Genomic DNA, 56,080 nt, shown 5'->3' with positions numbered 1-56,080 from the left:
AATATGGAGCAGACAGTTTTCAGCCAATTCATACTCCTGCAGAAGGTGAAGAATTTTTATTGAAACCAATGAACTGCCCTCACCATTGTGAGATTTATAATGTAAGACCTTGGTCATACAAAGATTTACCTAAGCGCTATGCTGAATTTGGAACTGTATATAGATACGAGCAATCTGGTGAATTACACGGCTTAACTCGTGTTAGAGGGTTTACTCAGGATGATGCACATATTTTCTGTACTCCAGAACAATTGGATGAAGAATTTAAAAAGGTAATTGACCTAGTATTATATGTATTTGGTTCGTTAGGTTTTGAAAACTTTACAGCTCAGATTTCATTGAGAGATCAAGAAAACAGAGAGAAATACATTGGTACTGATGAAAATTGGGAGAAAGCTGAAAACGCCATTATCAACGCCGCAAAAGACAAAGGTTTAAATACTGTTGTTGAATATGGCGAAGCTGCATTTTATGGCCCAAAACTAGATTTCATGGTTAAGGATGCTTTAGGAAGACAATGGCAACTAGGAACAATTCAGGTAGATTACAACTTGCCTGAGCGTTTTGAATTGACATACAAAGGCGCTGATAATGAATTACATCGTCCTGTAATGATTCACAGAGCTCCTTTTGGATCGATGGAACGTTTTATAGCAATTTTACTAGAACACACTGCAGGAAATTTCCCACTTTGGCTAATGCCTGAACAGGCTATAATCTTGTCTTTGAGCGAGAAATACGAAAATTATGCTAAAAAAGTTTTAGATTTGCTAGAAAATCACGAAATTCGCGCCCTAATTGACAACCGAAACGAAACAATTGGCAAGAAAATTAGAGATGCTGAAATGCAAAAAATCCCATTTATGCTGATTGTGGGTGAAGAAGAAGAGAAAAACGATACAATTTCTATTCGTCGTCACGGTCAAGAAGGAAAAGGTAATATTACAGTTTCTATTGAAGAATTTGCTTCGATTGTAAACGAAGAAATAAAAAAGACATTAAAAGTTTTTACAGTTTAACTTAAATTATAAAGTCATAGCAATAAGAAGCAACAGAGGTTTTCAACCTCGCGTAGAAAAAAAAGATGCACACAGAATAAATAACAATATTCGTGGTGTACAAGAAGTAAGACTAGTAGGCGAAAACATCGAACCAGGTGTATTTAAGCTTGCAGAAGCTTTACGCTTAGCAGATCAGTTCGAATTGGATTTGGTTGAAATTTCACCAAATGCTGAACCGCCGGTTTGCAAAATCATGGACTACAAGAAATTTGTTTACGAACAAAAGAAACGTGACAAAGCCTTGAAAGCTAAATCAACGCAGGTTGTAGTAAAAGAAATTCGTTTTGGTCCTCAGACAGATGAGCACGATTATGAATTTAAAAGAAAGAACGCTGAAAAATTCCTTAAAGAAGGAGCTAAATTAAAAGCTTTCGTATTCTTTAAAGGACGTTCTATCATCTACAAAGATCAAGGGCAAATTTTATTATTGCGTTTGGCTACAGATTTAGAAGAACATGGTAAAGTTGAAGCAATGCCAGTTTTGGAAGGAAAGAGAATGATTATGTTCATTGCTCCGAAGAAAAAGAAATAGTGTTCAGTTTACAGTTTTAAGTATTCAGTAAAAAACTTGAAACCTTAAACTTGAAACAACAAAATAAGTAAGTAAGAATAAATTAAAACACTAGGAAAAATGCCTAAAATGAAAACAAAATCTAGCGCTAAGAAACGTTTTAAAGTTACTGGCTCTGGAAAGATTAAAAGAAAGCATGCTTTTAAAAGTCACATCTTGACTAAAAAATCTAAAAAACGTAAATTAGCTTTGACACACTCAGCGCTAGTTCACTCAACAGATATGAAAAGCATCAAACAACAATTAAGAATTATCTAATAATTCTTTAGGTTAAAAAATTATTTATATAACCTTGGAGTATGGCTTTGAAGTTCCTTTGATTCAATTCAGGACGCCTGCTACAAAAACACATTAAAATTATGCCAAGATCGGTAAATTCAGTTGCTAAAAGAGCAAGAAGAAAAAAAATAATGAAGCAAGCCAAAGGTTTCTTTGGAAGACGTAAAAACGTTTGGACAGTTGCTAAGAATGCAGTAGAGAAAGCAATGTGCTACGCTTACCGCGATAGAAAACAAAACAAAAGAAATTTCCGTGCTTTATGGATTCAACGTATCAACGCTGGAGCTAGATTGGAAGGAATGTCTTATTCTCAATTCATGGGGAAAGTTAAAGCTAACGGAATCGAATTGAACCGTAAAGTTCTTGCAGATTTAGCTATGAACCACCCTGAAGCTTTCAAAGCTATTCTTAATAAAGTAAAATAAACGTTTTATAAACTCAATTTAAGATTACTTACTTATCATAGAAAAACCATCCCGCTTAAGCAGGATGGTTTTTTGCTTTTATAAAGTTTCAGATTCTCTCTCATCAAAACAAAATTTAAAAAGTAACTTTGTATAAAATCAAACCAGCCTTATGTACAAACCGCTTTTTGATCATATTGCAAAATTCATCAATCTCGAACCTTCAGATATTGATAAGTTGGAATCATGTTTGGAACTTTCGACGATAAAAAAGAAAGAACATGTACTGACCGAAGGCCAAATCTGCAATACAATTTACTTTGTAGTTAAAGGCTGTGTGAGGCAATATATAATAAATTCTAAAGGTGCTGAACAAACACTGCAATTTGGCATTGAAAACTGGTGGATTACAGACTATTTAAGTTATCACAATCATGTTCCATCAAGCTTTTATTTGCAAGCAGTAGAAAACACAGAAGTTATTGCGATTGACAAAACTGTACTGGAAGCTCTTTTAATTGAAATTCCGAGTTTGGAACGGTACTTTAGAATTGTATCTCAAAAAACGTTTGGCGCCATGCAAATGCGGATTAAATTCTTATTTACAATGTCGGCAGAAGAAAGATACCATCATTTTAACGACAATTTTCCAGAATTTGTTCAACGTGTTCCACAATATATGATTGCATCTTATTTAGATTTTTCAGCTGAATTTATGAGCAAAATCAGAGCGGGAAAAATCTAAATGCATTTCTTGAAGTAGTTCAAGTTTTTTAATGCCGATATAAAGGAACTTTGTATCAAACTTTTAAAACATATCAAAATGAAATCAAGAATTGTTATCCCAACTGTTGCCCCTGAAGCTTATCAAGCTATGTTAGGTTTAGAAAAATACATGGCCACAACTTCATTAACTCCGGTACATAAAGAACTTATTAAAATTCGTGCTTCACAAATAAACGGCTGTGCCTACTGTATTAATATGCACACAGCTGATGCTAGAAAATATGGTGTATCTGAACAGCGAATCTATTTATTAAGCGCATGGAGAGAAGCTGATTTTTATTCTGAAGAAGAAAAAGCAATCCTAGCTTTGACTGAAGAAATAACTTTAATAAGCAATCATGTGTCGGACGAAGTTTATCAAAACGCTGCCCAAATATTTGATGAAAAATATCTAGCTGAAATCATTCTAGCTATTATTACAATTAATGCCTGGAACAGGATTGGAATTGCTACTGGAATGCGAGCTCAATAATTTTATAAAGATAAATTTTACAACAAATAACACGTGTACAGACCCTCCTATTCGAGGGTCTACTTGTATAAGCCTGTAAATGAGATTTCGAATTTTATTTTTTTACTTCAAAAACAAAATACCGTATTTATACGTGGTTGTAAGAAATATAATTTTCTATTTTTGGCGCATGGTTACAAAAAGAATACAATTTTCTTTATCTATTTTTTTGCTTCTTTTGTCCTTTTTTGCTTGTCAAAAGAAAAAAAATAGTGCTGAGAAAATCACAAATGACAAGGACAAAATAGAAAAGATAATACATGCAGCTGATTTGTTTTATAAAAATAAACAGCTAGACAGTGCATTTTATCTTTACAACAAAGCGAGAGCAAATTGCAACCCAAATGAAGATGCCAAAAATTTTGTGTACTGCACATATTATATGGCCGAAATTCAACAAGATCATCAAGACTTCATAGGAAGCACTATAACAGCAACTGAAACATTTCCCTTTTTAAATAAAACAACCAATTCAAACTACATATGGAATATCTATAGTGTTTTAGGAAGAAATTACTATTACACTTATGATTATCAAAATGCTATTCGCTATTATTCAAAAGCATTTATTTTAAAAAGTGACCGAATTAATATACTTGAAGCAAAAAACAATATCGCTGTTATTTATATAAAACTGCACAAATTCAAAAAAGCCCTTCCTATTTTTCTTTCGATATGCAAAGAAGAATTGGTACAAGAAAACCCCGCCTATTATTCAAAAATACTTGATTATGTAGGCTTTTGCTATTACAAACTACAAGATTCTAGAGCATTGTCTTTTTATCAAAAAAGTATTGAAGTAAAATCTAAAGCAAAAGATCAAGATGGTCTGGGGCGAACTTATTATAATCTCGCCGATTATTATGAAAAGGACAATACTACCTTATCGATGAAGTATGCAAAATTAAGTTATGAAAACTACATTTTAGCCGGCAATATTGATGATGGTTTACTTGCTCTGAAATTGATTATAAATAATAGTTCAGATATAGAAACAAAGAAAAACTCACTTATTTACATAAAGTTGCAAGATAGCATTTATGAAGTGAGACAAAGGGCAAAGAATAAATTTGCAAAAATTAAATACGATACCAAAAAAGAAAAAATTGAAAACCTAAAACTAAAGGCACAAAAAATTGAAAATGAACTTCAAATAGAAAAGCAGGAACACAGAAATATCATTTCCTACATTGTCATCTTGTTGGCATTAGGTCTGCTTACCATCATTTACTTTTATTTAACCGTACGAGTAAATCGTCAAAAAATTGAAGCAACTTATCAAAGTGAAACTCGAATTTCTAAAAAACTTCATGACGAATTAGCAAATGATGTGTATCATGCTTTGGCATTTGTTGAAAATAGAAACCTTTCTAGTGATGAAAACAGAAATCATTTGCTAGCAAAACTTGATGATATTTATTCCAGAACCAGAAATATTTCAAAGGAAAACAATCCTATTTTAAGCACTCAAAATTATACAATTCAGCTAAAAGAGATGATTTCTAGATTTAATACATCTAATGTAAATCTGTTATTAAATGGTTTGGACACAATTTCATGGGATAAAGTCGGAAAAATTAAAAAAATATCGGTGTACAGAGCCATACAGGAATTACTTGTAAATATGAAAAAACATAGTGAAGCCAGTGTCGTTGCAATAACTTTTAAAGAAAAAGACAATTCTATCATAATTAATTATACTGATAATGGAAAAGGAATTAATGCAACCAAAATGATTTTAAAAAATGGTTTGCATAATATGGAAAATACAATTCACAAAATGCAAGGTGAAATGGAGATTAATTCCGATTTAGGAAAAGGCTTTAAAGTTCAAATTAAATTCCCGCTATGATTAAGAACTTATTACGCTTTTTTCAAAAAAACTACATTACTTTTTGTTTACCAATCTTTATTATCGTTTTGGTGGCTTGCTTTTTCATGCAATTTTCTGAGGCAAAAGAGCGACGTATACTGCATATCAAAAAAAATCGTTCGGCCGAAATTAAACAAATGCAAAAAAAAGCATTTGATTTTTTCGATTCAGGAAAATATGACAGTGCACTTTTTTATTTTAATAAAACACAATTATTGTGTGTACCAAAAGCAGACTATCCAGATGAGTATGTGGAATCACTAAACTATATGGTAGAAATCCTGCAACGACATGGTAATTATTATGACGCAGAAGCTACACTTATAAAAGGATTTCCTTACTTAGAAAAAACAACCAATATAAAATATGCCGTCAATGCTTATACATTAATGGCCTATAATTACTTGTATACATATGATTACGAAAAGGCATTATATTATCATAAAAAAGCGTTAAAGAAAGCAGTCTCTACATTTAGAAAATCACGAATATTATCTGAAATTGCATTTGTTTACATGCATCAAAAAAAATATCAGGAAGCAATAGATTTGTTAGAGCCAATAGCAAAGTATAAAATTGCTGATAAAATCACTCCTGCTAATACAGATCTTCAGCATGCCGCTTTGTTGTACAATCTAGGTCTTTCCTATTTATATCTTGGAAATCATAAAGAATCAGCATTCAAGTGCTTTGACGAAAGTTTAAAAATAACTCTTAAGATAAATGATGATTATGAACTAATTGGCAATTATCATGCTTTCTATAGATATTATTTAAAATACAACAATCCAGAACTTTAAAAAAGATTCGCAGAAAAAGCTTATCATTCTGCTAAAAAAGCAAAAGCAACAACAAACGAAATTAATATGCTAGCCCAACTTATTGAGGCTGATAATCCTGAAAATTCAAAAAAACATTGGAAGAATTATATTAAAAAAGCTGATAGTCTTACTATAAGCAGGAAAAGAGCAAAAAATCAATTTGCAGATGTTATATATAGTTCAAAAAAAGACAGAGAAGAAAATTTAGAGCTGAAAACTCAAAAAGCAGAAAAAGAATTACAACTAGAAAGACAAAAAAACCGTAATATCATTTTATATATTTCTATCTTATTTATTCTTTCTGCACTACTATTTTTATTTTTCCGCCTTGCTAGAAAAGGCAAAAAAGAGAAAAACGAAGCTATTTATAAAAGTGAGACGAGAATTTCTAAAAAACTAGATGCTGAACTTGCCAACGATTTGTACCAAACTTTGACTCTTGTTAAGAATGGCGATCTAGAACAAAATGAAAACAAAGAACAGCTTTTAAATAATCTGGAAAATATTTATTCAAAAACCAGAAATATTTCAAAGGAGAACAGTTTTATTCTTACTGACGAAAATTATATTTCTGAATTAAAAGAAATGATTTCTGGATACAAAACAGACAAAGTAAACATTTTAATGCAAGGTTTTGATGCTGTACGCTGGAATGAAATTGATAAAAACAAAAAAATCATACTTTATCGTGTACTGCAAGAAGTGTTTTTAAACATGAAAAAACATAGTGAGGCAACACTAGTAAGTACGATTTTCAAAATAAATAAAAAAAATATTATTGTGACATATGCTGATAACGGCATTGGAACAAGGAATCATAACTTTATTTTAAAAAATGGACTTCAAAATGTGGAAAGCCGTATAAAAACTATAAATGGAACTATTACTTTTGATAAAAATTCTGACAATGGGTTTAAATTAAGTTTCACCTTTCCTATTTAAAAATAAATTATATGTTCAAAAAAGTTTTAGTTGCCGAAGATCTAGATAGTATAAGCATTGCAGTAATACAAATACTTGAAGACCTAAAAGTAAATTCAATAGATCATGTAAAATATTGCGATGACGGTTTATTAAAAATCAAAAAAGGACTTGCCGAAAATGAGCCTTATGATTTGCTTATTAGCGATTTATCATTTAAATCTGATCATCGAAAAAATCAGCTTACAACAGGCGAAGATCTTATTGAGGCTGTAAATAAAGTACAGCCAAACTTAAAAAAAATAGTCTTTTCGATAGAAGACAAATCGTACCGAATTAAATCTCTTTTTTATGATTTGGGTATAAATGCCTATGTTTCTAAAGGAAGAAACAGCATGGAAGAATTGAGAAAAGCCATTGAGGGTACTTTTAGAAATGAGGAGCGAATACTATCATCTGATTTATCCTTTAGTTTTAATGACAAATCTTTAATTGAAATTGAATCTTATGATATTTCTATTTTATCGCTTTTAGCAAAAGGTTATATTTTAGAACATATTTCGAATGAATTTAAAGCAATGTCAATAACTCCAAACGGAACCAGCAGCATTGAAAAGCGAATCAATAAATTAAAAATCTATTTTAAAGCCAATAATAATGTTCATTTAATTGCTATTGCAAAAGATTTTGGACTAGTATAAAATTAACATTTTGATTACGGTTTACCGTAAGGAAATGTCTTTTTATACATCTAAATTTGTATTGAATCCTATTAATTAACCCAATGAAACCTAAAAAACGCATTAATTTTATCGCTAAAATTAATACAACTAAAAACAGAATTATCATGAAGACAATGATCCTTTGCATTTTTTTGTCAATAAGCTTTGCCTTTGTTTCAGCAAAAACGGGAGGTTCTGAAATTGAATGGAAAATGGTTTTTATTCCGGCACTACTTGTATTGCAAATCATTATAATTTCGACAGCGCTAAAAAATAGATATAAAAAAAATTAAGACAGCTAAATGTCTAAATTTGCAATGCTTCTTATATTTGAGGTTTTAATTATCGAATGAAAAATATTCTAAGCATTGTTCTTTCTTTTTTTACATTTCTTTCTTTTTCGCAAACAAAAATTCTGTCTTGGAATTTAGAAAATTATGGGAAATCAAAATCTGAAGCCGAAATAAATTATATTGCATCTATAGTTCTTGACTATGATATTATTGCCATTCAAGAAGTTGTCGCTGGTTATGGCGGTGCGCAAGCAATTGCAAAACTTACCAATATCCTAAATCAGAAGGGTTCAAAATGGAATTATGCCGTAAGCGACCCAACGAGTAGCAGTAGCTATAAAGCAGAGCGTTATGCCTTTATATGGAAAACGAGCAAAGTCAAACTGAAAGGCAAACCTTGGTTGGAGAAAAAATACAGTTTAGAAATCTACCGAGAACCCTATTTTGCCACATTTGAAATTGGCAAAAAAAACATCACTCTAAGCAATTTTCACGCAATTACTAAAAATAGAAATCCTGAAACTGAAATCAAATATTTCAAATTTCTTCCTATTGCATATCCTGATTTAAATTTAATTTTTGCTGGAGATTTTAACTGTCCACAGTCCCACACCGTATTTTACCCTTTAAAGAAAATGGGCTACGCCCCTATTTTACAAAATCAAAAGACAACTTTAAAACAAAAATGCAAAAATGATATTTGTTTGGCATCTGAATTTGATAATATCTTTTTTAAGTCAAATAGTTTGAATTACTTAAATTCTGGAATAATTCCGTTCTATAAAAAATTCAATTCACTTCAAGAAGCCCGAAAAGTATCAGATCATCTTCCGATTTGGATGGAATTTTCCTTAAACTAATTATGTTTTAAGTTTTTTCTTTTTAGCTGCAGGAAACAAAACATTGTTTAAAATCAACCGATACCCTGGAGAATTTGGATGTAAATCTAAAACTGTAGGCGGATCTCCCACCTGATGCTGAAAATCTTCTGGATCATGACCTCCAAAAAAGGTAAACATTCCTTTTCCTTTTTCGCCATGAATATATCTTGATTCGCCATTTAACTCGCAAGTTCCCATAATCAAAACATTAGATTTCACTAACGCCGTATCAAAAGAAGTTGTTTGTCCCATAAAACCTTTCACCAGTTGTGTGTGATTTTGACATAACATACTAGGAATTGGGTCCCATTTAGCAGAAAATTCCATTAAAGTAAAATAATCTTTCTCCATCGGAATTTTACGTTTTAAAGTCATATCAATATCTGAGAACTCATAAACTTCTGGTCTTCTTTCTAAAGTAAAATTTTTAAATGCAAAAGAATTGCCATAATCCAATTTCGATTGATAATTTGAGTCGCTTGCGTCACCATCAAACATAGCTTCACAAATATCAACGCCGTCAGCAGCCAAAGCAATATCAAAACTGTCTGTAGCAGAACACATGGCAAACATGAAGCCACCTCCAATTACAAAGTCTCTAATTTTTTTCGCAACTGCTCCTTTTTCTTGAGAAACCTTTGCATAGCCTAACTTCGCTGCTAAAGCTTCCGCATCTTTTTTCTGATCAATATACCATGGCGTATTTTTGTATGCCGCATAAAATTTACCATATTGCCCTGTAAAATCTTCATGGTGCAAATGAAGCCAATCATACAATAAGAGCTGATCACTTAAAACTTCTTCATCATATATAGGTGTAAAAGGAATTTCAGCATAAGTTAAAACCAAAGTCACAGCGTCATCCCAAGGCTGTTTTCCTTTTGGTGTGTAAACCGCAATTTTTGGCGCTTTTTCTAAAATAACCGATTCCATATTTTGAGAAGGACTAGAAATTTCGTTCAAAATCGAAGCTTCTTCACTATCTGACAAAATTTCGAAACTCACACCACGAATTTTACATTCTTTTCTAATTTCCTCGGCATCAGGCAATAAAAAAGAACCGCCTCTGTAATTAAGAAGCCAGCTTGCCTTATAATCTCTGCTTAAACACCAATAAGTTATTCCGTAAGCTTTAAGATGATTCTGCTGTGTCGTTTCGTCCATTGGAAGTAAAATAAACGACGCTTTGGCCGAAAACGAAAGCAGCAATATAAAGATGTAAACTAAACTCTTCTTCATTAAAAAATTATTTTTAGTAAAGATATAAAGGAAGCTTTTAAAAACACTATAGTTTACTTTGTTTTATAACCGAAAGAAAAGTTAAAATAAGAAAAATTGCTTTTTGCATTCTTACAAACAAAAACAGGTAAAAACACCTATTTCGCAAAAGCAAATTCTAACTACATTTGGTAACCCAAATCATTGAGCTATAAATCAATGAAAACAAAAATTATGAAATTCAACGAAAGTAATAACCAACCAAAGGGATTAAATGTACTTCAAAAAGTAGGCATTTGCGTACTTGTTCTTACCATTATTTTGTATTACGTTCTGTCAATACAATTTTTAACAGCCTAAAAAAACTACAGCGTCAAAACTGCAATTTCATTTTGTATCGCGTACACCACTAATCCTGCAATATTTCTTGACTCCGTTTTAAGAAGCAAATTATTGCGATGACCTTCAACAGTTCTCGGACTTAAAAAAAGATGTTCAGCAATTTCAGTAGTTGTTTTTTGCTGACAGATGAGCTGTAATATTTCAATTTCACGAGGAGAAAGAAATCCAGTTTCTAAATTCACTTTAGAATTTTTTGAAGAAACAATCGTTTCCTGAATTGTTTTTAGCACATCCTCACTATAATAGAAGCCTTTTTTTGCTACTTCATTAATAGTATGGATTAAATCTTTTGGAGTAGTATTTTTTATAAGATAAGCCACGGCACCAATCTGAATCATATTGGCAATAAATGATTTTGAGTCGTAGCTGGTAAGAGCAATTATTTTAATATCTGGATGTGATTTGCGAATAATTTTAGTTGCTTCGACACCATTTAGCAATGGCATTTTCAAATCCATTATAATAATATCAGGTTTGATTTCGCTCTTTTCTAAACTGTCAAGAAGTTCTTCGCCGTTTGATGCTTCAAAAATAATTTCGATATTATCTTCTCTCTGCAATAAAAAGGCAATTCCTTTTCGAAATAAAACTTCGTCATCAACTAAAGCAATTTTAATAGCAGCATTCATTTTTTATTCTGTTTTTGGTCGTTTGGTTTGCCGAATTTACAAAATATGTCTCAAACAATACTCGCAGAAATCTAGAATGTCGATTTAATTCTACAAAAAACACACGATTTTAACTTAAAAGGTGAAATTTGCAGCGAAACCTTTATTTATTTCTGAAGAAATTTGAATAGTTCCTTTCAAGAAAGAAATACGGCTGTCAATATTTTTCATTCCAAGGCCTTTTTGATTTTCATCACTTTTACTATCAAAACCAATTCCGTTGTCTTCATAATTACAAGTCACAATTCCATTTTCTTCAGAAAAAGAAATTTTGATTTCACTTGCTTTTCCGTGTCGGATTGAATTATTCATAAACTCCTGAAGAATCCTGAAAACATGCAATTGGCGATCAATATCATTATCATCAAAATCGACCGTATTTTTATAATGAACCTTAACCAGTTTACTAGTTTCAAATTCTGCACATAATTCTTGTACACCGGCACTCAATCCAAATTTTTCAAAAACAGGAGGCAACAAATTGTGTGCTATTTTTCGAGAATTCTCTAAAGCTTTAGTCGTAAGGCTTATAATATTACCTGTGATTTCTTTTGTTTCCGCTTCGGTCAAGTTTGAAGCCGATAATAAATGTGTATTCAAAGAAACAATATTCAGCTTAGAACTAATATCGTCGTGCAAATCTTGTGCTATACGTTTTCGTTCTTCTTCTTGAGTTACAATAATAGCATGTAATTGTTCTTTTTGATACTGAATTTCTAGATCTCTTTTTTCTAATTCCTTCTGAGTTATTTTCTTTCGAGAAAAATAAAAAAACAAGATCAAAACAAGACCCATCAATAGGAAAGAAACACAGCTAAAAATTGCAGTTGCAACAATTTCTGATTCTGAGATTGCTTTTGGGCTCATACGTTTTAATTATTATTAAAAAACCTTTGGCACACTATGAAAGAAGCCAAAGGTTTTAAGTTTTTAATCTGTGATTTGTGCTTTTTCTCTTTTAAAATAATTCACCTTCCATTCGTACAAGAAAAACAAATGATAAACTACAACCAAAATTGCGTTTATAGTCCAAGTTATCATGCTAAAATCTTTACTGAATTTTGCCGTCAAGTTTCCTATTAGAAATAAAATTGTACTAGCAAACAGATATAACAAAATTCCCATGTTGATATAATAAAATTCTTTTTTATCATCCAACATATTGTAAAAATGAAATACCGAATATATAATCAATAAAAATGAAGTAATAAAAATTTCATATAAATTGAATTTGAAAAACAAGTCCGATTTTAGTCCATATTGAATCGCCAAGGTCAATAAAACTAATATAAAGCCTATTTTTATAGTTTTCTTTTGAAACTCATCTTTTGTCAAGTTTAAATAAAACAAGCTTAACAGAATAAACTGTCCAATAAAATAAAAATGAGACATAAATAAATTAGGCTCATGCAATTTTAATAAGATGCTGGAAGTAAGCTCAACAACAATAATCAAGAAAAGATAGACAGTAAAAATTTTGTAGCTTTTTCCATTTTTAAAAAAACCTATTGCATACAAAATAAAGTTTAACCCCAAAAGTAAATGTCCAAAATCTATAAGAAATGCACGCATTTAAATTACTGATTCATTGGACTTTCATCATCTCCTGTTGTAGGTGGGCTCGGTTGCGTAAAATCATAAATTCCTGCATCGCCATCTCCATAAGATTTGGCAGAATTGTGATAGCCTGGGATTTGATCTTCATAAATTTTCGTTTCTTCATTGTAAGTTGTTCCAACGAACATTAAAGTTTGAAGACCTTTCTCATTTATACCTATATAAGCTCTGGCTGCATCAATTCCTTGGTCTAAAAGTTTTTCTAAATTAACTTTAGGAATTAAAAATGAATTAACGCGTTTTTTAGCAGTTTCTTCATCAGTTTGTTTTTTCCAACTTGCTACCCAAGTTTGAGCTACTTCTAATGGAATGTTAGTGTCTTTTTCTGGTAATCTTTCAGTTGCCATAATATAAATTTGTTTATTGGTTACAGTTAATTAGCCGATTGTTTAGCAATCGATTGGCTAATCTACTGAATTTTATTAATAAATTTAACATTAAGACATAAAAAAAACCTTATAAAAAGGTTTTTAAATTGTATTTAGAATGGCACATCACTGTCATCATCGTCATCGTTGAGATTGCTTCCAAAAGCTTCATTGGCAGAAGGAAGATTTTTAGTAATGAACGGATTATCGTCATGATTCATTTTTGAAGGCAAATCGTCAAATCCACCGCTAAATTCTTCAAGATTATCAAACTTACCTAAGTGTCCTAAGAATTTCAAACGAATGTTCTCCAAACCACCATTACGGTGTTTGGCTATAATAAACTCAGCTTGACCTGCTGTTGGAGATGCCTCATCATCATCCCACTCTTCAATTTTATAATATTCAGGACGATAAATAAACGATACAATATCGGCATCCTGCTCAATCGCTCCAGATTCACGAAGATCCGAAAGTAAAGGTCGCTTACTAGATCCACGGGTTTCAACAGCACGCGACAACTGAGAAAGTGCAATAACCGGAACGTTAAGCTCTTTTGCCAAAGCTTTTAAGTTTCGAGAAATTGTCGAGATTTCCTGCTCACGGTTTCCTCCTCCTTTTCCGTTTCCTCCCGCAGTCATTAACTGCAAGTAGTCGATAATGATTAATTTAATTCCGTGTTGCGAAGCCAAACGACGGCATTTTGCACGTAAATCAAATATCGAAAGCGAAGGTGTATCATCAATAAATAATGGTGCTTTTTCTAAGTCTTTAACTTTAGTACTTAATTGCTCCCATTCGTGTTTTTCTAATTTTCCTGTTCTTAATTTTTCAGAAGACAATCCTGTTTCCGAAGAAATAAGCCTCGTAATCAACTGAACTGAGGCCATCTCCAGAGAGAAAACCGCAACCGCATGTCCAAACTGAATAGCAACATTTCGTGCCATCGAAAGTACGAAAGCCGTTTTACCCATACCTGGACGAGCCGCAATAATAATCAAATCCGAAGGCTGCCAACCTGAAGTTACCTCATCTAATTTTTCAAAACCAGTTGCGATACCACTCAAACCTTCTTTTCCAGCAATTTCTTCAATACGTTTTTTCGCTTGAAGAACCAAACTCTGCGCAGTTTCAGAACTACGCTTGATATTTCCCTGAGTTACTTCGTATAATTTAGATTCGGCTTTATCTAATAAATCAAAAACATCTGTAGTTTCATCATACGATTCCTCGATAATTTCAGAAGAAATTCTGATCAAACTTCTTTGAATGAATTTTTGCAGAATAATACGCGAGTGAAATTCGATATGCGCAGACGAAGCAATTTTCTGCGTAAGCTGAATCAAATAAAAATCACCACCCGCTACATCTAGCTTTCCATTTTTCTTCAACTGTGTCGAAACAGTCAACAAATCGATTGGCTGTGTTTCGGTAAAAAGCTGTAAAATCGCTTCAAAAATATGTTTGTGTGCGTCTTTGTAAAAAGCATCAGGCTGTAAAATATCAATTACATCATCTACCCCCTTTTTATCAATCATCATCGCTCCAAGAACAGCCTCTTCAAGATCAATTACTTGCGGAGGAAGTTTTCCTTTTTCAAGATTAATAATAGTGGTTTTATCTACCTTTACAGGGTTTACATTTTTGAAATTTTCCATATAGCGAAAGTAGCAAAATTTAAAAAAAATCTGCTATCGAGTTATAACTAGTTTTATGTTTATAAATAAGTTTTTTTGTTGATAACCAAAAAAAAATCCGAAACCGCAGGGCTTCGGATTTTTAATCATATTAAATGAATTTACTCTTTAAACTCCCCCATATTGCTGTATTTGTCCATTCTTTGGGCAATTAAGTCAGCTGTTGATAAGTCTTTCAATTCGTTATATCCTTTGGTAATATATTCCGCTACTGTTTTAAAAGTAGTCTCGCGGTCGTAGTGTGCTCCGCCAAGTGGTTCTGGAATAACATCATCAACTAATTTTTGTTTTTTCATATCAGATGAAGTCAATTTCAAAGCATCGGCAGCACGTTCTTTGTACTCCCAGCTTTTCCATAAAATTGAAGAACAAGATTCTGGAGAAATTACAGAATACCAAGTATTCTCTAACATGAAAACTCTATCTCCAACACCAATTCCTAAAGCTCCTCCTGAAGCACCTTCACCAACAATAATTGTAATGATTGGCACTTGTAAACGAACCATTTCAAAAATGTTTCTTGCGATAGCTTCACCCTGTCCTCTTTCTTCAGCTTCAAGACCTGGGTATGCACCCGGGGTATCAACTAAAGTAAGAACTGGAATTCCGAATTTCTCCGCCATTTTCATTAAACGCAAAGCTTTACGGTATCCTTCTGGATTTGCCATACCAAAATTACGGTACTGACGTGTTTTTGTATTAAAACCTTTTTGCTGACCAACAATCATAAACGACTGACCGTTTATTTTTCCAAGACCACCAACCATCGCTTTATCATCTTTAAAACTTCTATCTCCGTGAAGCTCTAAAAAAGTATCACCGCAAATTGCTCTGATATAATCTAAAGTATAAGGTCTATTTGGGTGCCTTGACAATTGTACACGCTGCCAAGCCGTAAGGTTTTTATATATTTCTTTCTTAGTTTCTACTAATTTTTTGTTGATTTCCTTGCAAGTTGCTGTTACATCAACCTCAGATTCTTTTCCAATTATTACACACTTTTGTAACTGGTCTTCAAGTTCTTTGATTGGAAGCTCAAAATCTAAATATTCCATGGATTTTTGAATTTTGTTTTTAAATCGAACCGCAAATATAAAAATATTATATCATTGGCATAGTTAATTGTTAGTAAAGTATCAAAATGTGAATTAAAAGATAAGTAAACTATTACACTTCTTTCTTGTTTTTATAATGTTTAAAAACGCCATTTAAAATAACAGTAATGATGATTATGACGGCACCAATATAAAATTCGGTGCTCATTTTTTCTTTTCCGCCAAGAATAAAATAAGCTAGCATAATTCCGTAAACTGGCTCTAAATTAGTGGTTAACATTACGGTATAAGGAGTTAATCGTTGCATAACTTTTACAGATGCTGTAAAAGCATAAGCCGTGCAAATCGAAGCCAAAACAAGCAATAAAATCCAATTATTTAACGATAATGTAAAAAAATCGGCGGTAAATTTTCCTTGAAATAAAAAATAAATGGTGATGAAAAAAACTCCGGCACCAAATTCATAAAATGTAATAACTGAAGGTTCGTGATCTGCGATTAATTTCCCGTTCAATAAAGTAAACACAACGCCCAGAATTATCGCTGCCAAAGCATAATAAACACCTGTAAGATATTTAATTTCGACCTGCAATATTAATCCAAGTCCAGCGATAATAATCAATCCGAAGAAAACTTCGTAAAACAAAATTTTTCGTCCGTAAAAAAGCGGTTCTAATAAAGAGGCAAAAAATGCACCTAAAGAAAATATTGAAAGCGTGATGGAAACATTGGAGACATGAATCGCTTTAAAAAAGAAAATCCAATGCAGGGCAATCAGCAAACCAACAAAAATCAGTTTAAAAAGTTCTTTTATTGGAACTTGAAAAGATTGTTTTTTATAAATAATAAATGCTCCTAAAAAAATCATGGCAAGAAGCATTCTAAACCAAACTAAATTATCAGCATCAATTGTGATAAGAGCGCCCAAAATGGCTGTAAAACCCCAGATAAAAACAATTAAATGAAGATTTAAATAACTTTTTAAATTATCGTTTCGCATTACGTAGTAAGTAAACTGCTAAAATTCCGAAAACAATATTCGGGAACCAAACAGCTAATAAAGGTGAGAATGTAGATTTTTCGGCAAGGGTTCCAAATATTTTATCAAAGAACACAAATGAGAAAGCAATTGCAATTCCGATTGCCAAATTGGTTCCCATTCCGCCACGACGTTTCATAGACGAAACCGCAACGGCAATAATAGTCAAAATAAAGGCCGAAACTGGTACACTATATTTTTTATAAAGTACAACCAAATAAGTATTGATATTTCCTGAACCTCTTTTTCTTTCTTTTTCAATAAAATCGATCAGTTTTCCAAGTGAAAGTGTTTCGGCAATGTAAACAACCGGTGTTAAATCGGCCAATTCAAATTTAAACTTAACCTCTTTTTCAGGAACTTTTTCAATTATATCATTCAGTTCACCAACCGTTCTTTTAGTATAATCATACAAAACGTATATTCTCTTTTTAGGATCCCATTTAATTCGGCTTGCCGAAATTTTGTACGTCATTTTTTCCTTTTCAAAATGCTCCAAGGTAAAATTAAACGCTGTTTTTGACTCTTCGTTAAAACTGTTTACAAAAATAAAATCGTGATCATTAATTTGGCGGTACACATTCGTATTTTCGCCACGCATTAATTCCTTTCCATTTCCTTTTAAATAGGTATATCTGAAGTTATTGAAACCTTCACTTGCTGCCGGAACAATAAAAAATCCCATTAAAAGCACAAAAACCGAAACGATGGAAGCGCCAATAATATAAGGTCTTAAAAAACGTGTAAATGAAATTCCAGAACTTAAAATGGCAATAATCTCTGTATTATTAGCCAATTTTGAAGTAAACCAAATTACCGACAAAAACAAAAATATCGGAAAAAGAGAATTCGCAAAATAAATAGTAAAGTTGTAGTAATAGAGCGCAATATCCATAAACGGAATCTTGTTCTCCAACATTTTGTTCACCTTTTCAGAAACGTCAATTACAATCCCAATCGGAATAAATAACAAGATCATCACCGAAAAAGTGGCTAAATATCTTTTTAAAATATACTTATCTATTATTGTCAGCATATATCTTTTGTTTGTTTTGTTTCAAGTTTCAGGTTTCAAGTTCTGCAGAGAACGTGAAACCTGAAACCTAAAACTTGAAACTTTTTATTTAAAGTCTTTGGCTCATATTTTTAACCATCATTTCTTTCCATGGTCTAAAATCTCCTGCTAAGATATGTTTTCTCGCTTCACGAACCAACCACATATAGAAACCAAGATTATGAATGGTTGCAATTTGTTTTCCTAAATATTCGTTGGCTGCAAACAAGTGACGTAAATAAGCTTTTGTATATTCTGTATCCACAAAAGTGTGGCCCATTTCATCAATTGGAGAAAAATCAGCTTCCCATTTTTTATTTTTGATGTTGATGGTTCCATTTGCAGTAAACAACATTCCGTTTCTAGCATTACGCGTTGGCATAACACAGTCGAACATATCAATTCCTAACGCAATATTTTCTAAAATATTAATTGGAGTTCCAACACCCATTAAATAACGAGGTTTATCTTCTGGAAGAATTTCACAAACTACTTCTGTCATTGCGTACATTTCTTCAGCTGGTTCACCTACAGAAAGTCCACCAATTGCATTTCCTTGCTGTCCAGCATTTGCAATATATTCTGCTGATTGACGACGCAAATCTTTATACGTACTTCCTTGAACAATCGGGAAAAATGTTTGTTCGTAACCGTATTTATAAGGGACTTTATCTAAATGATTGATACAACGATCCAACCAACGGTGTGTCATGTGCATTGATCTTTGCGCATATCTATAATCGCAAGGATAAGGCGTACACTCGTCAAAAGCCATAATAATATCGGCCCCAATTGTACGTTGAATTTCCATTACATTTTCCGGCGTAAAAAAGTGATATGAACCATCAATATGCGATTTGAACTTCACTCCCTCTTCCTTAATTTTTCTATTATTCGAAAGAGAATATACTTGATATCCTCCAGAATCAGTCAAAATATTACGATCCCAGTTCATGAATTTATGCAATCCACCTGCTTTTTCCAGAATCTCAGTCTGCGGACGCAAATATAAATGGTACGTATTTCCAAGAATAATATCCGGATTAATTTCTTCTTTCAATTCACGCTGATGCACTCCTTTTACAGAAGCAACCGTTCCAACAGGCATAAAAATAGGCGTTTCAATTACGCCGTGATCTGTAGTAATACTACCCGCTCTAGCTTTAGATTGCGGATCTTTTTGTAATAAATCAAACTTCATCTGTTTCTTTTTTCAGTCGGCAAAGATAAGCTAATTTCAGGGAAAACTAATTAATTAGCTAATTAGAAAATTTGTCAATTAGATAATTGTTCTCATCAACTTAAAAACTGATGTTTTATAAAAACTTTAAACGTGAAACTAAAATTATTTTGGGCGTTCCCTTCGGTCGGGCTATCCGCTATATCTTTTGCTCCAGAAAATATTGTTGTTAATTAAGACATGACAGTTGTCACAAAAGGATGCCGCTTCTATCCCTAACGCAAAAAAAAAGATGTGACAGCTTCATAAGAAATTTTTAAATTTGAATAAATCTGTAATTGTCAGGCTGAGCGAAGTCGAAGCCCCGCAAAGAAGATTCTTTACAATACATAAATAAAATCCGTTTAAATCTGCGAAATCCGCGTGCCATTTACGCAATACCGAAAAAAAATAAAATAAAATGAACTTAGCTCAAAAACTCGGATATCCTGAAAACACCAAACTATTAATCATTCATGCCGATGATGCAGGATTATCACATTCAGAAAATCAGGCCACTATAAAAGCACTCCAAAATGGATCTGTAAACTCCTATAGTATAATGGTACCTTGTCCGTGGTTTTTTGAAATGGCAACATTCGCCAAAGAAAATCCAAATTACGATTGCGGAGTTCATTTGACTTTGACATGCGAATGGGAAAATTATAAATTCGGGCCAGTTCTTCCTGTATCTGAAGTTCCCAGTTTAGTTGATCAAAATGGTTATTTCTATAAAACCAGACAAGATTTCAAAAACAACGCAAAACTTTCTGAAATAAAAAAAGAACTTACGGCTCAAATCGAAAGAGCTTTGCACTTTGGCATTCAGCCCACACATCTTGACTCACACATGTGCAGTGTTGGTGTAACTCCTGAAATTTTAGAAATTTACAAGGAACTCGGGAAAACATACAATTTGCCTGTTTTTATCAATAAAGGTTTTGTAGAATCTATTACTTTATCTGATGAAAAATATGATTTTGAAAAAATACTTTTAGCTGACAATCTTTTAATTGGATATTATAGCGATTTTCAAAAAGGAGAACTCAGAAAGTCTTACGAAAAAGCATTAGATAGTGCAATTCCAGGACTGAATGTTTTCTTGCTTCATCCCGCTTTTGATGATTTTGAAATGCAAGGAATCACCGTAAATCATCCTAATTTTGGTTCAGAATGGCGTCAAATTGACTTTGACTTTTTTACAAGTCAAGAATGTGAAACAAAACTGAAAGAAAATAATATCCAGCTAGTTACTTGGAAAGAGATTGGTACAATTAGATAATTTGGTAATTAGAAAATGAGATAATTCCCTTTTTAATGTGAATGCTATAAGATCCTGATTTTAAAAATGTAAGAACTGCAATCATAGATTTCATAACTTTATAAAACATTTTAAATTTTTACGTTATGATAAGCTCAGAAGATAAAAACACAGCAAATGAAGATCAAATCGAAAGAAATCTAGAAAATTTAGATTATCCGGCAAGCGAAGACATTTTCAATCAAGAAGACAAGTTAGAAGATATCGATCCTGACGAAATCTCAAACGAAAAAACCATCGATCAAAACAATCACGAATGGAAGCAAAACAGTGATAAACTCGGAGAAGATCTTGACGTTCCCGGCGCAGAACTCGATGATCATCAGGAAGAAATAGGATCAGAAGACGAAGAAAACAACTTCTACAGCGAAAGCGATACAAATTAATTACCATATCATTTTTTTTTTGCAGCTAATTTTTACAGATTAAGTGTATTTAATACATTTAAAAATCATTTGATCTGTATGTAACTTTATGCGTAATTATCAAAATCTCGATTTTTCTTGAAATCTGATAAAAAAAGAGCAAAAAAATTTAACAATTGGAGCAAACTAAAGCAGAAAATCATTTGTCTCCCCGCAAAATAACAATTACTTTTGCTTCAGTTTAAAATTTTACATATAAAATGAAGCCTAACACACAACAATTAAGCGATTTAACGATCCAAGTAAGAAGAGACATTCTTAGAATGGTACATGCTGTAAACTCTGGACACCCAGGTGGTTCATTAGGTTGTACTGAATTTTTGGTAACACTATATCAAAATATTATGGACCGCAAAGAAGGTTTTGATATGGATGGAATTGGAGAAGATTTATTTTTCCTTTCAAACGGACATATCTCTCCAGTATTTTACAGCGTATTAGCACGCAGCGGTTATTTTCCAATTTCAGAACTTGCTACTTTTAGATTATTAGATTCACGTTTACAAGGTCACCCAACAACTCACGAAGGGTTACCTGGAGTTCGTATTGCATCTGGTTCATTAGGACAAGGTTTATCTGTAGCTCTTGGAGCGGCGCAAGCTAAAAAATTAAACAAAGACAATCATATTGTTTATACTTTACACGGAGACGGAGAGTTGCAAGAAGGTCAAAACTGGGAAGCAATTATGTATGCTTCTGCTAAAAAAGTAGACAATATTATTGCTACAATCGATGTTAACGGAAAACAAATTGACGGAACTACTGATGAAGTTTTACCAATGGGAAGCCTTCGTGCTAAATTCGAAGCTTTTGACTGGGATGTTTTAGAAATTAAAGAAGGAAACAGCATTGACGCAATTCTTGCTGGTTTAACTGATGCTAAAACAAGAACAGGAAAAGGTAAGCCAGTTTGTATTTTATTATACACTGAAATGGGTAACGGAGTAGACTTTATGATGCACACACATGCTTGGCATGGTAAAGCGCCTAACAACGATCAGTTGGCAGCCGCTTTAGCTCAAAACTATTCTGCAGATCAAATCGATTATTAAAAAAGCTTTAAGCTATAAGCAGTAAGCCATAAGCTTATTGCCTAAAGCCTATTGCCTAAAGCAAAAAAACAAAAATGAAAAAATACGAAAATACAGGAAGTAAAGACACTCGTTCAGGTTTTGGAGCGGGAATGACTGAACTAGGTCAAAAAAACGAAAATGTTGTAGCATTATGTGCAGATTTAATTGGATCATTGAAATTTGATGAATTCAAAAAAAATCACCCAGAGCGTTTTTTCCAAATTGGAATCGCTGAAGCTAACATGATCGGAATCGCAGCTGGTTTAACAATTGGAGGAAAAATTCCATTTACAGGAACTTTCGCTAACTTCTCTACAGGAAGAGTTTACGATCAAATTCGTCAATCTGTTGCTTATTCAGACAAAAATGTAAAAATCTGTGCTTCTCACGCTGGTTTAACTCTAGGAGAAGATGGTGCAACTCACCAAATTCTAGAAGATATTGGATTAATGAAAATGTTGCCAGGAATGACTGTAATCAACACTTGTGATTACAACCAAACTAAAGCGGCTACAATTGCATTAGCAGATCACCATGGTCCTGCTTACTTGCGTTTTGGACGTCCAGTTGTGGCAAACTTCACTCCTGCTGACGAACCATTCGTAATTGGAAAAGCAATTTTACTAAACGAAGGAACAGATGTAACTATCATTGCAACTGGTCACTTAGTTTGGGAAGCTCTTATCGCTGCTGAAGCTTTAGAAGCAAAAGGAATTTCTGCTGAAGTAATCAACATTCATACGATTAAACCTCTTGATGAAGAAGCAATTTTAAAATCTGTAGCTAAAACAAGATGTGTAGTTACTGCAGAAGAGCACAATTACCTTGGAGGTCTTGGAGAAAGCGTTTCAGGTGTATTAGCTTTAAACAATCCAACTCCACAGGAATTTGTAGCGGTAAAAGATAGTTTTGGCGAATCTGGAACTCCAGAGCAATTAATGGAAAAATACAAATTAAACAATCAAGCGATTGTTGAAGCTGTAGAAAGAGTTATCAAAAGAAAATAATTTTTACTTTTCTTACTTTATAAAAAAAAACCTCGAAATTCAATTTCGAGGTTTTTTTTGTGTTTCTATTTTATTGCAATATTATTTTACACTGTGATGATTTTTATCAACATGTATTCTTAATCTTCCTGGAGAAGTATAATCGCCTCCAAAAGCAGGAATACCGTATGTTTCAGTTTCGTCTACATTTGGCGTGCTAGGATTATCCGGAATTGGATCAAAAGGATAATATTTGCTTATACCAGTAACTGGTGCATCAGTAGGTTTTGTAGTTTCAAATCGAGTAGTATAACCATCTCCATCATCATCAACATCTAAGAAATCTGCAATACCATCTCCATCTGTATCATCAACCATCCATGCTGGAGGATTTGGATATCGCACTTTATCTCTTAAATCATAAAGATAACCAATACCATTATTATTATCCGCTTTATTAACATCTTCAAAATAATCAGGAATACCATCTGGATCTGCAGTCACAGTAGTTCCATTAATTCTAATATCATGATCCAATCTTAAAAGACCAAATAATTTAAAACTAAAAACTATAGGCGTATAGGCAGGTATTTTATCTTGTGCCGACGCAAAGTAACCAAGTCCTGACGGTAAAAACATTACACCAGCTCCAAAATTATCATACGTTATTTCGCCATTTGCGGCGGTAGTAGAAGTTCCTGTTCTAAACTGAGGGAAAATCTCACCCCAACCATCAATTACTGCTCCTTGCGTGTATACAAATAAATCAAAGGCAGTTCCATAACCATATGAAGTATCAAAAACAGTTCCGTCTAACAAAGTACCTTTATATGATGCATAAATCTTATCTGTATTTGTTGGAGCTTCACCAGTTCCTTTTCTTAATTCTAAATAGTAAACTTCATAATTAACATCATGATTGTAGACTTTTCTAATTTTCAAAGGATATGTTTTTTGATCCCAAATTGAAGCTTGCGTACCTCCAGAAGGAATTTTCTCAATTACAACATCATAGTTAGCGTTAACTTCCTTAATATAATTAGTCTTTAAATATTTTATTATAGAGTCATTATCTTTCAAATATTGCTCTTTATAATCTCGAAGTTCAACGACAGTTTCATCATCATCACCCTTGTTACAAGAAACCATAGCGATACCCGCGAGTAATAAAATAAAATAATATTTAAATTTATTCATTATTGTTAATTTTTTAGGTGCGCAAGATACAATATTGATTTATTTTTGTAAAGAATTTAACTTGGATTTTAGAAAAATTATGAGAATAGATAAATACTTATGGTGCGTGCGTTATTACAAAACCAGAAACATGGTTACAGAAGCTTGCAAAAAAAACCATATTACAGTAAATGGGCAGGTTGCCAAACCCTCTAAAGAAGTTTTTCCTACTGATAAAATTACCTTTAGAAAAGATCAGATCACTCAAATTATTACGGTTCTTGACATTCCGGAAAGCCGTGTAGGTGCAAAACTTGTCGATATTTACCGCAAAAACGAAACTCCACCTGAAGCTTATGCGCATTTAGAGCTATTAAAACTATCAAAAGAGCATTACCGAAAAAGCGGAACAGGAAGACCAACAAAAAAAGATAGAAGAGATATTGACGAGTATGGAAACGAAATTTTTGATGAAGAAGAGGATTTATAAATATCAAAATTCAATTTCAATGTCAATATTCAATTTCAAAAAAATCTAAAATCTAAAATTCTAATCGTATTTTAGCAAAAAAATAAAGTCATGAGCAAAAACATCATCTTAACCAATCAGGAAATCGAACACAAAATCAAACGTATCGCTTATCAAATTTACGAGACATTTGTTGATGAAGAAGAAGTTGTGATTGCCGGAATCGCTACAAACGGATCTGTTTTTGCACAAAAAATTGCTAACGCACTAAGCAATATTTCAACTTTAAAAGTTTCGACTTGTGAAGTTAAAGTAGACAAACAAAATCCGCAATTGCCAATTCAGACTTCTTTAACCAAAGAAGAGTACCAAAACAAAGGTTTGGTATTAGTTGATGACGTCCTAAATTCAGGCACTACATTAATCTATGCTGTTCGTCATTTCTTAGACGTTCCGCTTAAGAAATTCAAAACAGCAGTACTTGTTGACCGAAATCATAAAAAATACCCTGTAAAAGCCGATTTTAAAGGAATTTCTCTTTCAACATCTTTATTAGAGCATGTTCAAGTTGTTTTTGACGAAAATGGCGACAATTATGCCTTCTTAAGCTAAGATTTTTAAAATATCCTCAACTGTTTCATCGACTGATCTACCATCAACCGACACTTTATGCTGTGCGTGGTTGTAATAAAAACTTCTGTCGAACAAATGTTTTGCGATAAACTCTCTCATTTCTTCCTCCTCCATATTTGCAATCAATGGGCGTTTGCTCTTGTTTTGAGCCAATCTATTGTATAAAGTATCAATTGATGCTTTTAAGTATACCGATACGATATCATCATTTTGAAGTAATAAATGATTATTTGCGTAACATGGTGTTCCGCCACCTAAACCAATAATGTTATTTTCTGAAGATTGAAGCAATTCTAAAAACATTTCGTGTTCTAATTTTCGAAAATAGATCTCTCCATGTTTAGAAAAAATTTCATTTATAGACAAATTTGCTCTTTTTTCAATGCAAGTATCTAAATCCAGAAAGGGAATATTTGTAATTTTTGACAAGTTTTGGGCAATTGTTGACTTTCCGCAACCCATATAACCTAATAACACTATTTTTTTCATATTAATAAAACCTTATAAACTAAGACATTGGGAACTTTTCGTAAAAAAAGACAAATTTATAATAAAAATGCTTGGAAACTTCGAAAATAACTCCTTATATTTGCACCCGCATTCAAGAAACGAATATGACTCGATAGCTCAGTCGGTAGAGCACATCACTTTTAATGATGGGGTCCTGGGTTCGAGCCCCAGTCGGGTCACAAAATTTGTGATTAACAAAATAAGTTTCTTGAAAGCAATGACTCGATAGCTCAGTCGGTAGAGCACATCACTTTTAATGATGGGGTCCTGGGTTCGAGCCCCAGTCGGGTCACAAAAGGTCGAGTATTAATTTACTTGACCTTTTTTCATTTTAGGCCACGTGGAGAAACGGTAGACTTGCCATCTTGAGGGGGTGGTGCTCGTAAGGGCGTGTGGGTTCAAATCCCACCGTGGTCACTAAAAAAAGTAATTCTTATTTTACTGTAAAATAGGCTTTTATAAATTATTACAAAAAAGCACTAAAAAAAGGCTTCAAAACCTAAATAAAGTACTTATATTTGCACCCTCATTGAGAAAAACAATGACTCGATAGCTCAGTCGGTAGAGCACATCACTTTTAATGATGGGGTCCTGGGTTCGAGCCCCAGTCGGGTCACAAAACAAAAAAACCTATTTCATTACGAAATAGGTTTTTTTTATGTTTTTTCTACAAAATGTTTTTGTGTTCAATTTTTTTGATCTGCTCTTTTAATATATCTCCCCAAAATTCCATTTCACCATAAAACGCAACACAATCTTTAAGAGTTTTTAATTTTTCCAGAGTATTCAGAATTTCATTTTCAAAATCAATTTTTAATTCACTTATAAAATCATTTAAATCTGTCTTTTCAGTAATTAAATAGCCTAACCAGCCATCTTCTCTATATTTACCTTTTCTTCTATTTTCACTTAAATAAATCCCCTCTCGAGTGTAAGTGAGAATATCAAAATGTGTTGCTCTCTTCTTATTCGGGTCTTTAATAAATTCAGTTAAAGCAATTCCAATATTAAAACAAAAGCTAAGCTTTTCTTTACTATTCCATTGCGAATTTTGCAGATTGATTATTATGAAAAAATCACCCTTATTTTTCCACCATGTATTCCCACTAGTTTGATAACCAAAATTTTTCAATGTTGGCTTTAAATATATTTTGACAAACTCAGATTGTTTCTCTTTAGCATTCATTTTACAATTCTATTTCTACAATACTCTCCAATCTCAAAAGCATACAAAATGCTACCAATATTTATTTTTGTATTCGACAATACCCTTTTATGATTACGAGTAATATAAACTCCTGTTTTTAATTTAAAAATTATATTACCGTTATCCTTCTTTCCAAAAACTTCAATTTCATTTGTAAACTCTTTCCAAGGAAATGATTTCACTTCGCCCCAACTATAGCGAATCAGATTGTTTTCGGTTCCAATGTAATATCCACCTGATTTAAACAAACCAAAAAAACCAAGCAACCCAACAATAATCCCAGGCGATAAAAAAACACCATATATAATAAAAAAACCTCTCAATGGCGACAAATCATCTGGGCAAACTTCGGTATATGCGCCATCAATCGAAATTGAAGCGCATTCTCCATAAAACAATTCCCAAACAAAACCATAAAAGATTAAACTATTTACTAAGATCCAAACAAAACTAAAACCGAAAACCGAAAGAATATTTCTTAAGGGTTGTTCCTTTTTAGCTTTTACAAAAAATTCTATTTTCTCATTTCCAACTGCTTTTTGCATTACGTCTGGAATAGCAATATTTTCTATCATTCTTTTTTCTAACTCTTATGATCAAAACTCAAAACCTCTTTCAAAACCCATTCTTTATTGATCAAAAGATAGACATGAGTAAATTTTGCTTCGCTGGTAAAAACATCAGGCTTATTTGCTTCTCTCAAATAAAAATCATGAATTCCGGTTTGAACAACTCCATAAAGTTTTCCGTTATCATAAAGAGGATAAACTTCTAAACTTTCAGCTTTTACTTTGCGTATTGGTTTTTGAGAATTTTTAGCACAAATATTCTTTTTCACGTTTTCTAAAAAAGTTTTTTTATTTTGAACCCCTCCTTGATCATGATAAAAAACCAAATCAGGATGAATCGCTTTTTCTAAAAAAGCAATATCACACTGATTAAAACTCTTTTCAAAAAAAATACTATCGTGCTTTTTCAACTGTAAAAATAATTCAGAATCTTTTGCTACCTGCGCAAAACCAAAAACTGAAAAGTTAAGAAAAACCAATACCAGAAACTTTTTCATAATCTATTTATTAGCGTTTACTTTTTTATTTTATTAAATGGGCTTTCACTCCATCATTCGTAATCACAACGGGTTTAATTAATCCGTTTTCATCAAAAAACATCTCTTCGATACAAGTTTCTCTCGAATGTATACTAGTTTCATCAATCGGTCTTCTGTGATAAACAATATAATATCGATCTGAATCTGGAGCTTTAATAATCGAATGATGCCCCGCTCCTTTTGCAATTTTAGGATCTTGTTGCAGCACCTTTCCAATCCTCTTAAAAGGCCCCATTACAGAATCAGCAATTGCATACGCCACGCAATAATCTGGACCGCCCCAATCGCCTTCAGACCACATAAAATAATATTTATTGTTTCTAATAAACACAAATGGTCCTTCGGTATAATTTTCCGGTGTAATCTCCTTAAAAATCGTTTTATCCTTAAACGGAATAAAACCAGTAAAATCAGCTTTTAATTTAGCAATATTGCAATGTCTCCATCCGCCATAAATTAAATAATATTGCCCGTCTTTATCTTTAAAAACAAATTGATCAATTGGCTGTGCTCCATTATAAATTTCACCTACGAGTGGTTTTCCCAAATAATCTTTAAAAGGCCCTTCCGGTTTTGAGGCTACTGCAACTCCAATGCCGCCTATTTCATTTTCATGAACATCATTGGCACCAAAAAACAAAAAATATTTGTTCTTATTTTTAATAATCGACGGCGCCCAAATTGCTCTTTTTGCCCATTTCACAGCCGTTGTATCCAAAATTCTGGCATGCTTTGTCCAATTTACTAAATCTGGAGAAGAAAAAGCATCCAGAAAAACCTGATCGTCAAAAGGAGCCGAAAATGTTGGGTAAACCCAATATGTTTTATCAAAAATAATTCCCTCCGGATCTGCATACCAACCTTTAAAAATGGGATTATTGGTCGTTTTTTCAGGAACTGCATTTTGTGCAATTGTTTTGGAACAGAAAACAATCAGGATACCAAATAAAACTCTATTCATAGTTTTTGATTTTTATTTAAAAGTAAAACAAACATTGTAAAAATGGCTTTTTCAAATGAAAGATTTTTTAATTCTATCATAATCTTCAATGAATTTATAGCATTAAATCCATTTCAAACTATAATTAAACACACATTTTCAATCAGTTACAAGAATAAATATGTTAAAAAACTTGCGTAGCCAAATGACTTCATTTATATTTGTAGCCAAATAACTTCACAATGAATTTAAGAAGAGATGTATTTCAGGCAATAGCCGATCCTACAAGAAGAGCCATTTTACTTTTAGTGACTTCGCATTCGATGACAGCGGGTGCGATTGCGTCAAACTTTGACACGGCACGTCCGACAGTTTCAAAGCATTTAAAGATTCTTACGGAATGTGAATTATTACAGCAAACACAAAACGGCCGAGAAGTCTATTATACCATAAATGCTAAAAAAATGAAACAAATAGCCGATTTTATAGAGCCTTTCCGCCAAATGTGGGATGACAGATTCAACAAACTCGAAGACATCATGAAAAACTACAAACCCGAAAACTAACTGCTATGGAATTAAAAACAAAAATAAATGCTGAAGACAACAAACAAGAGCTCGTAATTACACGCGATTTTGATTTGCCGGTCGAATTGCTTTTTAAAGCTTATATCGAACCCAAAATTGTAGAACAATGGATGGGAACCAAAGTTTTAAAACTTGAAAACAAAAAACATGGCGGTTATCAATTTGAAACCAGTGATGCTAAAGGAAATGTGGTTGTCCAGATGAATGGCGTTATTCATGAATTTGTTCCAAATGAAAAAATTACCAGAACTTTTGAAATGGAAAATTCGCCTTTTGCTGTTCAATTAGAATTTTTAGAATTTAAACCGCTAAATGACAACCGAAGCAAACTTACTATGCAGATCGTCTATAAATCTAACGAACTAAGAGATCAAATGCTTCAATTGCCATTTAAACAAGGCCTCAACATGGCTCATAATCGATTAGAAGAAATTTGTAACAAACTAAAATAAAAAGTATTATGACAAAGAGAAACAAAATTATTTATTGGGTTGCTACGCTTTGGCTGGCATTGGGCATGACAGCAACTGGAATTGTACAATTAATGCAGTCAAAAGACGAAACCCTCAGAATGTCGCATCTAGGTTATCCAATTTATTTACTAACTTTATTAGCCGTTTGGAAAATTCTCGGCGTAATTGCTGTTTTAATTCCCAAATTTCCGTTGTTGAAAGAATGGGCTTATGCTGGTTTTTTCTTTGCAATGTCGGGCGCTATATTTTCACATTTTGCCGCAGGCGATAGTGCAAAAGATTTTTTCGGGCCAGCACTCTTAATTATCCTGACCGCAATCTCTTGGTATTTTAGACCAGCGGAAAGAAAACTCGTTAACGTTTAAACGTATTAAAAATGAATCCGAAAGTTGATTTTTTCTTTGATAAAGCCACAAAATGGCAGGATGAACTGGAAGCAATGCGAACCATTGCTTTAGAATGCCAACTTACTGAAGAATTAAAATGGGGAAATCCTTGTTATATGTACCAAGACAGCAATGTTGTTTTAATTCATGCTTTTAAGGAATATTGCGCTTTTTTATTTTTTAAAGGTGCTTTGATGAAAGATACTGACGGCATTTTGATTCAGCAATCTGAGAACGTTCAGGCGGCGCGTCATATTCGATTTACAAGTCTAAAAGAAATTGTCGATTTAAAACCTATTTTAAAAACCTATATCTATCAGGCAATTGAAATTGAAAAAGCAGGTTTAAAAGTCAATTTGAAAAAAACTTCTGATTTTCCAGTTTCTGAAGAATTTCAAAAGAAATTAAATGAAGATCCTGAATTGAAAAAAGCTTTCGAAGCCTTAACTCCTGGAAGACAAAGAGCCTATTTACTTCATTTTTCTCAACCAAAACAAGCCAAAACACGAGAAGCAAGAGTTGAAAAACACACTCAGAATATTCTTGACGGAAAAGGCTTAAATGATTAATTTTCCATTCTAAAATAAACCAAATCAAAATGACAGCTAACGATATTCTATTGCAATTAAAATCTCTTGGAGATGAAAAAGTGTTTGCCCAAAATAAAAAACGAGGAGCTTCTGAAAATCAGTTTGGCGTTAAAATGGGCGACATTCGGACATTGGCTAAAAAAATCAAAACCAATCACGAATTAGCACTGGAACTTTGGGATACGGAAAATGCTGACGCGAGGTTTTTATCGATATTAACTCTTGATCCAAAAAAACTTTCGAATGAACAAATTGCCAAAATGGTTTCTTCAGAAAAATTCGTTCATATTGCCGATTGGTTTTATTCCTATATAATAAAAGATTATCCGGATCGCGAAACGTTGCGACAAGCTTGGATGCATACATCTGATGTAATGCACGGACGCGCTGCATGGAGTTTAACCAGCGGATGCGTTGCTAGAAATCCAGACATTCTTGATTTGCCTGCTCTGCTTGACCGAATTGAAAACGAAATGCCAACAGCAGCGCCAGAAGTACAATGGACAATGAATAGCACTTTGGCACAAATTGGAATTAAATTCCCTGAATATCGAGCACGCGCTTTGGCCATTGGAGAAAAATTAGGCATTTACAGAGATTATCCAACTTCAAAAGGTTGTACCTCTCCTTTCGCTCCAATTTGGATCAATGAGATGGTACGCCGTCAAGAATAATGATCAAAAAACAACAAAATGAAAAGTAAAATTTCGCAAGAAGAACAAGAACAGCTTATCGGCATTTTGAAAATTCGTTTTGAGAAAAACACAAAACGTCATCAAAATATTGAATGGTCAAATGTCGAAACTAAACTGAATGCTAATCCAGAGAAAATTTGGTCATTGCTTCAAATGGAAAAAACCGATGGCGAACCAGATGTTGTAGGTTATGACAAAAACACCGACGAATATGTATTTTTTGATTGCGTAGCCGAAAGCCCAAAAGCCCGCAGAAGTCTTTGTTATGATAGAAAAGCATTAGATTCGAGAAAAGAACACAAACCTAAAAACAGCGCTGTTGATATGGCAGACGAAATGGGAATTGAGCTTTTAACCGAAGAACAATATCGACAACTACAAGAATTTGGAAATTTCGACACCAAAACTTCCAGTTGGATAGCAACGCCCGATGATGTTCGAAAACTTGGCGGTGCAGTATTTTGTGATTTCCGCTACGGCAGGGTTTTTCTTTATCATAATGGCGCCGAATCCTATTATGCTGCAAGAGGATTTCGTGGTTTTTTGAAAGTTTAATTATATCACAATTATTTTACACCCGAAGTTCTCTTACAAAATAAATCTTTCATAAATTCGTTTGGAAATAATTAATCACTAATCCCAAATTAGTTTATGAAAAACCTACTACTAGTATCATTTATTATGATTACTTGCTCTTCCTGGGCGCAATCTGCAACTGCTTATTTTGACAAAGCCATGAAAAAAGCTGAAGCAGGAAACACAAAAGGCGCCATCGCCGATTACACCAAAGCCATCAGCATGAATTCTAAATTTGTTGAGGCCTACCAAAATCGTGGCGTAGCTAAACTTAAGCTTAATGACTTAAAAGGCGCTCTAGCAGACTTTAGCAAAACAATCGAATTGGACAGCATGAATGCTGATGCTTTTACTGGAAGAGCAAATGTAAATTACAAATTAATGAACTACAAAGAAGCTATTGACGACTGCACTTCGTCACTTGGCTTGAATCCAAAAGATTATATCGCATATAATTTGAGAGGCTTGGCTTATAATAAAATTGGCGATAAGAAAAATTCCTGTAAAGATTTCTCAAAAGCCGTAGAACTTGGCAGTCAAAGTGCAATCAAAAACAAAAACACCTTTTGTAAATAAATGCAAATTGAAATAAGCAGCCCGTAGAAATAGTTCTACAGGTTGCTTATTTTTTTAAAAAGGAACTAAATTTCACATTAGAACAACTCTAAATAATTCGCGTTTTTGCATCCAAAAATTCAAATAATACAAAAATATAGATTCTTTTAAGCCAATTAAATCAGTATGTTACTACAAACTTTCAATAATCGATCATTTTGATAAAGTTTTAAAGGTTTTTTCAGATTTTATTTTATTTTTGTTTACTCAACAATAGGAAATGGTAAACAATATAAAAACAGTTTTCAGCATAAAAGACCTTGAAAACTTATCTGGTATAAAAGCGCATACAATTCGGATTTGGGAAAAAAGATATAACATTCTTGAACCAATGCGAACTGATACCAATATCAGACTATATAATTTACAAAATTTACAGAAACTTTTGAATATAACTTTACTGCACCAGTACGGTTATAAAATCTCTAAAATTGCTACTTATCCTGAGGAGAAAATCCCGTTGTTAGTTCGTGAAATCATTTCGAAGAAAAATTCACAAAACTATGCGATCACGTCATTCAAAATGGCGATGATGAATTTTGATCAGGAATTATTCTTCAATACTTTTGACTGGCTTATTTCAGAAAAAAGCTTTAAAGAAGTTTTTAAAGAACATTTTCTTCCGTTGTTGAAAGAATTGGGCTTGTTATGGCAATCAGAAACCATAACACCAGCAAATGAACATTTTATGAGTCATTTGATCAAACAGAAGATTTTAATTTATACCGAAAGTCTTCAAATATTAAAACCAACTAAAACAGACCGAATCTTTGTTCTTTCATTGCCTTTGAATGAAGTGCATCAAATTGGTCTTTTATATCTGCAATACGAAATTTTATCAAAAGGATACAAAACCATTTATTTAGGTGAAAGTATGCCTATTGAAAACCTTCAAGATTTAACCAGACATTTTGAAAACATAACATTTGTTTCGTTCATGACCGTTCAACCAGACAGAACCGTTATTAATCAATACGTAAAATCGATGGGACAAAAACTGTTGCTGAAAAATAATGAAATCTGGCTTATGGGTAATATGGTTGAACATATTGAACAATCAAATTTACATGAGCGTATTCGTATTTTTGACTCAATGGAAGAAACTGTAGAAGAAATCTAATTATTTTGTTTAAAGTTTTTGTATATTTGTTAAACAAATGACAAAAACAATTATCATATTAGGATCTGGCTTCTCCTCTTTAGCCGCATCGTGTTACTTAGCAAAACAAGGACACGAGGTCACTATTTATGAAAAAAATCCAACGATTGGTGGCCGAGCCAGACAATTCAAAAAAGAGGGTTTCACCTTTGATATGGGACCAAGCTGGTACTGGATGCCAGATGTTTTTGATCGCTTTTTTCAAGATTTTGATAAACAAACTTCAGATTATTACGAGCTTATAAAACTCAATCCTGCTTATCGGGTTTATTTTGGAACAAATGATTTTATAAGCATTTGCGATAATTTAGAAGAAATTAAATCGGCTTTTGAAGAAATCGAAAAAGGAAGCGCCAATAAACTTCAAGACTTCATCGATCAGGCAAAAAGCAATTATGATATTGCGATTAAAGATTTGGTTTATCGTCCCGGTGTTTCTCCTTTAGAATTAATTACACCAAAAACAGCTTTAAAACTGAATCAGTTTTTGAGCAACGTGAGTCAGGATATTCGAAAGAAATTCAAAAATGAAAGATTAATTCAAATCTTAGAATTTCCGGTTTTATTTCTTGGAGCAAAACCAAGCAAAACGCCTTCTTTTTACAATTTCATGAATTATGCCGATTTCGGTCTTGGAACCTGGCATCCAAAAACAGGAATGTTTGATGTTATTCGTGGAATAGAAAAATTAGCTTTGGAACTTGGCGTCACGATTAAAACCAATTCACCAATTGAAAAAATAGTCGTTGAAAACAAAACTGCAACCGGAGTTAAAATCAACGGAAAAATTATAAAAGCAAACCTAATTTTAAGCGGTGCCGATTATCAGCATACAGAATCTTTACTTGAAAAAGAACATCGCGCATATTCTGATGAATATTGGGAAAACCGAATTTTCGCTCCTTCTTCGCTCCTATTTTTCATTGGCTTCAATAAAAAAATAGAAAACATTTCGCATCACGCTTTGTTTTTTGATGTTGATTTTGATCAACATGCAAAAGCAATTTACGACAATCCAGAATGGCCAGAGTCGCCTTTGTTTTATGCCAATTTCCCATCCAAAACAGATTTAACTTGTGCCCCAGACGGAATGGAATCAGGTTTTTTCTTAATTCCGCTTGCGCCCGGAATTGAAGATAATGAAGAACTTCGAGAGGAATATTTCGAAAAGATCATCACTCGTTTTGAAGAACTTACACAACAGAAAATTAAAAATAACATTATATTTAAGAAGTCATTCTGCAAAAATGATTTTGTAACAGATTACAACGCGTACAAAGGCAACGCCTACGGAATGGCGAATACGCTATTACAAACTGCTTTTTTAAGGCCAAAACTAAAAAGTAAAAAAGTACGTAATTTATATTTCACAGGACAATTAACCGTTCCTGGCCCAGGGGTTCCGCCTGCTTTAATTTCGGGAAAATTGGTTGCTGAGTTAATTCAAAAATCTTTTAGATCTTAAAAAATGAAATCACTATTCGACGCCGTTTCTTTCAAATGCAGTAAACTGATTACGCAAAATTACAGTTCCTCATTTTCATTGGCAGTAAAAATGCTTTCGCCAAGTATTCGTGATGCGATTTACAGCATTTACGGATTCGTGCGCTTTGCTGACGAAATCGTAGATTCATTTCACGATTATGAAAAAGAATATCTGATAGAGGATTTCGAAAAAGAATATTACAAAGCAATGCAATTAGGCATAAGCCTAAATCCTATTTTGAATTCTTTTCAGCATACGGTCAAAGAATACAATATTACCGATGATTTAGTTCAGGCGTTTTTAAAAAGCATGAAACTCGATCTTATAAAATCAACTTATAATACTCAAACCGAATACGCAGATTATATTTACGGCTCTGCCGATGTTGTTGGTTTAATGTGCTTGAAAGTTTTTGTTGCTGGAAAAGAGCACAAATACGAACAGCTAAAACACGAAGCAATGCGTTTAGGATCGGCTTTTCAAAAGGTAAATTTCCTGAGAGATTTAAGAGATGATAATCTTATTTTAAACCGAACTTATTTTCCGGGAATCAACCTCAACAATTTCAATGAAGATGCAAAAGCGCAAATCATCAAAGAAATCGAAGAGGATTTCAGAATTGCGTATCACGGAATTGTAAAACTCCCAATTGAAGCTAAATTTGGTGTTTACACGGCTTATGTTTATTATAAAAAACTGCTTAAAAAACTAAAAAACACGCCATATCAAGAAATAGGGAATTCGAGAATACGGGTTTCTAATTATACAAAAGCGGGGCTTTTGGCACAGTCTTTTGTGACGTATAAGCTTAAATTAGTATAAATTATACGTCCATTTTGTCATTCCGAGGAACGAGGAATCTCCACGAGAAACTCGACAAAGATTGTCACTTTAGATTGCGGAGTTACTTGCGGAGATTCCTCGTTCCTCGGAATGACAAAAATGAGAGAAAAGGCAACAAAATAATCATTAGAGTTAATCTTTTATAACTTAAAGCTAAACTCAAACAAAATAAAGTCATAATTTTAATAACAACATTTATAAAATGATTTCTTTCTTAATCTTTATAGGCGTTTTTCTGTTCATGGAATGTATTACCTGGCTTACACACAAGTACGTAATGCACGGTTTTATGTGGTATTTTCACGAGGATCATCATCAACCAAAATACGAGCATACTTTTGAGCGCAACGACATTTTCTTTGTCATTTTTGCTACTCCCAGTATTCTCTTATTTTATTTTGGTGCTCAAGCCGGTTTCAATTATTTGTTTTTTATTGCTTGCGGAATAACGCTTTACGGCGTTTGCTATTTTTTGATTCACGATGTTTTGATTCATCAGCGCTTTAAATGGTTCAAAAACACTAAAAACAAATACCTCATCGGACTTAGAAAAGCACATAAAATACACCATAAACACCTCAACAAAGAAAAAGGAGAATGTTTCGGAATGTTGTTTGTACCATTTAAATATTATAAAATGTAAAATATTTTGGGCGTTCCCTCCGGGCGGGTTTTCCGTTCCCGCTTTTTTATGTCTGGCTAAAGAAGCCAGCCACAAAAAGAGCTCCACTTCAACCCCTAACGCTCACGTATTTCAAGAACAATTGATTCAGCTAGAAAATGAAATTATACAAAATAGAAACCGTACAATATGTAAATTCAAGTGTTGAAGAATGCTGGGATTTTTTCTCAAGTCCAAAGAATCTTAAAACCATAACACTTGATAATATGAGTTTTGAAATTCAGGATTTCGATGAAAAACGAATGTATCACGGACAACTCATCACTTACACTTTAAAACCGCTTTTCGGAATCAAAATTTCATGGGTAACCGAAATTACGGCTTGTAAGGAAAATGAATATTTCATCGACATTCAGCGTTTTGGTCCCTACAAATTATGGCATCACAAACATTTCTTCGAACACGCAAAAGACGGCCGAACAAAAATGACAGACATTGTCCATTACGCTCTCCCACTCGGAATCCTAGGCCGATTCATGAACACGATAATTGTAAAAAACAAACTCAAAACGATTTTTGATTTCCGCCATAATAAAATTGAAGAATTATTTAATTCAAAACCACAGCCACAGATTGTGCAACTTAATGGTAAACAAAAAAGCTTTTAAATTATAAAGTCTCATTTCTTTTACTTGCTTAATTTTTTAATCTCGCAAAGACGCTAAGTCGCAAAGCATTTTCTGTAAAGCTTTTCAATAAAACTTTGCGCCTTTGCGTCTTTGCGAGCAATTTTCGGCATTAGAAGAAAAAGAACTTAAAAATTCGATTAGCAAAAATAACAACAATGACAAAACAAAAAGTCTCCTTCTTCTGGTTCAGACGCGATTTGCGTTTAGAAGACAATACCGGATTATTTCACGCTTTGCAATCGGATTTTCCTGTAATTCCGTTATTTATTTTTGATGAAGATATTTTGGATAATCTTCCAAAAAATGACGCCAGAGTAACTTTTATATATGATTCACTTCAAAAAATAAATTCACAGTTAAGCAAATTCGGCTCTTCCATTTTAATCAAAAAAGGAAAAACTACAGAAGTTTGGAAATCACTTATTTCAGAATTTGACATACAAAACGTTTTCTTCAATAAAGATTACGAACCATTTGCAATCAAACGCGATACAACAATTTCTTCTCTTTTAAAAGAAAACAAAATTGAAAGCTTTTCTTTTAAAGATCACGTCATTTTAGAAGAAAAAGAAATCACAAAAGCCGACGGACTTCCCTACACCGTTTACACGCCATATAAAAACAAATGGCTCGAGAAATATCATTTTTCAGGATCTGCACCGGAATTTGATTCGGCTCCATTTCAATCTAATTTTGCGAAAAATCAATTTCCATTTCCTGAATTATCAGAAATTGGTTTTGAAAGAAGCGCCATAAAAGTGCAACCACACGATTTATCTCAAATTTCAAATTATAAAGAAACACGAGATTTTCCGGCTTTAGACAGTACATCTTATCTTTCACCTCATTTACGATTCGGAACTGTAAGTATTCGGAAATTAGTAAACTGGGCAAACAGAAAAAATCAGACTTTTTTAAGCGAATTGATTTGGAGAGAATTCTTTATTCAAATTTTGTTCAGTTTTCCAAATTGCGTCAATCACAATTTCAAATCGGCTTACGACGGAATTCAATGGCGAAATAACGAAGAAGATTTCAAACGCTGGTGTTCTGGAACAACTGGATATCCTATGGTCGATGCCGGAATGCGTCAGCTCAACGAAACAGGTTATATGCACAATCGTGTTCGTATGGTTGTGGCAAGCTTTTTATGCAAACATTTGCTAATCAACTGGCAATGGGGCGAAGCGTATTTCGCCGAAAAACTATTGGATTTTGAATTGGCTTCAAACGTAGGAAACTGGCAATGGGCAGCAGGAACTGGTTGCGACGCCGCACCTTATTTCAGAGTTTTTAATCCGGAAATCCAACAAAAGAAATTTGACGAAAAAGGAGAATACATCCGCAAATGGATTCCTGAATTTGATTTTGGATATAGTGAACCTATGGTTGATCATGCCTTTGCGAGAGATCGCGCGATTGCGACTTATAAGGCAGGGATTTTGAAATAGTTTTGTTTTGTTTCAGGTTTCAGGTTTCAGGTTTCAGGTTTCAGGTTTCAGGTTTCAGGTTTTTTCACGAAACGTTTATCCACAATCTTGTCATTCCGAGGGACGAGGAATCTTCGCAAGTAGCTCCGCAATCAGAATCGACAATCTTTGTAGAGTTACTTACGAAGATTCCTCGTCCCTCGGAATGACAGACTAAACGAAAAAACCTTTGCCAAAATTTTAAACTTTGACAAAGGTCTATTTATAAAGTTTGCTCAACTTGAAACTTGAAACTTGAAACCTGAAACAAAACCTAGTATTTCAAATAATTCTCAACCACAATTTTCGCTTTCAAATCGAACATTAAATTATAAAGTCCGAAGAAAGTACGATTCATATAAATAAAGTGCTTAGAACCACGATTTCCATTCATTTTTTTCAGATTTGTATCTTCTGAAAAGCGTTTCCCTAATTGTGCGATGGCATTGAAGAAAGTTTCATCGGCAAAATCGAAAGTTTCATTCTGGAAAGGTCTTGTAAAAAGTGACAGCAAATCATGAAACATTTCTGTGAAATACTCAATTTCTGCTGGCGTATCATCTGGACGAAGAATTTCTAATTCGAATAATTTATCATTAAAAAGCTTTTCGTCTGTAATTACATTTTTATTTATTAGCTCAAAATAAGGCGTGTAAAACTCTTCTGGAATTTGTTTCATGCATCCAAAATCCAAAGCAATTAACTTGTTTTGATCATCAACCAAAAAATTTCCCGGATGCGGATCGGCGTGAACTTTTCGTAAAACATGAATTTGGTACATATAAAAATCCCAAAGCGCCTGTCCTAATTTATCTCCCGTTTCCTGATCCGTGTTTATAGCCGTAAATTCAGAAAGATGAATTCCTGTCATCCAATCCATCGTGATGATTTTCTCTGATGAAAATTCCGGATAATAATTCGGGAAAGAAATATTCTCGATTTTATTACAGGCATCAACAACTTCTTGACTTTGTTTTAATTCTAACAAATAGTTCGTTTCTTCAATCAGCTTGTCTTCGACTTCTTTAAAATATTTATCCGAATCTTTTCCCTGCAAATTAAACATTCTGATGGCAATTGGTTTTACCAAAGCCAAATCTGATCCAATACTATTTGCAACACCCGGATACTGAATTTTAACCGCCAGTTTTTTGCCATTTTTCTTAGCCAAATGCACTTGACCAATACTTGCAGCGTTTACCGAATTTGGATTGAATTCGTCGTAAATTTCATAAGGCGTTTTCCCAAAATTATTTTTGAACGTTTTTAAAACCAAAGGAGCTGAAAGTGGCGGAACTGAAAACTGCGAAAGCGAAAATTTCTCCACATAAGCCTGCGGTAAAAAATTCTTATCCATGCTTAACATTTGAGCTACTTTTAGTGCGCTTCCTTTTAAGCTTTTTAGTCCGTCGTAAATATCTTCGGCGTTATTTTCGTTTAGTTTATCTCTTGATAAATCAGGATTAACTATTTTTTCAGCATAATGTTTCACATAATTTACTCCAATTTTGGCGCCGGTTTGAACCAGTTTTCCTGCCCTTTCTATTTTTGAAGTTGGGATATAATCAATTGTTTTCATTATTTGCTGTATATTTTTTCTTTGAATAAAAATTTGCCAAGGTCAATCAGATGGTTCATTGGCGCAACATTCATTAATTCGAATGAAGCATTGACTGATTTTTCGATAAAAATATCAGTTTTCTCAAATCCGGCAGATTCATCATCCATCCAAAATTTAATCGTAAGCATTAACTGCAACCAAGCTGATTCTTGAATTGTTTTTTCCTGAAATTTTTGAAGTTTTTCTTGTTCCAATCTGTAATCATCCGTAAGAATCTCTGAAACATATTCTTTAAAACTGTTTCGGAGTGAAGTAAGCTGGACTAAATTTTTAAGCGGATTTCTGTCTACTTTAAGCGACTGCAAAACATAACTTCTGTTGGCTGTCAAAATTTCGAAGAAAGTAAAATAGAAACTCAGCATTTTGTTTTTCATATCATATTGCTGATATTCTTCGTTTTTGTGGAGCAAGTTAACTGTGTTTTCAAAAAACAATCTAAATATTTCTTTTTCTAAACCTTCTAATGTTCCAAAAAAAGCATAAAACTCAGCTTCACTAAAATCATTTTCTTTCGCAAAATGATAGACTGATTTTGGTTTTTGGCCTTTTTCTAAAACTTCATTCATGTATATTGAAACGATATCATCTTTGGTAATTACCTTTTTTTTAGTCGCCATTTTATTAAAATTTAGAATTTGCCTTAAAGGTAAGCATTGTTTAAGTACCTTTACTATTCCTTAAACAATATGCACTGTTAAATATATTATAAACTATTATGGCTCAAAATGTTTTGCTAACCGGAGGCACTGGATTTGTTGGTAAACATCTGACCGATGTTCTTATCGACAACGGATTTTCAGTGTCAATTTTAAGTCGGACAGAGCATAAAAACACGCCATCAATAACATACTATAAATGGGATTTGAAAAAAGATTTCATTGAAAAAGAAGCTGTTCTAAATGCGGATTTTATCATACATCTTGCTGGCGAAGGAATTGTTGAAAAACGATGGACTAGAAGACGAAAAAAAGTCATTCTAGAAAGCCGAACAAAACCCATTGAACTTATTTTTTCCATTTTAAAAGAAAACAACAAAACATTAAAAGCATTTGTATCAGCATCCGGAATTGGAATTTACGGCGCCATTACCAGTCATAAAATTTGTACCGAAGAAACACCTCCAGCCAATGATTTTTTAGGTCAAACTTGCCAAATATGGGAAGATACAGCCGATAAAATAAATACGCTCGGAATTAGAACGGTAAAAATCAGAACCGGAATTGTTTTTGGGAAAGATGAAGGTTTTTTGAAAAAAGTAGTTCCGAGTTTTAAATCTGGGTTTGGTGCGGTTTTAGGGACCGGAAAACAATATTTAGCTTGGATACATATTGACGATTTGGCTCAGATTTATCTAAAAGCAATTATAGACGAACATATGCACGGCGCATACAATGCCTGTGTCACAGATAACACAACTAATTCTGGATTTTCAAGAACATTAGCAACAATTTTAGGCTATTCAATCTGGTTTCCTAAAATTCCTGCTTTGTTACTGAAAATTACTTTGGGAGAAATGAGTGAAGCAGTTTTAAAAGGGCAACGCGTTTCGTCGCAAAAAATCCAAAAAACCGGATTTGAATTCCAGTTTACAGATCTTGAACGAACACTTTTGAGTTGTATACAATAATTTTAGGACTCAGATTCTACAAATTCTAAAGGCTGTTATGCTGCTACCCATTTTTCTTTAAAATAAACCTAAAGAATTTGTAAAAATCTGCGTCAATATTTATCGCATGATTCCCGTCAAATCAGTCTGGACTGTTTTTGAAATTTTGTTAGCTACCACATATGGAATTTCGATATTAAAATCTTCTACCGAAATAGGGAAAGTCGATACAATCTGAATTCCGTCAGGAACTCTTTTCATAAGTGCTTTTACAGAAATAATTTTCGATTTTCCATGCAGATAAAGTTTTCCTTTAATATCGTATTCTCTTTCAGTTTCATCGATATTTTTTAAATCAAATTTTTCGATTTTGCCTTTAAAAACGGCTTTTGGATAACGATGACTTTCAATGTAATTATCGTTAAAATGTTCCTGCATTAAATCCATTTTAAAACGAAAATCTTTGATAATAACAGTACAGATAAGCGTACTTGTTTCAGGTTCAAGAACAAGAGTTCCGAGCTTATTTACCGCTTTCACTTCTTCAAAAAAAGGAACAGAAGCTTCAAAATTTACAACCGCTGAATTGGTTTTAAATTTATCTTGAGCAAGTAAGGAAAATGCGGTAAAAAGTAAAATTAATAAAGTAGTTCTTTTCATAATCGTCATCATTAAACAATTATGTCATTCGATTTTTTAATTTTAAGAAGAGAAAAATCAGAACTTAAGATTTTGGCTTAAAAAAATTGAATGGCAGTACTCCGTGAAATATTCTGTAACCCATTAATGTATACTTAAAGTTACGAAATTTCTCGGTACAAAGTTCTGCTACTAATCCTAAATATTTGTGAATATTTTGTGTGGTGAAATGAGTGTTTTGAATTATGAATAGTTAATTGTTAATTGTGAGTTGTAAAGTCCCTACGGGACAGAATAGATTGAGGTTCTATTATATTTTCTACCAATATTCAATCTCTACGAGATATTCCGATAGGAATTAAATATGGGTAGAAAAAAAATATTAACGCCGCGAATTGTCCCGTAGGGACTTCATCATAATTTTATTACTGAACCGGCGTACAAATCTCAATCAAAAATCCTTCTGGATCGCGTACATACGCCACAACTTGTCCCCAAGGTTTTTTCGTTGGTTCTGTCACTAAAACAGCACCAAAAGAAGTTGCTTTTTGCAACAATTCTCCAACATCTTCAGTTATAAAACCAATTTCAATTGCAAAAGGTTTATTTTCTAAATTGCTTTCAATAAAGCCGTCTTTCAAATTTTGATTTGCTAGCTTTTTTGATGCAAATGAAAGCGTGGTTTCTCCTGTGATTAATTCGCCATAATCGTTGTCTGGGCTAATAAATCTCCTTGAAAACCCAAAAGCATTTTCATAAAATTCAATTGCTTTTTCGACTTCTTCAACATATAATATAGTGTATCCAAACTTTACCATCTCGTTACAAATTTAATGTTATAACCTAAAGATAGACAATTTAACTGATTTCTAAGAGAACATTATATTTATCCAAACTTGCTAAATCTTCAATCGAGCTTACATTGGCCACTTTTTCATGTTCTTCAATCTCCTTTTTAATTTCGATATGTTTGATTGCTTTTCTAAAACGACGTACTTCTTCAAGGCTTGATAAAATTAGTCCTGGAACTTGAACGCTTTTTCCGTCCTTATCTTTTGCAACCATTGTAAAGTATGACGAATTGCAATGTTTTATCACACCTGTCTGAATGTTTTCTGCTTCAACACGAATTCCGACAACCATTGAACTTCTTCCCACATAATTTACTGAAGCTTTCATGGTTACCAATTCTCCAACTTCAATAGGCTTTAAAAAGTTCACCGTATCAACAGAAGCCGTAACGCAATAATTGCCACTGAATTTGGATGCCGAAGCAAACGCAATTTGATCCAGTAATTGTAAAATATATCCTCCGTGAATTTTACCGCTAAAGTTAGTATGCGAAGGCAACATCAGTTCGGAAATACTGATTTTTGATGATGAAACGAGTTTGAAATCTGTAGTCATGTTTTTGGTTTTATGGTATTTCTTATGTTATTCTGGCTGAAGTTAAAATGGAGTTTTAATTTAAAAACTGATTCTCATCTTCAGTCGAAGCTCTTGCAATAATATTTTCAGGAAGCGACTTTTTGGCCTTCGCCCCCATTTTCTTTAATTTTTCGACGCTTGAAATTAAATTTCCTCTTCCGTCAACTAATTTGTTCATGGCGCTTTCGTATTCGGTTTTGGTGTCTTTAATTTTATTTCCAATTCGGACTAAATCAGTCACAAAACCTTCAAATTTGTCATATAAAGCGCCCGCTTGTCTGGCAATTTCAAAAGCATTTTCCTGCTGTTTCTGGTTTGTCCACATGCTGTCAATCGTGCGTAAAGTTGCCAACAGCGTAGTTGGCGTTACAATGACAATATTTTTATCAAAAGCTTTATTGTATAAGGTCGAATCTTCATTTAACGCAATCGCGAAAGCGGGTTCTATCGGAATAAAAAGCAAAACAAAATCAGGACTTTCGATTTGGTATAAATCATGATAATTTTTGTTCCCGAGCTGTTCTACGTGCCTTTTTATAGAATTGACGTGTTCTTTCAAAAAATCAATTTTCACTATCTCAGATTCTTCATTGATCCATCTTTCATAAGCAACCAGCGAAACTTTAGAATCGACAATCATTTTCTTTCCGTCTGGCAAATTAATGACAACATCTGGCAAAACTCTTGTTCCTTCGGTATTTGTAAAACTTTGCTGTACTTCGTACTCACGTCCTTTTTCTAAACCTGATTTTTCTAGAACACGTTCTAAAACCAATTCGCCCCAATTTCCCTGCATTTTTGTATCACCTTTTAATGCTTTGGTCAAATTGAGGGTTTCTTTGCTCATTTGTGCATTCATTTCGCTTAAACCTACAATCTGCTGGCGCAAAGCGGCGTGATAATCGATACTTTCTTTGTGTGTCTGCTCTACTTTTTGCTCAAAACCTTGAATTTTATCCTGCAAAGGCAACAAGATATTCTTCATGTTTTCGCTATTCTGTTCTGTAAATTTAGCCGACTTTTCTTCGAGAATTTTATTGGCTAGATTTTCAAATTCTTTCGTAAATTTTTCCTGAAGCTCAGTTATTTCAGCTTTTTGTTCTTTATGGCGTTCCCATAAATTTTCAAAATCAACTTCTTTTTTAGAAAGCTGAATCGCAAGACTGTCTTTCTCGGTTCTAATATTTTCTTTTTCTGAATTAATTAATTGAACCTGTTTCTGAAAATTATTTTTTTCGCTTTCAAATTGCTCTCTCTGCAATTGCAACTGATTTATGTTTGCATTTAATTTCTCTTCCAAACTCACTTTTTCAGTTTGTGATTTGGCCGACATCAAAAGCTTTCCTAAGTAAATACCTAAAAACAACGCGATAATAAAGGCCAACAAAATTGGAAGAAAGTCAAACATAACTAAGTTTTTTTTAAGTAAAAGTACGCAATAATACGTAGTTCTGATTTTTAAAATTTAAAATTTCACTAATTCGTGAACATTCTAAATTAAACAAACATTTTAAAAAAAATGAAGAAAAAAATATTTTAGACGCAACCTTTTTAAACCTCAGCCATCTACAAAGTATAACCTATTAAAATAATACAATGAAAAAATTAATGTTGAGCTTATTTATAGCTTTTGGATTGAGTGCTTGCTCACTTGGAAATGATGATATGAATGTTGATTGTGGTGCAAATACAGACTTAGGATTTACAGGTTTCCCACTTTTGTGCAATTATGCGATTAAAAATTTGCCAAACAATCCTGCAGCTGTTGTGGTAATGAATCAAGAAAAAATGACTTCCCTTTTTACAAAACACGAAAATACATGTCCGGTTGCTACTGATGCAAACATCGATTTTTCTAAAAACATGCTGGTTGGTGTTTTTTCAGGAATGAAAACAACAACTGGATATTCTATAAAAATGACTTCTATTGTTGAAAATAAATGTGAAATTGTGATTAGCTATTATGAAAGCGGACCGCAGGCAGGAGAAAATATTTCTTCAACTGCAACTTACCCTTCAGATTTCATTTTGATTCCGAAATCAGACAAAACAATCATTTTTATCAAAACTACTGAAACTACAGATAACATTATTATTGGAAGCTATTTTGGAAATTGTTCAGGTTCTGACTGTCAAAACTTCTTTCAGCTGAATGATTTTAACATTCTAAAATTAATTAGCACCGCGTCTGGAAACTTCAACTTTGAGCAGTCAGCTTATTTTGCTAAAACAAAAAGAAATGAATATACAGAATTTACAAAAAGCATTCCTGCAGAAATTTACACTCTAAAAGGACAAACTAAAACATATGGTTCTCCAGATGCAGCAGATCAAGGTGGTATTTTCTTCCAATTAAAACAAGGAGCATCTACAACTAAAATTTTTATTGACAACAACGATACAGCTGATCAAAGCACAGAAATCAAAGCTTTCAAAAAAGCAATCAAAGATAAAATCACAAGTTTAAAATAATCTTAAGTATGAAAAAGCATTTTTTATTACTAATTGTTTTTGGCCTTTTTTCAACAGCCTATTCGATTGATTCTTCGAATGTAAATTCGGGATCAATTGTGAATACTTGGATCTGGGAAAAATCTCTTGGAGGAGTGAGCAATCCTTATACAGCGACACCAAAAACTGCTGGGTTTACAAAAAAGGTAATTTTTACCCCAGAAGGAAGAGTTATCACGTATAAAAATGATATTGAAATCAGAAACAGCACGTATGAAATAGGAAAAGGAATTGGCTTTTCTGATCATGCAGAACACGACCTGATTACCTTTGAAGGCAAAACATACGTAATAGAAAACCTTGACAATCAAAACCTAACCATTGTAAGCAATAATCAAGATGCTGCACGCAGTATCTTTAAAAGATAGTTTTTTAAGTTTATAAAAACTATTTTTGAAAGACCAAACAATACCACTTTTTTGAAAGACGATTTAGAAAAATACATTAGGCAATGCATGCAGAATGACCGAGCAGGACAGCTGAAAATTTATCAGCTGTTTTCTCCGGTTCTATACGGTATTTGTCTAAAGTATATGAAAAATGAAGATGATGCCAAAGATGTTTTCCAAGAAGCATTTGTGATCGTTTTTCAGAAGATAAGCCAATATAAATTTGAAGGAAGTTTTGAAGGCTGGCTAAAACGGATTTTCATCAACAAACTTATTGAGACTTTAAATAAGAAGAAAAAAGAGAGTTTCTTTTTAGATGTTTTTGATCCTGATACTGATTTTATCGAAGAAGAAGAATTAGAAACCATTCCGATAGAAAAAGAAAAATTATTAGAATACATACGGGATTTACCCGATCAATATCGAACGGTTTTTAACTTATATGTTTTTGAACATATGAAACATAAAGAAATAGCCGAATTATTGAAGATTTCAGAAGGAACGTCAAAATCAAATTTAAATAGAGCAAAGGGTATTTTGCAGAAACGGATTTTGAGCATAAAAAATTTTAAGATAGCATGAAGAAGCAGAAAATAGAAGATATTTTTTCATCAATGGAACACTTTTCGAGTGTTCCGCCGCCAGAACTATGGGCTGGAATTGAGGAAAAACTAGATAAACCTAAAAAGAAGAAGAGAGTTATTCTTTGGTGGTCAGCGGCTGCATGCTTATTATTGTGCCTATCGCTTCCTGCTGTTTTGTCTGACTCTGGCAATTCAATCAATACTGGTACTTCTTTAGAAAAAAACAATGTAGTTCTTGATGAAAATAAAAATGGTGAAAACCACAAAAAACCAGCTTCGGCAAATGATCAAAATTCAGAAGATAATAAAAATGACATTGTAAACCCGAATTCTGAAAAAGCTTTAGATCCAGCTAATAATTCGTCTGTAAATTCAACAGAAGAAACAGCTGTTGCTAATGCCGATTCAAAATTGGAACGAAATTCAAAAACAACTGAATCAAAATCAAATAGTGTAAACAGCAATTCTAATCAGGCTGTCGCCGAAGGAAATGAGGCAACGAAAAACAAAAATCAATTTTCTGTTTCTGGAAACCAAAAATCAAATTCGGAAAAAGGAAATCTGAATCAAGGAATTGCCGTTAAAAATTATAATTCTGACAAACAAAATAAATTTAATGCAGCAGAAAAAAATCAGTTGAGTACTTCGGAAACCCAAAAATTAAATACTGAGAAAGTAAATTCAAATCAAGGTTTAGCGGTTAAAAATTATTCTTCGCAGAAACAAAACGGATTTAATGTTGCGCAAAAAAATCAATCTGCTGAAAACGAAAAAAGAAATCTTGACAAAGTTTTAGCCGAAAAAACATTTACTGGAAATAAGACAAATTCATTTAACAAGGCTTCGAAAAATCAGCTTCCAAATTCTGTTTTTGGAAACAATTTGAATTCGAATGCAAATACTATTGCTTTAAATTCTTCGAATAAAAACACATCAGAACGCAAGCAAAATATGCTTTCTGAAAATAAAAAGGAAACTGTTAATAATGCTCAAAAATCAGAAAAAGCAATTGCAGATAATACACAGAAAAGCAATTCGAAATTCAATGATGTTTTAAGCAAACAGGATTCTGTACAATTAGCAGAACTTCAAAATCTTGAAAAAGGAATTGTAGCTCCAGAAGTGAAAAAAGAGAAAGAAAAAAATCCTAAAACTCCTTCAACTGGCGAAAAATGGGCGCTTGAAGTTTTTGCCGGAGTTGCAGGTTCTGAAAATTACAAAAACGACAAAACGCTGGGCAACACTAACGATTCAAAACAAAGCAGCAGTTTTGGGGTAAAAACGAAATACAAGCTAAATAAAAAATGGGCTGTGGGATCTGGATTTAAAATAAATGAATTAGGACAAAGTGTTGCAAATGTTTCCTATATTAGCACGAAAAATAATGCATTTTTAGGAACCAGCGACTATTTTGTTCAGAATGGAACAGTTCCTCAAATTGCAACTGAAACAGGTTATGTACTTGTATCTAACACCACAAAAAATGCATTAAAAAGTGACAACTTAGCAAGTGGAAATTTAGATCAAAGTTTGAAATATATTGAAATGCCTTTAGAAGTTTCGTATGCTGTATTTTCGAAAAACAAAGCAAGCATCAGTTTAAATACTGGCGGTTTTGTTGGAAAATTAATTGCAAACAATATGGCTCTTGACGGAAATACAATTGGCGAAAACGAAAACGCAAATGATTTTGTTTACGGTTCAACTTTGAGCACGACAGTACAATACCGAGTTTATAAAAAAACAAATATATTTGTAGAACCAGCAATGAACTATTATATTAACCCTTTGAGCACGCAGTCTTTCAATCAATTCCAGTGGGGATTGAATTTTGGATTGAATGTTTCATTTTAAAAAAAAATACAAACTATTTAACATCCCCAAACCTACGTAACCCCCTAAACCTACATAATTTTGAAAACAAGCCTAAAAGCCAGTCTTCTCAAAATGATCGTAAAAAACCACTGGTCGAACCACAAATCTTTCCCCAAGGATTTAATTTTAGCCAAAGAACTGGTTTATGATTGCTTTGATTTTGACTGCACACAGCCACAGCAAGAAAGTGAGAGCATTGACTACAGTGCGTATCGTTTTTTAATGAATGAAAAACACATTTGTTATCGTGAGGCTAAAATTACGCCAACAAAAACAGGGCAATTTGTCACTTTGTGGAAACGAACCCGACTTGGAATCATTGAACCATTTGATTTTGACGACGCTATCGATTTTGTTATTGTAAGTGTTCGAAAAGAGGCTCTTTTGGGGCAATTCATTTTCCCAAAAAATGTTTTGCTTGAAAAAGGTGTTTTTTCTACAAAAACCCATGAAGGAAAAAGAGCTATTAGAGTTTACCCGCCATGGGATGAAACAGAAAGCAAACAAGCAAAAAAAACACAGCAATGGCAATTGGAATATTTTCACCCAATAATTCCAGAACCAGATTTTGATGTTTTTAAAAAATTAATTGCCTATTAATACAAAAAAAGGCTGTCTACAAAATAGACAGCCTTTTTCAATTTTATAATTATTTTAAATTGCGGTATAACCTCCATCAGCAATTATGTAGCTTCCTGTTGTAAAAGAAGATTTTTCAGAACTTAAAAATACAACCAAATCAGCAACTTCTTTAGCAGTTCCTAAACGGTTCATTGGCGCTTTTGCAGCAACCGCATCCATCATATTATCTGTTAGATTATCTTTTAACAAAGCTGTTTCAATATAACCTGGACCAACAGCATTACAACGAATATTTTTTAAAGCATATTCGGCTGCAATATTTTTTGTTAACCCCACAACTCCATGTTTTGAAGCCGTATAAGCCGGGCTATTTGGCGCAGCAACCTGACCATGAATTGAAGCAATATTAACAATGCTTCCACCGCCATTTTTTTCCATTTGTTCCAATTGATAGCGGCACGCATAAAAAACACCACTTAAATTAAGTGCAATTACACGATCCCAAGCTTCTGGCTCATATTCTCCAGTAGGTTTTGCGGGTCCGCCCATTCCTGCGTTATTACAAGCAATATCAAGTCGGCCGTATTTTGAAACAGCAACCTCAACCATGTGTTTGTTATCGCTTGCGCTCGATGAATCTCCTTTTACAAAAAAGGCTTCACCCCCACTGTCTTTTATAATTTTTACGGTTTCTTCACCGTGTTCAACGTTAATATCCGAAAGGACAACTTTTGCTCCTTCTTGAGCATAAGCTTCTGCAACAGCGCGGCCAATTCCTGAACCTCCACCAGATACAAAAGCCACTTTGTTTTCTAAAAGTGCCATGTTCTTATAATTTAAATTTGTCCTTACAATTTACGAAGTTCTTACTCGATGACCGACTCAAAACTTGAGTTTACCATAACATTAACTTGATATCGTAACAAATGTTATTTGATGTTAAAAATCCTTCTGCAAACAAAAAAATCCTTATAAATTCAGCTTTCTTCGTCTAATTTCATGTTTCCTCTGTCTTTATGACTTTCTGGATTTGAGTTTGGATAACGGTTTGGAGTGATATCTGAATTCCTGTCCTTATTTTCGACTGTTTTATTGGCTTCTTCATCCGTTTCTACACCTCGATTTGCATTTGGATTATTCGGATTTATGTCATCAGAAACTTTTTTGATTTCTTCATTTTCATTTCGAGCTCTTTCTACAATTTCTTTGTTTCCATCTTTATCTGCGACAACTTCTTTTTTCAAATTAGCATCATCAGCTTTGCCATCATGCGAAACATTTTTTCCTTTTGTATCGTCTATGTTTTTTTGTACTCCGTTTATTTTTTTTGATCCTAAATTATTCGTTTCCATAACTTTATTATTTTGCGTTCTAACTATAATATTACGAATTCTAAATCGGAACATTTTACGACTTGACATTGCTTTTGTTTTATAATTGCCATCTTTCAAAATTCACTACCTTTATTTAAAGCAACTTAACAATTTGTATTACTATGAATTTCTTTAAAATCAAAACATGCTGGTCGAATGCCGAATTTATCCTGATTAAATTATGCATGGCTTCGGCTTATATTTTTATTGGAAGTTATTTTCATGACTTTTTCAAAGATTATTATACTTTTCTAATTGTCGTTTTTGCCATAACTGTAGTTTGGTTTGTGTATCAATGGCTAAAAAAAATGAAAGACTAAAAACAGTTCTAGGCAGAACTTCTGCTTTAATTTTACCAAAGAACCTATCTTTGCAAAAAATTAAAAATGCACAGACACTTTATTCTTTTTAAACCTTACGGCTATTTGAGCCAATTTATTTACGAATTAAAAAGAAAGAAAAAGCTTTTGGGCGAACTGCATGATTTTCCCGAAGGAACAATGGCAATTGGAAGACTGGACGAAGATTCTGAAGGTTTGCTTTTATTAACCACTGACGGCAATATGAGTGAACTCGTAAGAAGCAAAAAGTTCGAAAAAGAATATTATGTTCAGGTCGATGGTTTAATTACACCAGAAGCTATTGAACAATTGCAAAAAGGTGTCGAAATTGGACTTGATGGCGGTAAATACAAAACAAAACGCTGCAAAGCTTCGATAGTTACCGAAGTTCCAGATTTTGGACTAAGAGCAAAAAAAATCAGAGACGAACGCCATGGCCCGACTTCCTGGGCATCTATTACGGTAACCGAAGGGAAATTTCGTCAAGTTCGAAAAATGACTGCCGCAGTTGGTTTTCCAACATTACGCTTGGTTCGTGTTCGGATTGGAAATGTATATTTGCAAAACTTAAAAGCCGGAGAAGTTCGCGAAGTAGATCAATTTGATAATTAGAGAATGTGGCAATATGCCAATGTGACAATTAGATAATTAGATAATTTCTGAAATTCATAACTTATAACTTATAATTCATAACTCAAAAAAAATGCTAAACGTTGTTCTTGTAGAACCTGAAATACCAAATAACACTGGAAACATTGGAAGATTGTGCGTTGGTACAGAAAGCCGACTTCATTTAATTCATCCTTTTGGCTTTGTAATCAATGACAAAAACCTAAAACGCTCTGGTTTGGATTATTGGGTTCATCTTGACGTAACCGAATATCCAAATGTTGACGAATGGGTAAAACAAATTCCGGATCAATCTCGAGTATTTTTAATGAGTTCGCATTCTGACAAATCGTATTTAGAAAATGATTTTCAGGATGGAGACTGGCTGGTTTTTGGAAAAGAAAGCGTTGGTTTAAGCCAAGAGTTTATGGCACGATTTGAGAATCATTTAACGATTCCGATGTCACCGCTTATTCGTTCTTTTAATATTGCTAATTCTGTTGCTTTTGTAGTTGGCGAAGCTAAGAGACAGATTAATTTAAAAGTTTAATCGTTTATTTGTTTAACTGTTTAATCGAATATTTTCGGTTTCCTGTAAGGTTTTTCAAACCTTGCAGGAAAAGTAAATTAAGTCACAATAAACTTCCCTTTTTCTCCATCAAAAATAATATGTTCGTCTTTGAATAAAGAAGCAAAACTTCCGTTCGAAATTAAATTACATGGCTCGTCTTGCACTACATTTTCTGGCGTCATGATAATCATTTCGTCACTTAACTGAATGGCCAAATCAATATCGTGCGTTGAGAATAAAATACATTTTTGAGTTTCCTGCGTAAGTTTTTTCAATAATTTAAATAAGGAAACTTTATGAAGCAAATCTAAATGTGTTGTTGGTTCGTCTAAAATAATAAGCGGCGTATCTTGTGCCAAAGCTCTGGCAATTAAAACCTTTTGTAATTGTCCGTCGCTTATTTCGTAATGCTTTTTTTGAGCGAGATTTTCGATTTGTGTCAATTGCATTGCCTCGTGAACTTTTTCTATATCTGTTTCTGTTAAAGTTCCAACCCAATTCGTGTAAGGCTGACGTCCAAGTGCGACCAATTCAAAAACTGAAAGATTACTTGGCGGTAGTTTTTCGGTTAAAACTAAACTTAAATTTTGTGCTAGATCAAGAGGTTTGTAAGTATTTATATTTTTATCATTCAAAAAAACATTTCCTGATAAAGGATGCTGAATTCCGGTAATAGTTCGCAATAAAGTCGATTTCCCAATTCCATTTGCTCCAATCAAAGCAATTAGTTTTTCTGAAGTTAAATTCAAATTTAAATTCTCAGCAATAGTCACAGTTGCTTTCTTGGATTTATATCCAATATTTAAGTTTGAAGTTGATAGAATTGTTTTCATTTTTTAAGTTACTAAGTTTCTAAGCCTCTAAGATTCTAAGTTTTTTCTTTGCCACTCCCGATAGCTATCGGGATAAATAATTAAAAAGAATCTGTGAACATCCGTTTAATCTATAAAATCTGTGGCCAAATAATTTATCTAAAATTTCTTTTCCTTACCAAAAGCCAAATCACAACCGGCGCGCCAATAATTGACGTTATAGCATTTATTGGCAACGTAACATCAAATCCCGGCATTTGCGAAACGATATCACAAAACAACATTATTATAGCTCCAAAGAACAAAGTACTCCAAAACAAAATCGTATGATTACTCGTTTGGAATGTCAGTTTTGCAATATGAGGAACGGCTAATCCAACAAAAGCAATTGGGCCGGCAAAAGCAGTAATACTTCCTGCCAAAATACTAGTTGCAAATATGATAATCAATCGTGCTCTTTTAAAATTCAATCCCATACTTTTCGCATAGTTTTCGCCAAGCAATAAAGCATTTAGAGGTTTAATGCTATTGGCGCTTAAAGCCAAACCAATTCCGACACAAAATGTCAAAATCCCGATTGTTGACCATGAAAGATTGCCAAGACTTCCCATCGACCAAAAAGTAAATTTCTGAAGCTGTTCGGCTGTACTGAAATAAGTTAGAACGCTCACAATTGCTGTAGTAAAACTTCCAAACATTAATCCTACAATTAATATTGCCATTGTATCTCGTAATTTCTGAGAAACTACTAAAACTAAAAGCAAAACTAATGTACTTCCAAAAGTAGAAGCAATTACAATTCCGTAAGATGAAAGCGCAATCACTTTCAAAAAAGAAGGCAAAAATCCAGCGCCTAAAATCACAAAAGCAACACCCAAACTTGCTCCAGAACTAAGTCCTAAAACATAAGGCCCTGCCAACGGATTTCGGAACAAAGTCTGCATTAAAAGTCCGCTGATTGAAAGTCCAGTTCCTACCAAAACTGCCGTAATTGCTTTTGGCAAACGATAATTAATAATAATATATTCCCAAGTTGATTTTGTCGCCTGTCCGCCTGTTAAGCTAGTAAAAACATCTTTTAGTGGAATTGTAACAGATCCTAAACTGATACTCGCAAAAAACATCAGCAAAAGGCCTAAAGACAAAACGACAAATAAAATGGTATTTCTTTTTTTGTTTGCCAATTTAATTCAGTTTTGATGCAAAAGTAAATTCGTAACCCGACAATAAATCTGGATGGAAAATTTTGATATAATCTTTTAGAACCAAATCAGGACGGCTTGGCGACAATTCATAAAAAACAGTACCGCCAGTTGCTCCAAATTTACTTTCTAAAGAATAAACCGATTTGTTTTTAAAAGCATCAAACTCACCATAATGCGGATTTGCTTTTTGCAGTTCATCTAAGTTTTTAAAAGATCCCGAAACCACCCAAACATTTGCCGTTTTTGCTTTTTCCAAAACTTTTTCAAAAGACAAACCTTCACTTCCTGTTCCTTTTAAACTGCTCCACAAATAATCTGATTTTGCATCTTTCATAAATTGTGCGACCCAGCTGTTTCCTTTGGCAACATACCAAACATCTTCGTACATTGAACCATATAAAACTTTTGTTGTTGCAGGTTTATCGGCAACTAATTT

The 56,080-nt window shown here is 33.2% G+C and carries 67 protein-coding genes and 4 tRNA genes (2 of these 71 cut by a window edge); 44 read left to right on the top strand and 27 right to left on the bottom strand.

All coding sequences use genetic code 11. From position 1 onward, the window contains the following. From thrS to RB619_RS16965, 12 genes are all read left to right on the top strand, one after another. A protein-coding gene (gene thrS / locus RB619_RS17020; protein WP_308099642.1) for a threonine--tRNA ligase crosses the window boundary here: on the top strand, positions 1-1,019 show its 3' portion. The gene continues 928 nt to the left of window position 1, outside the view; the window shows 1,019 of its 1,947 coding nt (coding positions 929-1,947); its start codon lies off the left edge, out of view; it ends in the stop codon at positions 1,017-1,019. Positions 1,020-1,041: 22 nt separating this feature from the next. Then, on the top strand, positions 1,042-1,593 hold the full coding sequence (gene infC / locus RB619_RS17015; protein WP_133527356.1) for a translation initiation factor IF-3: 552 nt from the start codon (positions 1,042-1,044) through the stop codon (positions 1,591-1,593). 99 nt (positions 1,594-1,692) lie between these two features. Then, positions 1,693-1,890, top strand: coding sequence for a 50S ribosomal protein L35 (rpmI, locus tag RB619_RS17010; RefSeq protein WP_007810722.1), 198 nt, complete (start codon positions 1,693-1,695; stop codon positions 1,888-1,890). Positions 1,891-1,991: 101 nt separating this feature from the next. Then, positions 1,992-2,336 (top strand): 50S ribosomal protein L20, encoded by a 345-nt coding sequence (gene rplT / locus RB619_RS17005; protein WP_007810721.1) that lies wholly within the window; start codon positions 1,992-1,994, stop codon positions 2,334-2,336. Between the two features lie 151 nt (positions 2,337-2,487). Then, positions 2,488-3,060: a Crp/Fnr family transcriptional regulator gene (locus RB619_RS17000; RefSeq protein ID WP_308099627.1), complete on the top strand. Its 573-nt coding sequence runs from the start codon at positions 2,488-2,490 to the stop codon at positions 3,058-3,060. 78 nt (positions 3,061-3,138) lie between these two features. After that, positions 3,139-3,573: a carboxymuconolactone decarboxylase family protein gene (locus tag RB619_RS16995; RefSeq protein ID WP_308099623.1), complete on the top strand. Its 435-nt coding sequence runs from the start codon at positions 3,139-3,141 to the stop codon at positions 3,571-3,573. A 169-nt stretch (positions 3,574-3,742) separates the two neighbouring features. Further along, positions 3,743-5,464, top strand: coding sequence for an ATP-binding protein (locus RB619_RS16990; protein WP_308099620.1), 1,722 nt, complete (start codon positions 3,743-3,745; stop codon positions 5,462-5,464). Next, positions 5,461-6,285, top strand: a complete 825-nt coding sequence (locus tag RB619_RS16985) for a tetratricopeptide repeat protein (protein ID WP_308099619.1) — start codon at positions 5,461-5,463, stop codon at positions 6,283-6,285. Before RB619_RS16990 ends, RB619_RS16985 begins: the two co-directional genes overlap by 4 nt. 66 nt (positions 6,286-6,351) lie before the next feature. Further along, complete coding sequence (locus RB619_RS16980) at positions 6,352-7,248, top strand: hypothetical protein (RefSeq protein WP_308099617.1); 897 nt, start codon at positions 6,352-6,354, stop codon at positions 7,246-7,248. Positions 7,249-7,259: 11 nt separating this feature from the next. Next, entirely contained in the window at positions 7,260-7,928 is a 669-nt protein-coding gene (locus RB619_RS16975; RefSeq protein WP_308099615.1) for a response regulator, read from the top strand. 146 nt (positions 7,929-8,074) lie between these two features. After that, complete coding sequence (locus RB619_RS16970; RefSeq protein WP_155103615.1) at positions 8,075-8,242, top strand: hypothetical protein; 168 nt, start codon at positions 8,075-8,077, stop codon at positions 8,240-8,242. 56 nt (positions 8,243-8,298) lie between these two features. Next, on the top strand, positions 8,299-9,102 hold the full coding sequence (locus RB619_RS16965) for an endonuclease/exonuclease/phosphatase family protein (RefSeq protein ID WP_308099613.1): 804 nt from the start codon (positions 8,299-8,301) through the stop codon (positions 9,100-9,102). On the opposite strand, the gene RB619_RS16960 is transcribed toward RB619_RS16965, so the two are convergent. From RB619_RS16960 to tgt, 10 genes are all read right to left on the bottom strand, one after another. Then, complete coding sequence (locus RB619_RS16960) at positions 9,103-10,362, bottom strand: asparagine synthetase B (RefSeq protein ID WP_308099611.1); 1,260 nt, start codon at positions 10,360-10,362, stop codon at positions 9,103-9,105. Between the two features lie 344 nt (positions 10,363-10,706). Beyond that, the gene (locus RB619_RS16955) at positions 10,707-11,372 is read right to left on the bottom strand and encodes a response regulator transcription factor (protein WP_308099609.1); all 666 of its coding nucleotides are present in this window, start codon (positions 11,370-11,372) and stop codon (positions 10,707-10,709) included. A gap of 114 nt (positions 11,373-11,486) precedes the next feature. Further along, complete coding sequence (locus RB619_RS16950; protein WP_308099607.1) at positions 11,487-12,278, bottom strand: ATP-binding protein; 792 nt, start codon at positions 12,276-12,278, stop codon at positions 11,487-11,489. A gap of 63 nt (positions 12,279-12,341) precedes the next feature. Next, the gene (locus tag RB619_RS16945) at positions 12,342-12,983 is read right to left on the bottom strand and encodes a hypothetical protein (RefSeq protein ID WP_308099605.1); all 642 of its coding nucleotides are present in this window, start codon (positions 12,981-12,983) and stop codon (positions 12,342-12,344) included. 5 nt (positions 12,984-12,988) lie between these two features. Then, positions 12,989-13,375 carry a hypothetical protein gene (locus RB619_RS16940; protein ID WP_308099603.1) on the bottom strand — a complete coding sequence of 129 codons (387 nt, stop codon included), beginning with the start codon at positions 13,373-13,375 and terminating at the stop codon, positions 12,989-12,991. 134 nt (positions 13,376-13,509) lie between these two features. Then, on the bottom strand, positions 13,510-15,054 hold the full coding sequence (dnaB, locus tag RB619_RS16935; RefSeq protein WP_308099601.1) for a replicative DNA helicase: 1,545 nt from the start codon (positions 15,052-15,054) through the stop codon (positions 13,510-13,512). 140 nt (positions 15,055-15,194) lie between these two features. Continuing rightward, positions 15,195-16,148 carry an acetyl-CoA carboxylase carboxyltransferase subunit alpha gene (locus RB619_RS16930; protein ID WP_308099599.1) on the bottom strand — a complete coding sequence of 318 codons (954 nt, stop codon included), beginning with the start codon at positions 16,146-16,148 and terminating at the stop codon, positions 15,195-15,197. Positions 16,149-16,260: 112 nt separating this feature from the next. Then, positions 16,261-17,148 (bottom strand): DMT family transporter, encoded by an 888-nt coding sequence (locus RB619_RS16925; protein ID WP_308099597.1) that lies wholly within the window; start codon positions 17,146-17,148, stop codon positions 16,261-16,263. Beyond that, positions 17,135-18,223, bottom strand: coding sequence for an LptF/LptG family permease (locus tag RB619_RS16920; protein ID WP_308099595.1), 1,089 nt, complete (start codon positions 18,221-18,223; stop codon positions 17,135-17,137). Before RB619_RS16920 ends, RB619_RS16925 begins: the two co-directional genes overlap by 14 nt. Positions 18,224-18,311: 88 nt before the next feature. Continuing rightward, the gene (gene tgt, locus RB619_RS16915; RefSeq protein WP_308099593.1) at positions 18,312-19,442 is read right to left on the bottom strand and encodes a tRNA guanosine(34) transglycosylase Tgt; all 1,131 of its coding nucleotides are present in this window, start codon (positions 19,440-19,442) and stop codon (positions 18,312-18,314) included. A 439-nt stretch (positions 19,443-19,881) separates the two neighbouring features. Here tgt and RB619_RS16910 point away from each other — a divergent pair, with 439 nt between their 5' ends. From RB619_RS16910 to RB619_RS16895, 4 genes are all read left to right on the top strand, one after another. After that, positions 19,882-20,742: a polysaccharide deacetylase family protein gene (locus tag RB619_RS16910; protein WP_308099591.1), complete on the top strand. Its 861-nt coding sequence runs from the start codon at positions 19,882-19,884 to the stop codon at positions 20,740-20,742. A 125-nt stretch (positions 20,743-20,867) separates the two neighbouring features. After that, positions 20,868-21,167, top strand: a complete 300-nt coding sequence (locus RB619_RS16905) for a hypothetical protein (protein ID WP_308099589.1) — start codon at positions 20,868-20,870, stop codon at positions 21,165-21,167. A 239-nt stretch (positions 21,168-21,406) separates the two neighbouring features. Continuing rightward, positions 21,407-22,258 carry a transketolase gene (locus tag RB619_RS16900; RefSeq protein ID WP_308099587.1) on the top strand — a complete coding sequence of 284 codons (852 nt, stop codon included), beginning with the start codon at positions 21,407-21,409 and terminating at the stop codon, positions 22,256-22,258. A gap of 74 nt (positions 22,259-22,332) precedes the next feature. Continuing rightward, positions 22,333-23,286 (top strand): transketolase C-terminal domain-containing protein, encoded by a 954-nt coding sequence (locus tag RB619_RS16895; protein ID WP_308099585.1) that lies wholly within the window; start codon positions 22,333-22,335, stop codon positions 23,284-23,286. 81 nt (positions 23,287-23,367) lie between these two features. Here the strand turns inward: RB619_RS16895 and RB619_RS16890 are convergent, their stop codons facing one another. Beyond that, complete coding sequence (locus tag RB619_RS16890) at positions 23,368-24,462, bottom strand: FKBP-type peptidyl-prolyl cis-trans isomerase (protein WP_308099583.1); 1,095 nt, start codon at positions 24,460-24,462, stop codon at positions 23,368-23,370. 79 nt (positions 24,463-24,541) lie between these two features. Between RB619_RS16890 and RB619_RS16885 the strand changes: the two genes are divergently transcribed. Together RB619_RS16885 and RB619_RS16880 are read left to right on the top strand one after the other, a co-directional pair. After that, positions 24,542-24,931, top strand: a complete 390-nt coding sequence (locus RB619_RS16885; RefSeq protein WP_308099581.1) for a S4 domain-containing protein — start codon at positions 24,542-24,544, stop codon at positions 24,929-24,931. 90 nt (positions 24,932-25,021) lie between these two features. After that, a complete protein-coding gene (locus tag RB619_RS16880; protein WP_308099579.1) occupies positions 25,022-25,522 on the top strand; it encodes a phosphoribosyltransferase family protein in 501 nt (166 codons plus the stop codon). On the opposite strand, the gene RB619_RS16875 is transcribed toward RB619_RS16880, so the two are convergent. After that, positions 25,514-26,032 carry a shikimate kinase gene (locus tag RB619_RS16875; RefSeq protein ID WP_308099576.1) on the bottom strand — a complete coding sequence of 173 codons (519 nt, stop codon included), beginning with the start codon at positions 26,030-26,032 and terminating at the stop codon, positions 25,514-25,516. The genes RB619_RS16880 and RB619_RS16875 overlap by 9 nt on opposite strands. Positions 26,033-26,159: 127 nt before the next feature. On the opposite strand from RB619_RS16875, the gene RB619_RS16870 reads away from it, so the two are divergent. The 4 genes from RB619_RS16870 to RB619_RS16855 all read left to right on the top strand — a co-directional run bounded on the left by RB619_RS16870 (position 26,160) and on the right by RB619_RS16855 (position 26,669). Next, positions 26,160-26,232: transfer RNA gene (locus tag RB619_RS16870), tRNA-Lys, on the top strand. 40 nt (positions 26,233-26,272) lie between these two features. Further along, positions 26,273-26,345 (top strand) — tRNA-Lys (locus RB619_RS16865). A 42-nt stretch (positions 26,346-26,387) separates the two neighbouring features. Then, a tRNA-Leu gene (locus tag RB619_RS16860) sits at positions 26,388-26,470 on the top strand. Between the two features lie 126 nt (positions 26,471-26,596). Next, positions 26,597-26,669: transfer RNA gene (locus RB619_RS16855), tRNA-Lys, on the top strand. Positions 26,670-26,720: 51 nt separating this feature from the next. On the opposite strand, the gene RB619_RS16850 is transcribed toward RB619_RS16855, so the two are convergent. Genes RB619_RS16850 through RB619_RS16835 form a run of 4 tightly spaced genes read right to left on the bottom strand, consistent with a single transcriptional unit; the run spans position 26,721 to position 29,329 of the window. Next, positions 26,721-27,239, bottom strand: coding sequence for a DUF4304 domain-containing protein (locus RB619_RS16850; RefSeq protein ID WP_308099574.1), 519 nt, complete (start codon positions 27,237-27,239; stop codon positions 26,721-26,723). Then, on the bottom strand, positions 27,236-27,835 hold the full coding sequence (locus RB619_RS16845) for a hypothetical protein (RefSeq protein ID WP_308099572.1): 600 nt from the start codon (positions 27,833-27,835) through the stop codon (positions 27,236-27,238). Before RB619_RS16845 ends, RB619_RS16850 begins: the two co-directional genes overlap by 4 nt. Before the next feature lie 8 nt (positions 27,836-27,843). After that, positions 27,844-28,326: a nuclear transport factor 2 family protein gene (locus tag RB619_RS16840; protein ID WP_308099570.1), complete on the bottom strand. Its 483-nt coding sequence runs from the start codon at positions 28,324-28,326 to the stop codon at positions 27,844-27,846. 25 nt (positions 28,327-28,351) lie between these two features. Then, positions 28,352-29,329, bottom strand: a complete 978-nt coding sequence (locus RB619_RS16835) for a glycoside hydrolase family 43 protein (protein WP_308099568.1) — start codon at positions 29,327-29,329, stop codon at positions 28,352-28,354. A gap of 221 nt (positions 29,330-29,550) precedes the next feature. Between RB619_RS16835 and RB619_RS16830 the strand changes: the two genes are divergently transcribed. The 13 genes from RB619_RS16830 to RB619_RS16770 all read left to right on the top strand — a co-directional run bounded on the left by RB619_RS16830 (position 29,551) and on the right by RB619_RS16770 (position 39,480). Continuing rightward, positions 29,551-29,874: a metalloregulator ArsR/SmtB family transcription factor gene (locus RB619_RS16830; RefSeq protein ID WP_308099566.1), complete on the top strand. Its 324-nt coding sequence runs from the start codon at positions 29,551-29,553 to the stop codon at positions 29,872-29,874. Between the two features lie 5 nt (positions 29,875-29,879). Next, entirely contained in the window at positions 29,880-30,347 is a 468-nt protein-coding gene (locus tag RB619_RS16825) for an SRPBCC domain-containing protein (protein WP_308099564.1), read from the top strand. Between the two features lie 8 nt (positions 30,348-30,355). Further along, complete coding sequence (locus tag RB619_RS16820; RefSeq protein WP_308099562.1) at positions 30,356-30,733, top strand: DoxX family protein; 378 nt, start codon at positions 30,356-30,358, stop codon at positions 30,731-30,733. Between the two features lie 11 nt (positions 30,734-30,744). Beyond that, a complete protein-coding gene (locus RB619_RS16815) occupies positions 30,745-31,323 on the top strand; it encodes a DUF1801 domain-containing protein (RefSeq protein WP_308099560.1) in 579 nt (192 codons plus the stop codon). Between the two features lie 29 nt (positions 31,324-31,352). Beyond that, complete coding sequence (locus RB619_RS16810; protein WP_308099558.1) at positions 31,353-32,018, top strand: DNA alkylation repair protein; 666 nt, start codon at positions 31,353-31,355, stop codon at positions 32,016-32,018. An 18-nt stretch (positions 32,019-32,036) separates the two neighbouring features. Continuing rightward, positions 32,037-32,594: a DUF4256 domain-containing protein gene (locus tag RB619_RS16805; protein ID WP_308099556.1), complete on the top strand. Its 558-nt coding sequence runs from the start codon at positions 32,037-32,039 to the stop codon at positions 32,592-32,594. A gap of 96 nt (positions 32,595-32,690) precedes the next feature. After that, on the top strand, positions 32,691-33,191 hold the full coding sequence (locus tag RB619_RS16800) for a tetratricopeptide repeat protein (RefSeq protein WP_308099554.1): 501 nt from the start codon (positions 32,691-32,693) through the stop codon (positions 33,189-33,191). A 259-nt stretch (positions 33,192-33,450) separates the two neighbouring features. Beyond that, a complete protein-coding gene (locus tag RB619_RS16795) occupies positions 33,451-34,350 on the top strand; it encodes a MerR family transcriptional regulator (protein ID WP_308099553.1) in 900 nt (299 codons plus the stop codon). A 37-nt stretch (positions 34,351-34,387) separates the two neighbouring features. Beyond that, on the top strand, positions 34,388-35,854 hold the full coding sequence (locus RB619_RS16790; RefSeq protein ID WP_308099551.1) for a phytoene desaturase family protein: 1,467 nt from the start codon (positions 34,388-34,390) through the stop codon (positions 35,852-35,854). A 3-nt stretch (positions 35,855-35,857) separates the two neighbouring features. Further along, positions 35,858-36,697, top strand: coding sequence for a phytoene/squalene synthase family protein (locus tag RB619_RS16785; protein ID WP_308099549.1), 840 nt, complete (start codon positions 35,858-35,860; stop codon positions 36,695-36,697). A 223-nt stretch (positions 36,698-36,920) separates the two neighbouring features. Then, the gene (locus RB619_RS16780) at positions 36,921-37,361 is read left to right on the top strand and encodes a sterol desaturase family protein (protein ID WP_308099546.1); all 441 of its coding nucleotides are present in this window, start codon (positions 36,921-36,923) and stop codon (positions 37,359-37,361) included. Positions 37,362-37,498: 137 nt separating this feature from the next. After that, the gene (locus RB619_RS16775; RefSeq protein ID WP_308099540.1) at positions 37,499-38,008 is read left to right on the top strand and encodes an SRPBCC family protein; all 510 of its coding nucleotides are present in this window, start codon (positions 37,499-37,501) and stop codon (positions 38,006-38,008) included. Between the two features lie 176 nt (positions 38,009-38,184). Beyond that, positions 38,185-39,480 (top strand): deoxyribodipyrimidine photo-lyase, encoded by a 1,296-nt coding sequence (locus RB619_RS16770; protein WP_308099538.1) that lies wholly within the window; start codon positions 38,185-38,187, stop codon positions 39,478-39,480. A 292-nt stretch (positions 39,481-39,772) separates the two neighbouring features. Here RB619_RS16770 and RB619_RS16765 read toward each other — a convergent pair whose 3' ends face one another. Further along, a complete protein-coding gene (locus RB619_RS16765) occupies positions 39,773-41,077 on the bottom strand; it encodes an AarF/UbiB family protein (RefSeq protein WP_308099536.1) in 1,305 nt (434 codons plus the stop codon). Continuing rightward, positions 41,077-41,736 (bottom strand): TetR family transcriptional regulator C-terminal domain-containing protein, encoded by a 660-nt coding sequence (locus RB619_RS16760; RefSeq protein WP_308099534.1) that lies wholly within the window; start codon positions 41,734-41,736, stop codon positions 41,077-41,079. Before RB619_RS16760 ends, RB619_RS16765 begins: the two co-directional genes overlap by 1 nt. Before the next feature lie 98 nt (positions 41,737-41,834). On the opposite strand from RB619_RS16760, the gene RB619_RS16755 reads away from it, so the two are divergent. Beyond that, complete coding sequence (locus RB619_RS16755) at positions 41,835-42,746, top strand: TIGR01777 family oxidoreductase (RefSeq protein ID WP_308099533.1); 912 nt, start codon at positions 41,835-41,837, stop codon at positions 42,744-42,746. 99 nt (positions 42,747-42,845) lie between these two features. Here RB619_RS16755 and RB619_RS16750 read toward each other — a convergent pair whose 3' ends face one another. The 4 genes from RB619_RS16750 to rmuC form a co-directional block, all read right to left on the bottom strand. Beyond that, the gene (locus RB619_RS16750; RefSeq protein ID WP_308099531.1) at positions 42,846-43,385 is read right to left on the bottom strand and encodes a YceI family protein; all 540 of its coding nucleotides are present in this window, start codon (positions 43,383-43,385) and stop codon (positions 42,846-42,848) included. A gap of 404 nt (positions 43,386-43,789) precedes the next feature. After that, positions 43,790-44,182 (bottom strand): VOC family protein, encoded by a 393-nt coding sequence (locus tag RB619_RS16745; RefSeq protein WP_308099529.1) that lies wholly within the window; start codon positions 44,180-44,182, stop codon positions 43,790-43,792. Between the two features lie 40 nt (positions 44,183-44,222). After that, positions 44,223-44,771, bottom strand: a complete 549-nt coding sequence (locus RB619_RS16740; RefSeq protein WP_308099527.1) for an acyl-CoA thioesterase — start codon at positions 44,769-44,771, stop codon at positions 44,223-44,225. A 55-nt stretch (positions 44,772-44,826) separates the two neighbouring features. Next, positions 44,827-46,200: a DNA recombination protein RmuC gene (gene rmuC / locus RB619_RS16735; protein ID WP_308099525.1), complete on the bottom strand. Its 1,374-nt coding sequence runs from the start codon at positions 46,198-46,200 to the stop codon at positions 44,827-44,829. A 188-nt stretch (positions 46,201-46,388) separates the two neighbouring features. Between rmuC and RB619_RS16730 the strand changes: the two genes are divergently transcribed. Genes RB619_RS16730 through RB619_RS16710 form a run of 5 tightly spaced genes read left to right on the top strand, consistent with a single transcriptional unit; the run spans position 46,389 to position 50,751 of the window. Next, entirely contained in the window at positions 46,389-47,264 is an 876-nt protein-coding gene (locus RB619_RS16730; RefSeq protein ID WP_308099523.1) for a protease complex subunit PrcB family protein, read from the top strand. 8 nt (positions 47,265-47,272) lie between these two features. Then, a complete protein-coding gene (locus RB619_RS16725; protein WP_308099521.1) occupies positions 47,273-47,671 on the top strand; it encodes a hypothetical protein in 399 nt (132 codons plus the stop codon). A 51-nt stretch (positions 47,672-47,722) separates the two neighbouring features. Then, complete coding sequence (locus RB619_RS16720; protein WP_133525253.1) at positions 47,723-48,274, top strand: RNA polymerase sigma factor; 552 nt, start codon at positions 47,723-47,725, stop codon at positions 48,272-48,274. Then, positions 48,271-50,130, top strand: coding sequence for a hypothetical protein (locus RB619_RS16715; RefSeq protein WP_308099518.1), 1,860 nt, complete (start codon positions 48,271-48,273; stop codon positions 50,128-50,130). Before RB619_RS16720 ends, RB619_RS16715 begins: the two co-directional genes overlap by 4 nt. Before the next feature lie 60 nt (positions 50,131-50,190). Next, positions 50,191-50,751 carry a MepB family protein gene (locus RB619_RS16710; RefSeq protein ID WP_308099516.1) on the top strand — a complete coding sequence of 187 codons (561 nt, stop codon included), beginning with the start codon at positions 50,191-50,193 and terminating at the stop codon, positions 50,749-50,751. Positions 50,752-50,805: 54 nt separating this feature from the next. On the opposite strand, the gene RB619_RS16705 is transcribed toward RB619_RS16710, so the two are convergent. After that, positions 50,806-51,558 carry a glucose 1-dehydrogenase gene (locus RB619_RS16705; RefSeq protein ID WP_308099514.1) on the bottom strand — a complete coding sequence of 251 codons (753 nt, stop codon included), beginning with the start codon at positions 51,556-51,558 and terminating at the stop codon, positions 50,806-50,808. A gap of 152 nt (positions 51,559-51,710) precedes the next feature. After that, the gene (locus tag RB619_RS16700) at positions 51,711-52,085 is read right to left on the bottom strand and encodes a hypothetical protein (RefSeq protein WP_308099511.1); all 375 of its coding nucleotides are present in this window, start codon (positions 52,083-52,085) and stop codon (positions 51,711-51,713) included. A gap of 143 nt (positions 52,086-52,228) precedes the next feature. Between RB619_RS16700 and RB619_RS16695 the strand changes: the two genes are divergently transcribed. From RB619_RS16695 to RB619_RS16685, 3 genes are all read left to right on the top strand, one after another. Then, the gene (locus RB619_RS16695) at positions 52,229-52,426 is read left to right on the top strand and encodes a hypothetical protein (protein ID WP_308099510.1); all 198 of its coding nucleotides are present in this window, start codon (positions 52,229-52,231) and stop codon (positions 52,424-52,426) included. Between the two features lie 66 nt (positions 52,427-52,492). After that, positions 52,493-53,059, top strand: coding sequence for a pseudouridine synthase (locus tag RB619_RS16690; RefSeq protein ID WP_308099509.1), 567 nt, complete (start codon positions 52,493-52,495; stop codon positions 53,057-53,059). A gap of 91 nt (positions 53,060-53,150) precedes the next feature. After that, on the top strand, positions 53,151-53,606 hold the full coding sequence (locus RB619_RS16685) for a tRNA (cytidine(34)-2'-O)-methyltransferase (RefSeq protein WP_308099508.1): 456 nt from the start codon (positions 53,151-53,153) through the stop codon (positions 53,604-53,606). Positions 53,607-53,683: 77 nt separating this feature from the next. Here the strand turns inward: RB619_RS16685 and RB619_RS16680 are convergent, their stop codons facing one another. The 3 genes from RB619_RS16680 to RB619_RS16670 form a co-directional block, all read right to left on the bottom strand. Then, on the bottom strand, positions 53,684-54,460 hold the full coding sequence (locus RB619_RS16680; protein WP_308099507.1) for an ABC transporter ATP-binding protein: 777 nt from the start codon (positions 54,458-54,460) through the stop codon (positions 53,684-53,686). Positions 54,461-54,594: 134 nt separating this feature from the next. Then, complete coding sequence (locus RB619_RS16675; protein WP_374119718.1) at positions 54,595-55,623, bottom strand: FecCD family ABC transporter permease; 1,029 nt, start codon at positions 55,621-55,623, stop codon at positions 54,595-54,597. A gap of 1 nt (position 55,624) precedes the next feature. Then, positions 55,625-56,080, bottom strand: partial view of an ABC transporter substrate-binding protein gene (locus tag RB619_RS16670; RefSeq protein ID WP_308099506.1) — the 3' portion only. The gene runs 687 nt beyond the window's last position; the window shows 456 of its 1,143 coding nt (coding positions 688-1,143); the start codon falls outside the window, past its right edge; it ends in the stop codon at positions 55,625-55,627.

The organism is Flavobacterium sp. LHD-80, from assembly GCF_030929605.1.
Classification (GTDB): domain Bacteria; phylum Bacteroidota; class Bacteroidia; order Flavobacteriales; family Flavobacteriaceae; genus Flavobacterium.
The sequence above is the reverse complement of the archived record's forward strand: the minus strand, read 5'-3'. Positions and strand labels throughout refer to the sequence as shown.

What these genes read in the sequence shown, in the direction of transcription:
- RB619_RS16895 (WP_308099585.1), top strand. Translation starts at nt 22,333, where the DNA reads ATGAAAAAATACGAAAATACAGGAAGTAAAGACACTCGTTCAGGTTTT.
- RB619_RS16750 (WP_308099531.1), bottom strand. Translation starts at nt 43,385, where the DNA reads ATGAAAAGAACTACTTTATTAATTTTACTTTTTACCGCATTTTCCTTA.
- RB619_RS16960 (WP_308099611.1), bottom strand. Translation starts at nt 10,362, where the DNA reads ATGAAGAAGAGTTTAGTTTACATCTTTATATTGCTGCTTTCGTTTTCG.
- RB619_RS16875 (WP_308099576.1), bottom strand. Translation starts at nt 26,032, where the DNA reads ATGAAAAAAATAGTGTTATTAGGTTATATGGGTTGCGGAAAGTCAACA.
- RB619_RS16780 (WP_308099546.1), top strand. Translation starts at nt 36,921, where the DNA reads ATGATTTCTTTCTTAATCTTTATAGGCGTTTTTCTGTTCATGGAATGT.
- RB619_RS16950 (WP_308099607.1), bottom strand. Translation starts at nt 12,278, where the DNA reads ATGAGCCCAAAAGCAATCTCAGAATCAGAAATTGTTGCAACTGCAATT.
- RB619_RS16825 (WP_308099564.1), top strand. Translation starts at nt 29,880, where the DNA reads ATGGAATTAAAAACAAAAATAAATGCTGAAGACAACAAACAAGAGCTC.
- RB619_RS16795 (WP_308099553.1), top strand. Translation starts at nt 33,451, where the DNA reads ATGGTAAACAATATAAAAACAGTTTTCAGCATAAAAGACCTTGAAAAC.
- RB619_RS16700 (WP_308099511.1), bottom strand. Translation starts at nt 52,085, where the DNA reads ATGGAAACGAATAATTTAGGATCAAAAAAAATAAACGGAGTACAAAAA.
- rpmI (WP_007810722.1), top strand. Translation starts at nt 1,693, where the DNA reads ATGCCTAAAATGAAAACAAAATCTAGCGCTAAGAAACGTTTTAAAGTT.
- RB619_RS16715 (WP_308099518.1), top strand. Translation starts at nt 48,271, where the DNA reads ATGAAGAAGCAGAAAATAGAAGATATTTTTTCATCAATGGAACACTTT.
- RB619_RS16840 (WP_308099570.1), bottom strand. Translation starts at nt 28,326, where the DNA reads ATGAAAAAGTTTCTGGTATTGGTTTTTCTTAACTTTTCAGTTTTTGGT.
- RB619_RS16910 (WP_308099591.1), top strand. Translation starts at nt 19,882, where the DNA reads ATGAACTTAGCTCAAAAACTCGGATATCCTGAAAACACCAAACTATTA.
- RB619_RS16745 (WP_308099529.1), bottom strand. Translation starts at nt 44,182, where the DNA reads ATGGTAAAGTTTGGATACACTATATTATATGTTGAAGAAGTCGAAAAA.
- RB619_RS16925 (WP_308099597.1), bottom strand. Translation starts at nt 17,148, where the DNA reads ATGCGAAACGATAATTTAAAAAGTTATTTAAATCTTCATTTAATTGTT.
- tgt (WP_308099593.1), bottom strand. Translation starts at nt 19,442, where the DNA reads ATGAAGTTTGATTTATTACAAAAAGATCCGCAATCTAAAGCTAGAGCG.
- RB619_RS16755 (WP_308099533.1), top strand. Translation starts at nt 41,835, where the DNA reads ATGGCTCAAAATGTTTTGCTAACCGGAGGCACTGGATTTGTTGGTAAA.
- RB619_RS16995 (WP_308099623.1), top strand. Translation starts at nt 3,139, where the DNA reads ATGAAATCAAGAATTGTTATCCCAACTGTTGCCCCTGAAGCTTATCAA.
- dnaB (WP_308099601.1), bottom strand. Translation starts at nt 15,054, where the DNA reads ATGGAAAATTTCAAAAATGTAAACCCTGTAAAGGTAGATAAAACCACT.
- RB619_RS16820 (WP_308099562.1), top strand. Translation starts at nt 30,356, where the DNA reads ATGACAAAGAGAAACAAAATTATTTATTGGGTTGCTACGCTTTGGCTG.
- RB619_RS16835 (WP_308099568.1), bottom strand. Translation starts at nt 29,329, where the DNA reads ATGAATAGAGTTTTATTTGGTATCCTGATTGTTTTCTGTTCCAAAACA.
- RB619_RS17000 (WP_308099627.1), top strand. Translation starts at nt 2,488, where the DNA reads ATGTACAAACCGCTTTTTGATCATATTGCAAAATTCATCAATCTCGAA.
- RB619_RS16990 (WP_308099620.1), top strand. Translation starts at nt 3,743, where the DNA reads ATGGTTACAAAAAGAATACAATTTTCTTTATCTATTTTTTTGCTTCTT.
- RB619_RS16770 (WP_308099538.1), top strand. Translation starts at nt 38,185, where the DNA reads ATGACAAAACAAAAAGTCTCCTTCTTCTGGTTCAGACGCGATTTGCGT.
- RB619_RS16725 (WP_308099521.1), top strand. Translation starts at nt 47,273, where the DNA reads ATGAAAAAGCATTTTTTATTACTAATTGTTTTTGGCCTTTTTTCAACA.
- RB619_RS16695 (WP_308099510.1), top strand. Translation starts at nt 52,229, where the DNA reads ATGAATTTCTTTAAAATCAAAACATGCTGGTCGAATGCCGAATTTATC.
- RB619_RS16920 (WP_308099595.1), bottom strand. Translation starts at nt 18,223, where the DNA reads ATGCTGACAATAATAGATAAGTATATTTTAAAAAGATATTTAGCCACT.
- RB619_RS16985 (WP_308099619.1), top strand. Translation starts at nt 5,461, where the DNA reads ATGATTAAGAACTTATTACGCTTTTTTCAAAAAAACTACATTACTTTT.
- RB619_RS16705 (WP_308099514.1), bottom strand. Translation starts at nt 51,558, where the DNA reads ATGGCACTTTTAGAAAACAAAGTGGCTTTTGTATCTGGTGGAGGTTCA.
- RB619_RS16845 (WP_308099572.1), bottom strand. Translation starts at nt 27,835, where the DNA reads ATGATAGAAAATATTGCTATTCCAGACGTAATGCAAAAAGCAGTTGGA.
- RB619_RS16850 (WP_308099574.1), bottom strand. Translation starts at nt 27,239, where the DNA reads ATGAATGCTAAAGAGAAACAATCTGAGTTTGTCAAAATATATTTAAAG.
- RB619_RS16965 (WP_308099613.1), top strand. Translation starts at nt 8,299, where the DNA reads ATGAAAAATATTCTAAGCATTGTTCTTTCTTTTTTTACATTTCTTTCT.
- RB619_RS16830 (WP_308099566.1), top strand. Translation starts at nt 29,551, where the DNA reads ATGAATTTAAGAAGAGATGTATTTCAGGCAATAGCCGATCCTACAAGA.
- RB619_RS16680 (WP_308099507.1), bottom strand. Translation starts at nt 54,460, where the DNA reads ATGAAAACAATTCTATCAACTTCAAACTTAAATATTGGATATAAATCC.
- RB619_RS16970 (WP_155103615.1), top strand. Translation starts at nt 8,075, where the DNA reads ATGAAGACAATGATCCTTTGCATTTTTTTGTCAATAAGCTTTGCCTTT.
- rmuC (WP_308099525.1), bottom strand. Translation starts at nt 46,200, where the DNA reads ATGTTTGACTTTCTTCCAATTTTGTTGGCCTTTATTATCGCGTTGTTT.
- RB619_RS16890 (WP_308099583.1), bottom strand. Translation starts at nt 24,462, where the DNA reads ATGAATAAATTTAAATATTATTTTATTTTATTACTCGCGGGTATCGCT.
- RB619_RS16730 (WP_308099523.1), top strand. Translation starts at nt 46,389, where the DNA reads ATGAAAAAATTAATGTTGAGCTTATTTATAGCTTTTGGATTGAGTGCT.
- RB619_RS16815 (WP_308099560.1), top strand. Translation starts at nt 30,745, where the DNA reads ATGAATCCGAAAGTTGATTTTTTCTTTGATAAAGCCACAAAATGGCAG.
- RB619_RS16885 (WP_308099581.1), top strand. Translation starts at nt 24,542, where the DNA reads ATGAGAATAGATAAATACTTATGGTGCGTGCGTTATTACAAAACCAGA.
- RB619_RS16740 (WP_308099527.1), bottom strand. Translation starts at nt 44,771, where the DNA reads ATGACTACAGATTTCAAACTCGTTTCATCATCAAAAATCAGTATTTCC.
- RB619_RS16945 (WP_308099605.1), bottom strand. Translation starts at nt 12,983, where the DNA reads ATGCGTGCATTTCTTATAGATTTTGGACATTTACTTTTGGGGTTAAAC.
- RB619_RS16980 (WP_308099617.1), top strand. Translation starts at nt 6,352, where the DNA reads ATGCTAGCCCAACTTATTGAGGCTGATAATCCTGAAAATTCAAAAAAA.
- RB619_RS16975 (WP_308099615.1), top strand. Translation starts at nt 7,260, where the DNA reads ATGTTCAAAAAAGTTTTAGTTGCCGAAGATCTAGATAGTATAAGCATT.
- RB619_RS16805 (WP_308099556.1), top strand. Translation starts at nt 32,037, where the DNA reads ATGAAAAGTAAAATTTCGCAAGAAGAACAAGAACAGCTTATCGGCATT.
- RB619_RS16760 (WP_308099534.1), bottom strand. Translation starts at nt 41,736, where the DNA reads ATGGCGACTAAAAAAAAGGTAATTACCAAAGATGATATCGTTTCAATA.
- RB619_RS16785 (WP_308099549.1), top strand. Translation starts at nt 35,858, where the DNA reads ATGAAATCACTATTCGACGCCGTTTCTTTCAAATGCAGTAAACTGATT.
- RB619_RS16810 (WP_308099558.1), top strand. Translation starts at nt 31,353, where the DNA reads ATGACAGCTAACGATATTCTATTGCAATTAAAATCTCTTGGAGATGAA.
- rplT (WP_007810721.1), top strand. Translation starts at nt 1,992, where the DNA reads ATGCCAAGATCGGTAAATTCAGTTGCTAAAAGAGCAAGAAGAAAAAAA.
- RB619_RS16880 (WP_308099579.1), top strand. Translation starts at nt 25,022, where the DNA reads ATGAGCAAAAACATCATCTTAACCAATCAGGAAATCGAACACAAAATC.
- RB619_RS16955 (WP_308099609.1), bottom strand. Translation starts at nt 11,372, where the DNA reads ATGAATGCTGCTATTAAAATTGCTTTAGTTGATGACGAAGTTTTATTT.
- RB619_RS16765 (WP_308099536.1), bottom strand. Translation starts at nt 41,077, where the DNA reads ATGAAAACAATTGATTATATCCCAACTTCAAAAATAGAAAGGGCAGGA.
- RB619_RS16790 (WP_308099551.1), top strand. Translation starts at nt 34,388, where the DNA reads ATGACAAAAACAATTATCATATTAGGATCTGGCTTCTCCTCTTTAGCC.
- RB619_RS16930 (WP_308099599.1), bottom strand. Translation starts at nt 16,148, where the DNA reads ATGGAATATTTAGATTTTGAGCTTCCAATCAAAGAACTTGAAGACCAG.
- RB619_RS16685 (WP_308099508.1), top strand. Translation starts at nt 53,151, where the DNA reads ATGCTAAACGTTGTTCTTGTAGAACCTGAAATACCAAATAACACTGGA.
- RB619_RS16940 (WP_308099603.1), bottom strand. Translation starts at nt 13,375, where the DNA reads ATGGCAACTGAAAGATTACCAGAAAAAGACACTAACATTCCATTAGAA.
- RB619_RS16800 (WP_308099554.1), top strand. Translation starts at nt 32,691, where the DNA reads ATGAAAAACCTACTACTAGTATCATTTATTATGATTACTTGCTCTTCC.
- RB619_RS16690 (WP_308099509.1), top strand. Translation starts at nt 52,493, where the DNA reads ATGCACAGACACTTTATTCTTTTTAAACCTTACGGCTATTTGAGCCAA.
- RB619_RS16900 (WP_308099587.1), top strand. Translation starts at nt 21,407, where the DNA reads ATGAAGCCTAACACACAACAATTAAGCGATTTAACGATCCAAGTAAGA.
- RB619_RS16775 (WP_308099540.1), top strand. Translation starts at nt 37,499, where the DNA reads ATGAAATTATACAAAATAGAAACCGTACAATATGTAAATTCAAGTGTT.
- RB619_RS16905 (WP_308099589.1), top strand. Translation starts at nt 20,868, where the DNA reads ATGATAAGCTCAGAAGATAAAAACACAGCAAATGAAGATCAAATCGAA.